The sequence below is a fragment of the Plantibacter sp. PA-3-X8 genome, assembly GCF_003856975.1.
Classification (GTDB): Bacteria; Actinomycetota; Actinomycetes; order Actinomycetales; family Microbacteriaceae; genus Plantibacter; species Plantibacter auratus.
Genome location: NZ_CP033107.1, coordinates 1 through 56,432, shown reverse-complemented (window position 1 = coordinate 56,432; position 56,432 = coordinate 1). Strand labels below are relative to the sequence as shown.

The window sequence follows — 56,432 nt, the reverse complement described above, 5'->3', positions numbered from 1 at the left end:
CAGTTCGACGGTCCGCACCTTCTTCGCCGAGCGCGCGAACACTCCGGAGGTCACGACCGAGGACGCGGCCGCGGTCGTGATCCGGCTCGAGGGCGGCGCCATCGGCACGCTGCTCGTCTCGCAGGTCGCGCCCGGTCGGAAGAACCGCCTGCACCTCGAGGTCGCCGGGACGGAGCTCAGCATCGGCTTCGATCAGGAAGCGCCGGAGACGCTGTGGCTCGGACGCCGGTCGGGGACGCAGGTATTGCCTCGCGACGCCGACCAGCTGCACCCGGACGCCGCACGCCTGTCCATCGTCCCCTCGGGGCACCCGATGGGCTACCAGGACGCCTTCAACGCGTTCGTGGCCGACAGCTACGCGGCGATGGCCGGGCAGTCGCCGGACGGCTTGCCCGTCTTCGCCGACGGACTCCGCACCGCGCGCATCACCGAGGCCGTCCTCGACGCGGCCGAAACCGGCCGCTGGGAAGCGATCGCCACCTCCACCGACGACGAGCAGAGGATCACCGCATGACCGACACCACCGACAAGCAGTACGCCAGCCGCCTCCCGGTGACCCTGTTCACCGGACAGTGGGCGGATCTCCCCTTCGAAGAGGTCGCCCGCCTCGCCGCCTCCTGGGGCTACGACGGCCTCGAGATCGCGGCCTCGGGCGACCACCTCGACCTGAAGCGCGCGGATGAGGACGACGCCTACCTGCAGTCCCGCCTCGACATCCTCGACCGGCACGGCCTCGAGGTCTTCGCGATCTCGAACCACCTCACCGGCCAGGCCGTGTGCGACGACCCGATCGACTTCCGCCACCAGGCGATCGTGCGCGACTACACCTGGGGCGACGGCGACGCGGAGGGGGTGCGCCAGCGGGCGGCCGAGGACATGAAGCGGTCCGCACGGGTCGCGCGCAAGCTCGGCGTCGACACGGTCGTCGGTTTCACGGGGTCGAAGATCTGGCAGTACTCCGCGATGTTCCCGCCGGTGCCGGCCTCCGTCATCGACGCTGGCTACGAGGACTTCGCCACCCGCTGGAACCCGATCCTCGACGTCTTCGACGCCGAAGGTGTCCGCTTCGCCCACGAGGTGCACCCGTCCGAGATCGCCTACGACTACTGGACGAGTGTCCGGACCCTCGAGGCGATCGACCACCGCCCGGCGTTCGGTTTCAACTGGGATCCGTCGCACATGATGTGGCAGGGCGTCGACCCGGTGGGGTTCATCGTCGAGTTCGCGAACCGGATCTACCACGTCGACTGCAAGGACACCCGGATCCGGCCGGCGACCGGTCACGCCGGCATCGTCGGCTCGCACCTGCCCTGGGGCGACCCGCGACGCGGCTGGGACTTCGTGTCGACCGGTCACGGCGACGTGCCGTGGGAGGACGCCTTCCGTGCCCTCTCGAGCATCGGCTACGCCGGGCCGATCTCGATCGAGTGGGAGGACGCCGGCATGGACCGCCTGCACGGAGCCGAGGAGGCCGTCGGATACATCCGGAACCTGCTCTGGAAGCTGCCCGAGCAGTCCTTCGACGCGGCGTTCAGCACCCAGTAGCCCCGGACCCTGAACTGCTTCTCCGGTCCCTGAGCTGCTTCTCCGGTCCCTGAGCTGCCTCTTCGGTCCCTGAGCTTGTCGAAGGGCGGTCGCCGGCTACAGCGCCTTCGCCGCCGCGACCAGCACCTGGTTGAGCGTCGGTGCGCCCGTCGCACGGAACACCTCGGTGCCGTCGTCGGCCGTGATGATGACGGTCGGGGTGGAGCGGATGCCGTCCGCCTCGGCCTCCGCCGAACGGAAGGCGACGTCGCGCTCCTCGACGACGGCACCGGCCACGAGCGCCGGGACCTCGGCCAGGACGGCGCGAGCCTGCATGCAGGGAGCGCAGAACGCGGAGGTGTACAGGGTGAGCTTCACGTCTCGTCCAACGCGACCCGGCGGTCGACCATTCCGCTTCGGTCGCCCGATCCTGGGGGAGTTGTCAATCGTCCACGCGATCGCGGGTTGATGGACCAGGATGGGCGTCATGAGAATCGCAGTGACGGGAGGCTCGGGCAAGCTCGGGCGAACAGTGGTCGGCCATCTTCGGGAGCACGGTCACCTGGTGATCAACCTCGACCAGGCGGGAGAGCGCGGTGACGGTTTCGTCCGCATCGACCTGCGTGACGCTGGCCAGGTGTTCGACGCCCTCACCGGTGTCGACGAGCAGGCGCCCGACGGGTTCGACGCGGTCGTCCACCTGAGCGCCATCCCCGCGCCGGGGCTCTCGACGAACACCGCGACCTTCCAGAACAACATCCTCAGCACCTACAACGTGTTCAACGCCGCCATCAAGGCCGGCATCACGAACATCGTCACGGCGTCGAGCGAGACCGTCCTCGGGCTGCCGTTCGACACCCCGCCGCCCTACATCCCCGTCGACGAGGCCTACGCCGCCCGACCCGAGTCGACGTACTCGCTCTCGAAGCACCTCGAGGAACAGCTGGCGATCGAACTCACGCGGTGGCACCCCGAGCTCAAGATCATCGCCCTCCGCTTCTCCAACGTGATGGACGAGGCCGACTACGCGGCGTTCCCGTCGTTCGACGCCGACGCCACCCTCCGCAAGTGGAACCTCTGGGGCTACATCGACGGCCGTGACGGCGCGCAGGCCGTGCGGCTCGCGCTCGAGCACCAGGCCACCGGGTTCGACCGGTTCATCATCGCTGCGGCCGACACGGTCATGTCGCGCGACAACGTCGAGCTCGTCGCGGAGGTCTTCCCGGACGTGCCCGTCAACGGCGACATCGCCGGCAACGGGACGCTGCTCTCGATCGACCACGCCCGCGAGGTCCTCGGGTACGACCCGAAGCACAGCTGGCGCTGACCCGTTCTCAGGAGTTCCTCGGCGCGTCGCTCGCTCGCGAGCCCGGCGCTCCAGAGGACTCCTGAGAAAGGGACTTCAGAGGGTGTCGTTGAGCTTCGCGAGGAGTTCGGCGAGCCGCCGCACCTCGGCCTCGTCCCAGGACGAGAGCTGCTGGTAGAGCATCGCCTGGTCGCTCGCCTTCGTCGACTCCATCCGGCGTTTGCCCTCGGCCGTCGCGACGACGAGGCTGGCTCGACCATCCTCGGGGTCCGGGGTCCTCGTGACGAGGCCGAGCTCCTCCAGCTGGTGGATGAGGCGGCTCACCGCGCTCTTGTCCGTCGCGAGCATCTCGGCCAGGGCACCGGCGCGGATCGCTCCAGAGCGCGAGACCATGCTGAGCAGCTTGTAGCCGGCCGGCTGGAGTCCGGGGGAGATCCGCTCGGCCCGGTCGCGGATGCCGTTGCGGATGCGGTTGATGAGCAGCGCGAACTGCTCCTCCACGGCACCGATCGCGAGGTCGTGCGCGGTACCGGCCGCTGCGTCGTCGGCAGCGGCCGGCCCGGCCTGGGCGTCGTGATCGATGGACATCGTTCGCATTGTACGGACTAGCGGCCGTGGCGGGGGCTGTGTGCCTCGGCCTCCGAGCCGCTGTCGGCGTCGGCGGTCTCGTCCCGTCCTCGCTCGAGTCGGGTGTCCGCCTCGCCACCGATCATGGCCTCGGCCACGTCCAGCGCACCGGTCGCGAACGACTGGGTCGACGTGGACGCGGTGGCCGTCGTGACGGAACCGGTGGCCGCGCCGACGAGGGCCGGCTCCCCGGCGCCCTGCTCGGCCATGCGCTGCACGGCGTTCTTCGAACCGAGCTTCTTGTTCGGCAGGAAGATCACGGCGATGATCGTCAGGATCGCGAGTGGTGCGGCGACGAGGAAGATGTCGGCGACCGCGTCACCGTAGACGGATTCGATGATGGTCCGCACCGACTCGGGTAGCGTGCTCACCTTCGGGATCGTGCCGCTCGAGAGCGTCTCGGCGATCTTGGCGCCGGGAGCACCGAGGGCGACGATTGCCGCCTGCAGGTCGTCCTGTCGGTCGGAGAGCATGTCGGTGACCTTCGTCGCGAGCACCGAGCCCATGACCGAGACGCCGATCGTGCCGCCGAGGCTGCGGAAGAACGCGACACCCGCGCTCGCCGTGCCCAGCTGCTGCGGCAGGACGTCGTTCTGGACCACGAGCACGAGGTTCTGCATGACCATGCCGACACCGGCGCCGAGGACGAACATGTACACGGAGACGAGCAGGTAGTTCGAGTCGTAGTGGATCGTGCTCATGAGGAACAGGCCGACGGTGAGGAGGATCGAACCCACGATGAGGTACGGCTTCCAGTGGCCGAAGCGGGAGATGAACTGCCCGACCACGATGGAGGCGATCAGGAGGCCGCCGATCATCGGGAGCGTCAGCAGACCCGACTCCGTCGGCGTCGCTCCACGCGCCAGCTGCATGTACTGGCTGAGGAACACCGAGGTGCCGAACATCGCCACACCCACCGAGATGCTCGCGACGACCGCGAGGGTGAAGGTGCGGTTCTTGAACAGCGACATCGGGATGATCGGCTCGTCGACCTTGATCTCGACGATGACCGCTGCGGCGAGCAGGAGGACGGAGATGCCCACCATGACGAGCGTCGTGAAGCTCGCCCACTCGAACTGCGTCCCGGCCAGGGTGACCCAGATGAGCAGCAGCGAGACCCCGCCGGCGATCAGGGCTGCGCCCAGGTAGTCGATCTTGACCTTGCCGACGTTCCGCTTCGGGAGGTGGAGCGTGCGCTGCAGGAGGAAGATCGCGGCGATCGCGAAGGGGACACCGACGAAGAAGTTCCAGCGCCAGCCGAGCGAGTCGGTGAGGAGGCCGCCGAAGAGCGGGCCGCCGACCGTGCCGACCGCCATCACCGCGCCGAAGAGGCCCATGTAGCGGCCACGCTCACGCGGGCTGATGATGTCGGCCATGATGATCTGGCTGAGCGCCGTGAGACCACCGGCGCCGAGGCCCTGCAGGACGCGGAAGCCGATGAGCGTGCCGGTGTCCTGCGAGAAGCCCGCGAGCGCCGAGCCGAGGACGAAGATCCCGAGCGCCAGCTGGATGAGCAGCTTGCGGTTGAAGAGGTCGGCGAACTTGCCCCAGATGGGCGTCGAGACGGTGGTGGCGAGCAACGTGGCCGTGACGACCCAGGTGAACGCCGTCTGGTCGCCGATCAGGTCGGAGATGATCCGGGGGAGGGAGGTCGAGACGACGGTTCCGGCGAGGATCGACACGAACATGCCGAGGAGGAGGCCGGAGAGGGCCTCGAGCACCTGGCGATGCGTCATGCCGTTGTCCGCGCGAGCGGGCGTGGCGGGTGTTGAAGTGGTGTGTGACATGGGCTCCGCGATCGTGATGACGTCAGCTAGTTGATATGCGTCAACTATATGAGAAGTAGTTGATCAGTGTCAACCAATCACGACGGCGGGGTATTCCCGTGGCCCTTCGACAGGGTGTAGGCGGCTCGGGGAGCGGATGTGGGCCGCTCCCCTAGCCTGCCGAGTGGCCGATCAGCGCCGAATCGTGACGTCCTTGAGCTTCCCGTTCGCGATGTGGAGACGACGCTCGGCGCGCTTGGCGACCGCGGTGTCGTGCGTCACCACGACGACCGTGAGCCCGCGGTCGCGCCACAGACCCTCGAGGAGGTCCATGATCTCGTCGCGGGTCTCCTCGTCGAGGTTGCCGGTCGGTTCGTCGGCGAGCAGCACCTCGGGCTCCTTGACGAGCGCACGGGCGATCGCCACCCGCTGCTGCTGCCCGCCGGACAACTCGGCGGGGAGGTGCGAACCCCGCTCGGAGAGTCCGACGGACGCGAGCGCCGCCCGAGCCCTGGTTTCGCGTTCGGCCCGAGGCGTGCCGATCGGGACCAGGGCCATCTCGACGTTCTCCTGTGCCGTCAGCGTCGGGATGAGGTTGAACCCCTGGAACACGAAGCCGATCTCCGTGGCGCGGATCCTGCCGAGCTTCGTCTCGCTGAGCGTCGAGAGGTCGTCACCGGCGAGGGAGATGCTGCCGGCGGTCGGTCGGTCCAGCGCGCCGAGCATCTGGAGGAGCGTCGACTTGCCGCCGCCGGTCGGACCTTGGATGGCGACGAACTGTCCGTCGGGGATGTCGAGGTCGACGCCGTCGAGCGCCGTGACGGAGCGCTTCGCCTGGCGGTACTGCTTGGTGAGGCCGGTGATCGTGTACATGGGGTCCTTCGTTCTGCTGGTCGGAGTGAGAAGTGGGACCGCCGGGTGGTGCAGGAGAGACGACCACCCGGCGGCGTCTGGTGCGTCGCCTAGGCGACGGAGCGGAGCGCCTCGGCCGGACGCAGCCGTGAGGCGCGCCACCCGCCGATGGCACCCGCGAGCAGCCCGCCGATGACGGCGATCCCGACGGCGATGACGATGATCCACGCGGTCACGGGAGCCTGGAGGACGATGTCGGTGGTGGTCGCGGCCGCAGCGCCCGGGGCGCCGCCGAACCCACCGGCCGTTCCCGCCGCCGCGTCCGCCGGCATGCCCGCGGCGCCGCCGGGTCCGCCGAGCCCGCCACCGGCCGAGGTCGTCGCCGCCGCGCTGAGCGTCGGGGCGACGAGGTTCACGACGAGGATGCCGACGAGGCCGACCGCGACACCGACGGCGCCGCCGATGAGTGACTGCACGACGGACTCACCCGCGACCTGGCCGACGATGCGCCGGTCGCTCCAGCCGATCGCCTTGAGCGTGCCGAACTCGCGGGTGCGGCGCGTGACGCCGGAGATCGTGAACAGGATCGCGATGAGGAACGCGGCTGCGAGCACGATGAGCGACAGCCAGGTGCCGAGGTTGGACACGAGCGTCGACGCCGAGGCGAGCGAGCCGGACACGGTGGACGCGAGGTCCTCCTGGGTGCTCACGGTCGCGTCGGGCAGTGCCGTCTCGATGTCCGTCTGCACCTGCGTGATGTCGGTCGACGAGGCGGCCTGCACGTACACGTCGCTGACCTGGTCGTCGAGTCCGGCGAGCGTCTGCGCGACGTCGAGGGGGATGTAGACGTTCGAGGCGGTCGTGGCGTCGGCTCCGGAGGCGGTCACCGTGCCGACCACGCTGAACGTGGTGCCCACGATGTCGATTGTGTCGCCGGTGGCGATCCCCGCCTCCGTCGCGTAGGAGGCGTCGAGGACGGCGACGTCCGTGCCCGCGTCGTCGGCTGCGAGCGAGCGTCCGTCGCTGAGGGTGACGGCCGAGAGCGGACCGACGGCGTCGCCCGAGGGGTCGAGACCGAGGACCGTGAAGGAGTCGACGCCGAAGGAGCTCCCGCCTGCGCCGTCCGGACCACCCCGCGGCGGGGTCGCGCCGGTCGCGTCATCGCCGGGCACGCCTGCCGTCCCATCGGATCCCTGCGCCTGGGAGAAGTCGGGCAGCTCGCCCGTGAAGGTCGTGTTCGTGAGCGACAGGGTGGCTGCGGCGGCTTCGACGTTGGCGACGTCGGTGATCGTGCCGAGCGCCGTCGCGTCGAAGGTCGACGTGCCGCGCGCCGCCTCGAGCCGCGACTGGTTGACGGTCGTCGTGCCGTCGCTCGTCGATCCGTCGCCCGAGCCGAAGTCGAAGTTCTGGCCGGGGCCACCGCCCTCCGTCGGCGCTTCGGCGGCTTGACTGACGGTGATGTCCGTTCCGACCCCGTAGACGGATTCCAGCACCGACGCCTGCGCCGTCTTCACGCCGGCTGCGACCGAGTTGACGATGATCACGAGGGCGATGGCGAGCGCCATCCCGATGGCGATGATGATGGTCTGTTTCCGACGACCGACGAGTTCCCGCCGGAGATAGGTTCCGAACATGTCTGAGTTTCCTTCTGCTCTGGTGCACGTGCCGGCGTCCCCGTTGCGGGACGCCGACGATCCGCACGTCGCGGATGACTTGGACCGGACGCTACGGAGGCCCGCTTGGCCTGCGCCTCGGCGACGCTATGAATCGGCCCAGGTCGATGTGGGCGCCTCGCCGGCTCGGGGAGGGCACAGCATCCGTCTGGTCGGTTCATAGACAGCTCATAGGGCGGAGGCGAATACTGAACGCGTGAACATCCCGACCCAGGCGCCCGGTGCCGCGCGAAGCGCACTCAAACGGGCCGACGGCACCGCCGTCCGTGTGCTCGTCGTCGACGACGAGGCGACGCTCACGGACCTCCTGCAGATGGCCCTGCGCTACGAGGGCTGGGAGATCCGGACCGCCGCCGACGGCCGCGAGGCCCTCACGACCGCCCGCGACTTCCGCCCGGACGCCATCGTGCTCGACATCATGCTGCCCGACCTGGACGGCCTGCAGGTGCTGAACCGCCTGCGGACCTCGGGGAGCGACGTCCCCGTCCTGTTCCTCACCGCCAAGGACTCGCTCGACGACCGCATCGCGGGCCTCACCGCCGGCGGCGACGACTACGTGACCAAGCCCTTCAGCCTCGAGGAGGTCGTCGCCCGGCTGCGCGGGCTCATCCGCCGCTCGACCCTGCTGGCCGCCGACGAGTCCGGCCCGGACATCGTGGTCGGCGACCTCGTGCTGAACGAGGACAGCCACGAGGTGACGCGCGACGGCGAGCCCATCGAACTCACCGCGACCGAGTTCGAGTTGCTGCGGTTCCTCATGCGGAACCCGCGCCGGGTGCTGAGCAAGGCCCAGATCCTCGACCGGGTGTGGAGCTACGACTTCGGCGGTCGTGCGAGCGTCGTCGAGATCTACATCTCCTACCTGCGGAAGAAGATCGATGCCGGGCGCGAGCCCATGATCCACACCGTGCGCGGCGCCGGCTACATGTTGAAGATCCCGACGGTCGGTTCGTGACCACGAGCGCCCCCGTCACCGACCCGGCAGCGACGACCACCGACTCCACCCACCCCAAGCGCGCTCCGTGGACGCTCCGTCGACGCCTCATGGTCGTCGTCGTCGGGCTCCTCGCCCTCGGCAGCGCCGTCGTCGGAGTCGCGAGCGCGGTGGCGGTGAGCGGCCTCCTCACCGAGGGCGTCGACAACCAGCTCACGAAGGCCGCCGCGCGGATCGTCGACTACGGTCGCAACGGTCAACTCCCCACGCCGGAGTCCATCCCCGACGCCGCGATCCCGGACGGCTACGGCGGTGGCTCGGGCACGCGCGAGCCGCCCGCCTTCATCGGCGCTCCGGGCCTCGGCCCCGGCGCACTCGGGGCGATCGTCGTCGACGGCACCATCGTCAGCGCCGGATACCTCAACGCCGACGGCAGCACGGTCCCGTGCACCGAGAGTCAGGACGCCATGATCCTCACGGTGTCGGCCGGTGACCGACCGTCGACCATCAACCTCGGGGAGCACCTCGGCGACTACCGCGTCGTCGCCGTCACCGACGCGAGCGGCGCGACGAGGATCATCGGGCTGCCGCTCGCCGAGGTCGCGTCGACGGTCATGCAGCTCGTCACCCTCATCGCGATCATGAGCGTCGTGGTCCTGCTGCTCGCCGGGCTGGCCGCGTTCGCGATCGTGCGGTACTCGCTCCGCCCGCTCGACCGGGTCGTCGCGACGGCCGCGGTCGTCGCCGAACTGCCCCTCGACCGCGGTGAGGTGGCGCTCGCCGTCCGGGTACCGGAGTCGGACACCGACCCGCGCACCGAGGTCGGACGCGTCGGATCGGCGATCAACCGCATGCTCGGGCACGTCTCGTCCGCGCTGAACGCCCGGCAGGCGAGCGAGAACAAGGTGCGCCGGTTCGTCTCGGACGCGAGCCACGAGCTCCGGACCCCGCTGGCGTCCATCGCCGGATACTCGGAACTCGCCGCCCGGAAGTCGGACGCGCTGCCGGAGGACGTCACGCACTCCCTCGGCCGGATCCGCTCCGAGGCCGGTCGCATGACCACGATCGTCGAGGACCTGCTGCTGCTGGCGCGGTTGGACGAGGGACGCGAACTCGCGAAGCGCCCCGTCGACCTCACCGAACTCGTCATCCACACCGTCGGCGACGCCCATGTCGCCGGGCCGGACCACGTGTTCGAACTGGACTTCCCCGAGGAGCCCGTCCTCGTCACGGGTGATGCGTCCCGACTGCAACAGGTGATCGTCAACCTACTCGCCAACGCGCGGACCCACACGCCCGCCGGGACGACCGTGCGGACGGGGCTGGCGGTCGAGAGCGGTCCTGCGGGCGAGATCGCCGTGCTGACCGTGTCGGACGACGGCCCCGGCATCGACCCCGCGCTGCAGCCCAACCTCTTCGAGCGCTTCGTCCGTGGCGACGACTCCCGCTCACGGGCCACCGGGAGCACCGGCCTCGGGCTCGCGATCGTGCACGCCGTCGTGGCCGCGCACCACGGCACGGTCAGGTGCGAGAGCACACCAGGACGGACGGTGTTCCGCGTCGAGCTGCCGGCCGTCGCCACCCCGGACGTCCTCGTCCCGACGGCGGAGTGATCCGTGAGGCCGGGTAGCGTGGTCCCCATGTGGGTCAAGGTGTGCGGTCTGTCCGAGGCGTCCGACGTCGCTGCGGCGGTGGACGCCGGAGTCGACGCGATCGGATTCGTCTTCGCGCCGGGGTCGCCCCGGACCATCGAGCCCGAACGCGTCGCCTCGCTGCTCGCCGACGTCCCCGAGTCGGTGCTCACGGTCGGCGTCTTCCGGCGCCAGTCGGTCGAGGAGGTCTCGCGGATCGCCGGTGCTGCCGGGGTGCAGGCCGTCCAGCTCCACGGTGACGAACCACCCGAGGCGTTCCAGGAGCTGCAGGCGATGGGATGGCGGACGCTCCGGGCGACCTCGGCGGTGCACTACGCCTCCGAGAACGCCGCCGAGCGCGCCGCCTACGCCGAGGAGCTGTTGCTCCTCGATGCACCTGACCCGGGAGCCGGGAAGACCTTCGACACGATCGCTCTGGTGGCGAACCCACCCACCCGCACGTGGATCCTCGCCGGTGGTCTCACGCCGGAGAACGTCCAGGGCCTCATCGCGGAACTCCGGCCCTGGGGGGTCGACGTGTCCAGCGGGGTCGAGTCCTCGCGCGGGGTGAAGTCGCCGGAGCTCATCCGTTCGTTCGTGCACGCCGCCCGCACCGCCCGGGCCGTCTGAGCGTCTGCGGGACACCCGCTGGTCCGGGGTGCGACCCGCGCGCTACATTCGTCGGATGAGGCGGTCGGTCGACCGCGATGACGACAAGGAGCGCCACCACCGTGATCGACACCATCCTGCTCGCCGCTGACGACAACGGTCGTGCCGCCATCGAGTTCATGAACGCCCCCGCCAACGTCTTCGGCGGCATCATCGGCTACGCGCTGTTCGTCGCCTCCGTCTGGGGGATGTTCGAGAAGTCTGGCCGCTCCGGCTGGACCGCGATCATCCCGATCTACAACTGGTACGTCGTCGTGAAGCTCGCCGGCTTCACGGGTGCGGCGACCATCCTCTACTTCATCCCTCTCGTGAACATCGTGTTCGGGTGGATCGTCGGATGGCACATCGGCAAGCAGTTCGACAAGAGCACGGTGTTCCGGATCTTCGGACTCGTCCTGTTCCAGCTGATCGGGTTCTTCATCCTCAGCTACGGTTCGGACCGCTACGTGGGCAAGCAGGCCGACCGCGCCTAGCCGGCGGTCACCTGGGCCGGACGCTCACCGGGACGGCCACGCCCACGGCGGCGTCGACAGCAGGCCCTGATCCTCGACGGTCGTCTCGCCGAGTCGCTTCACCAGCCGGTGTTCGTGCACCTCGCCGGCCTCGAGCATGGCCTCGATGAGTGGGCGGGCGTGGGAGACGACCACGAGCTGTGTGTCGGCGCTCGCCGCGGTGATGAGCCGAGCGAGCTGGGGGAGGAGGTCGCCGTGCAGGCTCGTCTCGGGTTCGTTCAGCACCATGAGCTCGGGCGGGCGAGGGGTGAGGAGCGCCGCGACGAGCAGCAGGTAGCGGAGCGTGCCGTCGGACAGCTCGCCGGCCGAGAGCGGACGGAGCATCCCGGGCTGTTCGAGCTCCAGTCGGAACACCCCGTCGTCGGCGCGCACGCGCAGCACGCTGCCGGGGAACGCGTCGTCGACGGCGGCGTCGAGCCGGTCCCGACCGCCGGACTCGATGATCGTCTGCACCGCGGCGGCGAGGTCCGCGCCGTCGTGGCCGAGGACCGGCGTCCTCGTGCCGACCTGTGGCGCACGTGCGGGGGCGTCGCGGTCGGTCCGGAACTGGTCGTAGAACCGCCAGCCGCGCACCTGGCCGCGCACGCGGAGGACCTCGGGCGTCGCGTCGGCGTCCGAGAACTCGGTGAGGATGCTCTCCGAGGTGCCGAGCGTTCGACCGATCGGACGCCACGACCCGTCGCGGACCCGGACCGCCGGACCGTGCCGGTCGACGAGCAGGCTGCTCGGTTTGGCCAGTGCGCCGGCGAAGATCTGCTCCCGCTTGATCTCGGGGTCGCGGCCGAACAGCGTCGTGGACGGCTCCGGGATCCCGAGGTCGACGAGATACCCCAGCGTGTCCGTCGCGAACCCGAGTCGCAGGCTGATCGGACCCGTGCGGCGCGTGCCCTGGACCGGGACGGAACCGTCGACCATGGCTCGACTCACGTGCTCGGGGCCGGCCCAGAGCGTCGAGGAGAGCCCGCCGTCGCGCGCGAGGGATCCGACGACATCGCCGTCGCCCGCACTCGCGAGGAGTCGGAGTGCCCGGTAGAGGTTGGACTTGCCGGTGCCGTTCGCGCCGGTCACGACGTCGAGGCCGTGCAGCGGCAGCACGGTGTCTCGGATGGAACGGTAGCCGGAGATGGCGAGCGTCTGGATCATGGCTCCATGGTGCCGGTCGCCTCGGACATCCGGACGGGCGGTCGTGAGCGCCCGGTGCACGCCTGTCGGAACGGGGCCGGGGGTGTGTTATGGTTGTCGAAACCAAAGACCGCCGGTCACTGTCGCGTGCAAACGAGACAGTCGAAGGTTCTCATGACGAGACGTCCAGCGCAGGTGTATGAAGATCTGATCGAGGCTCGCCTCTCCCCAGCTCCGTGCGCTTGCGCCGGAGCTTTTTTCATGCCCGAACCCTTCGCCGGCCCGGCGGTTGGTGTGTGCGGCCTCCGCTGCATGCATTCAAGATTCGAAAAGGAGTGGCCATGGCGAACAAGGAAGCCTCGGTTGCCGAACTCACGGAGAAGTTCCAGAGCTCGACTGCCGTTCTGCTGACCGAGTACCGCGGCCTCACTGTTGCTCAGCTCAAGAACCTGCGCAAGAGCATCAGTGCGGACGCAACCTACGCCGTGGTGAAGAACACGCTGACCAAGATCGCGGCGAACAACGCCGGCATCTCGTCGTTCGACGACGAGCTCGCCGGTCCGTCCGCGATCGCATTCGTGCACGGTGACCCGGTCACCGTCGCGAAGGCTCTTCGTGACTTCGCCAAGGCAAACCCTCTCCTCGTGGTCAAGGGCGGTTACTTCGACGGTAACCCGCTGACCGCTGAAGAAGTCGGCAAGCTCGCCGACCTCGAGTCCCGTGAAGTGCTGCTGGCAAAGCTTGCCGGCGCCGTCAAGGCCTCGCTGTTCGGAGCTGCCTACCTCTTCAACGCACCGCTCTCGAAGGCCGTTCGCACGGTCGAGGCGCTGCGCGAGAAGCAGGAGTCCGCGGCCGAGTAATTCGGTTCCGCGAACAATCAACCCCGTACCTGTCCGCCGCGTGATGCGGTTGCAGGGCATGAAACAAGGAGAACAATCATGGCAAAGCTGTCAAACGAAGAACTGATCAACGCGTTCAAGGAGCTCACGCTCATCGAGCTCAGCGAGTTCGTCAAGCTGTTCGAGGAGACCTTCGAGGTCACCGCTGCTGCTCCCGTCGCCGTCGCCGGCCCGGCTGCTGCTGGCGCTGCTGTCGAAGAGGTCGAAGAGAAGACCGACTTCGACGTCATCCTCGAGGCTGCTGGCGACAAGAAGATCCAGGTCATCAAGACGGTCCGCGAGCTCACCTCGCTCGGCCTCGGCGAGGCCAAGGCTCTCGTCGACGGCGCTCCGGCTGCCGTCCTCGAAGGCGCCAACAAGGAAGCCGCTGACAAGGCGAAGGAAGCCCTCGAGGCTGCCGGCGCCACCGTCACGCTCAAGTAGTCGGTCCCCTGCGGGGGACAACCACTGGGCTGGCGACCGACTCCGGTCGGTCGCCGCTGACGATCGCGGATCTTCTTGAGACGAGTGCTGCACGCACTCGGCAGAGACATCCGTGATCGGAGGGCATCGCCCCCGATTCGTTCGGGAGCGGTGCCCTCCGTCAGTTAATCGGAGGGCCTGCGATTCGTCGCGTCACTCCACACGGACGCGGATGCTCTGCACCCGTCGACGACGTTCGTCGACGGTTCACGCAGGTATCCGCGTCGTCGTCCCGCTCCGTGTGAGCGTGGGCCGTCGGTGCGGTGCCCGAATCGGGAGAACCCACCACCATGAACACCCACGCACGCTGGCGTGCAACCATCACCTGGATCCGAGCCCAGCTCGCATCCGCCTTCACCGAGTCGGAACGGGCGAGCGACGCCCATCCGCCCGATCCGCGGGTCAGCCAGTCCTTCACCACCTGGATGCGCTGACCGGTTCACAATTCAGGTCCGCCTGGGCGAGTCCCGCCCTGCGGGAGGCTCCCGGTGCCGACGCGCCGGGAGCCTCCTGAATGGTGATCACCGGACTGAGGGTGCAAGTGCATAGCTTAGCTATGTATACTGGATGGATCATGACCGAGAACCGTACGCATTCACCCCTGCACACCATCCTCGGCGACCTCATCACGGCATCGCACCGGCTCACCCGCCTTGCCGCCCAGGCCACCGGATCCTCCGAATCGCCCGCCGTCTGGCGCACGCTCTCCGTGCTCACCACGGTCGGCCCCGTCCGGGTCGGCGAACTGGCCCGCCAGAGCCGGGTGTCCCAACCCACGATGACGAAGCTCGTGCAGAGCCTCGACGAGCGCGACTGGATCAAACGGATCGCCGACGTCGACGACCACCGCGCGTGGCTCATCGCCATCGCCCCCAAGGGGACGGCCGCCCTCCTCGCCTGGCTGGACGAGCTCACCAACGCCCTGGAGCCGGCCTTCACCGACCTCGAGGACGACGACCTCGCTGCGATCGCCAGGACGGTCGAGATCATCCAGGCCCGCGTGGCCGTCGAGATCGCCTCGGAGCTGACGGCATGAGCGCCGAAACCAGCGCACGCACGTCCTCCGTGCCCACGCCCACGGCGTCGAGCCACGGCCACGGCGCCGGCCACAGTGCAGACCTCGGCGGCATCCTGCACCAGCCGAAGGCCGTCTGGGCGGTCGCCTTCGCGAGCGTCATCGCCTTCATGGGCATCGGCCTCGTCGACCCGATCCTCCCCGCGATCGCCGAAGACCTCCAGGCGACGCCGACCCAGGCCGAGATGCTCTTCACGAGCTACCTGCTCGTCACCGGCGTGGCCATGCTCTTCACGAGCTGGCTGTCGAGCCGGATCGGTGCCAAACGCACGCTCCTCATCGGACTCGCACTCGTCGTCCTGTTCGCCCTCCTCGCGGGCCTGTCCGACTCCGTCGGAGCCGTCATCGGCTTCCGGGCCGGCTGGGGCCTCGGCAACGCGCTCTTCATCTCGACGGCACTCGCCACCATCGTCGGTGCTGCAGCGGGCGGCCGCGCCAACGCGATCATCCTGTACGAAGCGGCACTCGGGCTCGGCATCGCGATCGGTCCACTCCTCGGTGGTCTCCTCGGCGGCATCGGCTGGAAGTGGCCGTTCTTCGGCACCGCGACGCTCATGGCCGTCGGGTTCATCGCGATCGTCACCCTGCTGAAGGCCGAGGGGCCGAAGCCTGAGCCGCTCAAGCTGTCCGCGCCGTTCAAGGCGCTGGCGATCCCGTCGCTCGGCATCCTCGCGGCAGCCGCCCTGTTCTACAACATCGGCTTCTTCACCCTGCTCGCCTACTCGCCGTTCCCGCTCGGCCTCGATGCGATGGGTCTCGGGTTCACCTTCTTCGGCTGGGGTGTCGCGCTGGCGATCACGAGCGTGTTCGTCGCACCGCTGCTCACGGCTCGGATGCGTCGCACCTCCGTGATCAAGCTGGTCCTGCCGTTGCTGGCGCTGGACCTCGTCGCGGCCGGACTCCTCGTGCAGTCCACCACCGGCCTCATCGTCTGCATCGTCGTCGGCGGACTCCTGCTCGGCGTCATGAACACGGTGCTGACCGAGTCGGTCATGGAGGCGACGGACCTGCCGAGCAACGTCGCATCCTCGGCGTACTCGTCCGTACGGTTCCTCGGTGGGGCCATCGCGCCGCCGGCCGCCGCGGAGATCGCGAAGCTCCTCTCGCCTGCCGCACCGTACTACGTGGCCGCCGGCTCGCTCATCGTCGCGGTCCTCATCGTCGTCCTCGGACGCAAGCACCTCGCCCGCGTCGACGGTCCGGTGGAGAGCGAACTCGACGAGGCCATCGCGATCACCGCAGCCGACGCGAGCTGATCCGACCGGTCACCGCGCCCCACTGACGCGAGCGCTCCCCTCCGGGGGCCCGCGCTCACGGCAGTGGGGCGCGCTCGCGTCCGCGCACCGCGCTGGGGGCGCAGCCGGGTGTCTACTCGGCTGACTCGGGGCGCGTCGTGGTCTGTCGGATCACCAGACGGGTCGGCCAGCGCACCTCGGAGACGGTGCTGCCCGGCTCCCCGGAGTCCGGGGCCTGCGTGCGTTGCTCGTCCTCCAGGTCTTGGAGGAGGATCTCGACGGCATGCCGCCCCTGCGCGCGGGGCTCCTGCTCGAAGGTGGTGAGCGCGAACATCTCCGCGTAGGAGTGCCCGTCAATCCCGATGACCGACAGCTCCGCCGGAACGGTGATCCCGAGGCGTCGTGCGGCGATGATGATGCCGATCGCCACCTCGTCCGTCGAGGCGAACACCGCCGTCGGGCGGATCCTCGCGTCCCGCAGCAACTGCGCCGCGGCCTCGTACCCGCCCGGCAACGAGTGGACCGCGGGCAGGACGTGCACGGCCGAGGTGAGCCCTGCATCCTCCATCGCCGCGAGGTAGCCGGCCAGGCGCCTGCCGTGCACGGTGTCCGTCTGCAGTTCGGCGTCGTGACCGGTGATGTGGGCGATGCGCGTGTGCCCGAGCGTCATGAGGTGCTCCGTCGCCTCGCGGCCGAGCGCCTGGTCGTCGATGTTGATGGAGTGGGCCCCGCGGATGTTGCCGCCGATCGACACGAGTGGACGGGGGTTGGCGAGCAGGCGCGCGATCTCGTCCTGCGAGGCCTCGATCCCGATCGAGATCATGCCGTCGAAGCGCTTGTTCGTGAGGTACGAGTCGAAGATGCGGTCGCGTTCCGGGGAGTCGGGCGGCAGATGGTGGAGCGTCAGGTCGTAGCCCCGCGCACGGAGTGCCCCCTCGGCGCCCTCGAGGACCTCCCCGAAGTACCAGCGGTTGAGGAACGAGGTGAGGACACCGATGGCCAGCGTGCGTCCGGTGGACAGGCTCGCGGCGATGGGCGAGGCGACGTACCCGATCGTGGCCGCGGCCTGCACGACCCGTTCCCGGGTCTCGGCCGACACGTATCCGCGCCCGGTGAGCGCTCGCGAGGCCGTCGCTTTCGAGACGCCGGCGAGGGCCGCGACATCGCTGATGGCACCACTCATGCCGACTCCCTCCGTTGGGTAGCACCACCATAGCGAATCTGGAACAGACCTGGAACTGCAGACTGGAACTGATCCATAACATCTGGAACACGAATGGACCGCCCGGCCGCATGATTTCGGTGGGAGCGCTCTCACTGTTTATTTCGTTATGTTCTCGTGCTTGCATCCTGTCGCCGGGTGAAGTACTTTGACGCATGGAAACGGTTCCGCATCCGGGCCGATTCCGCACCAGTGCATCATCGGAACGGCTCGACCCTGGAGACGTTCGAACCTGCAGCACTCAATGAGGAGGACACAGATGAGTTTCATTCGGACCCGCCGGACGGCCCTGCCGCTGGCCGTCCTGGCCGTCGCGGGCGTCGCGCTCACCGCTTGTTCAGGCGGATCGGGCAGCAGCGGCGGTGGCGACGACGACAAGACCGTCACCATCTACGGGACGATCGCCGACACCGAGGCGAAGCTGCTCGAGGAGAGCTGGGCCGACTTCGAGAAGGACAGCGGCATCACGATCAAGTACGAGTCCTCCAAGGAGTTCGAGTCGCAGATCGGTATCCGCGCCCAGGGCGGCAACCCGCCCGACCTCGCGATCTTCCCGCAGCCCGGCCTCCTGGCCGACCTCGCCAAGCGCGACTACCTGAAGCCCGCGCCCGACAGCGTCAAGGCGAACATCGAGAAGTACTGGTCGAAGGACTGGGCCGCCTACGGCACCGTCAACGACACCGTCTACGGCGCGCCGCTCATGGCGAGCGTCAAGGGCCTCGTCTGGTACCAGCCGGCCAAGTTCAAGGAATGGGGCGTCGAGGTCCCGAAGACCTGGGACGAGCTGCTCACGCTGACCAAGACGATCCAGGAGAAGACGGGTGCAGCTCCCTGGTGCGCCGGCTTCGGCTCCGGCGACGCCTCGGGCTGGCCCGGCACCGACTGGATCGAAGACCTCGTCCTGCGCCAGCAGGGCCCGGACGTCTACGACGACTGGGTGGCCAACAAGGTCAAGTTCACCGACCCGAAGATCAAGGAAGCGTTCGACTCGGTCGGCGAGATCCTCAAGAACCCGGAGTACGTGAACGCGAGCTTCGGCGACGTGTCCTCGATCAACTCGACCGAGTTCGGTGACGTCGCTCCGGCGCTCGCCTCCGGCGCCTGCGCACTGCACCACCAGGCATCCTTCTTCTCCGGCTTCCTCGAGGACGCCGGCGCGACCGTCGCCCCCGACGGTGACGTGTGGGCCTTCGTGACCCCCGGCATCAAGGAGGGCGAGACCGCTGTCACCGGCGGTGGCGAGATCGTCGGCGCGTTCAGCGACGACGAGAGCACCGTCAAGGTCCAGGAGTACCTCTCGAGCCCTGAGTGGGCGAACAAGCGGGTCAAGCTCGGCGGCGTCATCTCGGCCAACAACGGCCTCGACCCGGCGAACGCCTCGACCCCGATCCTCAGCCAGGCGATCGAGATCCTGCAGGACGAGAAGACCACGTTCCGCTTCGACGCCTCCGACCTGATGCCCGGTGCCGTCGGCGCCGGAACCTTCTGGAAGGGCCTCGTGAACTGGATCAACGGCGACGAGACCGACCAGGTCCTCAAGGACATCGAAGCCGGCTGGCCCTCCAGCGAGTAATCGATATCCGGAACTGCTGCTCATGAGCGGAAGCGCCGGAGGGTGATCACCCTCCGGCGCTTCCGCCTCGGCAGTGGAACCCCCTAGGGTTCACTCAGGGTCCAACGCCGTACTCGAAAGGCCAGCTATGTCAGGTTTCCTCAACTGGTTGGGCGGACTGCCACCGCTCGCCCAGATCCCGATCGTCGTCATCGCCTTCGGCGCGGTGGTGGCCCTCCTCCTCTTCTTCGTGGACATCGCGCCACGCAAGGGCACCCTCTACACGGTCATCCGTCTGGCGTTCTGCGTCCTGGTGCCCGTCATCGTCGTCCTCTTCTTCGGCTCGTTCCTGTGGGCCGCGGCTGTCGCAGCCGTCCTGGGTGGCGTGCTCTTCCTCCTCGACTACCGCTCCAAGAAGGGCGTCGGGTACCTCGTCCAGCTCGTCGGCTTCCTCGCACCGGCGTTCCTGCTGCTGCTGATCGGCCTGATCCTGCCGTCGATCAACACGACGATCGCCGCATTCATGTCGGCGTCCGGCAAGAACTTCGTCGGGCTGAACAACTTCATCTGGCTGTTCACGCAGCCGAGCGCGATCCGCACCGTGATCAACACGATCATCTGGGTGCTGCTCGTCCCGGCGCTGTCGACGGCCTTCGGCCTCGCGTACGCGGTGTTCATCGACAAGTCCCGCGGTGAGAAGTACTTCAAGATCCTCGTCTTCATGCCGATGGCGATCTCCTTCGTCGGCGCATCCATCATCTGGCGCTTCATCTACGCCTACCGTGAGGCCGGCGCGACCCAGATCGGTCTGCTCAACCAGATCGTCGTGTGGTTCGGCGGCACCCCGGTGCAGTGGTTGCAGAACGAGCCGTGGAACACGCTGTTCCTCATCGTCGTGCTCATCTGGGTGCAGACCGGGTTCGCGATGGTCGTCCTGTCCGCCGCGATCAAGGGTGTCCCCACCGAGCAGATCGAGGCCGCCGAGCTCGACGGCACGAACGGCTGGCAGCGCTTCACCAACGTCATCGTCCCCGGCATCCGCTCCTCGCTGGTCGTCGTCGTCACGACGATCTCCATCGCGTCGCTGAAGGTCTTCGACATCGTCCGCACCATGACCGCCGGTAACAACGGCACCTCGGTCATCGCGAATGAGATGTACACCCAGTTCAAGAACTTCGAGAACGGCCGGAGTGCGGCGTTCGCCGTGATCCTGTTCATCCTCGTGCTGCCGATCGTCATCTACAACGCACGGCAGATCAAGAAGCAGAGGGAGATCCGATGAGTGCTGTGCAGCCGATCGAACTACCGATCGACGAGTCCACGAAGGACCAGCTCGCGAAGGGTGAACGCGGTATCGAGGCTGCGAGCCGACGGACGAAGAAGCGGCTCACGAGCCGTGGCGCGACCATCGCGGCCGTCGTCATCGCCGTGCTGTGGACGATCCCGACCTTCGGTCTCTTCGTCTCCTCGTTCCGGCCTGAGCAGCAGGTGAAGACCACCGGTTGGTGGACGATCTTCTCCGACTTCCAGGTCACCATCGACAACTACGTGCAGGTGCTGCAGGCCGGCAACTCGACGCTGAACCTCGCGGGCTCGTGGGTCAACTCGATCGCCATCGCGGTCCCGGCGACCCTGATCCCGCTGGTGGTGGCGAGCCTCGCGGCGTACGCGTTCGCGTGGATCGACTTCCGCGGCAAGAACTTCCTGTTCATCCTCGTGTTCGCGCTGCAGGTCGTGCCGATCCAGATGGCGCTCGTCCCGCTGCTGTCGACCTTCTCCCGTGGCCTGAACATCTTCGGTCTGCAGGTCGGCGAGGGACTGGACGCGAGCGGCACCTTCGCCCAGGTGTGGATCGCCCACACCATGTTCGCGCTGCCGCTGGCGATCTTCCTGCTGCACAACTTCGTCGCGGAGATCCCCGGCGAGGTCATCGAGGCGGCACGCGTCGACGGCGCGGGTCACGGTCAGATCTTCTTCCGGATCGTGCTGCCCCTGACCATGCCCGCCATCGCGTCGTTCGCGATCTTCCAGTTCCTGTGGGTGTGGAACGACCTGCTGGTCGCGCTCATCTTCGCGGACGGCGAGGTCGCACCGATCACGAAGCTGCTGGCGGAGATCACGGGTACGCGTGGCAACGAGTGGCACCTGCTCACGGCCGGCGCGTTCATCTCGATCCTCGTCCCGCTGGTCGTGTTCTTCGCGCTGCAGCGGTACTTCGTCCGCGGGCTCCTGGCCGGTTCGACGAAGGGCTGACCCGACGCCGCGGTTCGATCCTCCGATCGACAGCGTCGTCGGTGCGCGAACGCCCCGGGAGCTCACGCTCCCGGGGCGGGTCGTCTTGTCTGGTTCACAATTCAGGTGAGCCTCGGCGTGCCCCGCCCGACTGACCGGGTTGTGGACGCAACACTCCGCGGACATCCTGAGTTGTGGACCGAGAGTAACGGCACATCGAACGACCAGTCGAGGTCACGATTCGGCGAGAGCCGAACGAATGGCTCCTTCGACGGCGTACCAGTCGTCCATGACCATCCGGTAGGTGAATCGGAGGACGCGGTACCCGCGGATCGCCAGCATCGCGTCCCGCCAGCGGTCGTGCTCGTGAGCATCTGGCGTGTCGTGGAACTCACGTCCGTCCCACTCGATCACGATCCGTCCCGCCAGGACGAGGTCGACCCGTCCTACCCCATCGATGAGTACCTGGTGGACTCCGCGGATGCCCGCACGCTCGAGGCGGATCCGGCCGATGGTCTCGAGGAAGCTGTGGCAGCCGCTCTCTCGCCGGGGGAGGGCGTCGAAGAACCGGCGGGGGAGTTCCCGCAGCCAGTCCTCGAGATGAGCTGCGCCGCGTGGATCGACGTTGATGAAGGAGTCGAATGCGGCGACGGCGAGGTCGGGATGCTGGCAGGCTGCGATCTGCAGGGTGGTCTCGTACGGCGAGGTCAGGAGCTTCGGTCGGTCATCTCTGGAGAGGGGCGAGTGCCAGTGCAGAACGAGACCTTGCAGGTCGCGGAACTCCTCGCCACTGGGGTAGGTCGTCCGGTCATCGGGATGGCGGAGTCGTGAGGCGTTCTCGGTGAGGCTCACATGCACCTCACCCCTCCGGGCAACGGCCCAGCCGTAACGCTCCGCGGCTGAAACACAGCCCAGTCGCCCGCCCACCCGTACGGCCCGGATCAAGGCTGGATCTGCGGCGGGTGCCGCGTACCAGCCACGGCGTGGTCGGACGAGGAGTCCTGTCGCCACCGCGAAGGTCAGTTGTCGCCCCGTGAAACCGTGGTCGATCAGTTCACGCCGAGTCGCCACCTGTCCCAGGTGCTCTACGGCGGTCGCGAGTCCGATCATCGCTCCAGCGTCCTCGTGTCGCATCCGCTGCGATGACGCACGCCTGCGCCGATGTGCACCGATGACCGGTTCGACCGGTTGTGGAGCACGCTCGTGTCGGTTCACAACTCAGGATCGGGGACGGCGTGTCGGCCAGCAGGCACACAAACGGAGGCGAAACGCCGAGCCACTCCTGAGTTGTGAACCGCGGGACGGGGACAAGGGCGGGGAGGACGGTGGGCGGGGATAGGGTGGCGGGATGAGCATGCACGGCGGACGGGGCGGGCCACGCGGCGGTGCACCCGGGGGCGGCGGGCCTCGAGCGGGCAGCCGCGTCAGCGGTGGCGACATGGCGGCGCAGAAGGCGCTCAACGCCGAGGCACCGAGGATCCCGAACCTCGGCAAGCGCATCGTCGCGCTGTTCGTGCCCTTCCGCGCCAAGATCATCCTCACGATGGTGCTCGTCGTCATCGGTGCCGCCCTCGCGGTGCTCCCTCCGTTGCTGGTCAAGCAGGCGTTCGACGTCGGCCTGTTCCCGACCGACGGTGGCAGCCCGAACCTCGTCGCCCTCGCGGAGATCGTCGGCGTGATGGTGGCGCTGTTCATCATCGCGGCCCTGCTCGGCGTCTGGCAGACCTACCTCACGGCGACCGTCGGCAACAGTGTCATGGGTGCCCTGCGCATCAAGCTGTTCTCGCAATTGCAGGCGATGGAACTGAGCTTCTTCACCCGCACGAAGACGGGCATCATCCAGTCGCGCCTCCAGAACGACGTCGGCGGCGTCGCGAACGTCCTCACCAACACCGTGTCGAGCGTGCTCGGCAACACCGTGACGGTCATCTCGGCGCTCGTCGCGATGCTCATCCTCAACTGGCAACTGACGATCGTCGCCCTGATCCTCATGCCGATCCTCGTGATCGCGCAGCGCCGCGTCGGTCAGGTCCGGGCACGGATCGCGACGAAGACCCAGGAGTCGCTGTCGGAGATGACCGCGATCACCCAGGAGGCCCTGAGCGTCTCCGGCGTGCTCCTCGCGAAGAGCTTCAACCGCCAGGACACCGAGGTCGAGCGCTACAGCGCCGAGAACCGCACCCAGATCCGCCTCCAGGTCAGCCAGGCGATGAGCGGCCAGTGGTTCTTCGCGATGGTGAACATCTTCCTGTCGTCCATCCCCGCGATCGTCTACCTGGTGGCCGGCTGGCTCATCACCGGTGGGGCGGTGGACGTCACCGCCGGCTCGATCGTGGCCTTCACCACCATCCAGGCCCGCCTGCTGTTCCCGCTCATGGGCGTCATGCGCGTCGCCCTCGACCTGCAGACCTCCGGCGCCCTCTTCGCGCGGATCTTCGAGTACCTCGACCTCAAGCCCGCGATCGCCGACCGCCCCGGCGCCGCACCGCTCCCGAGCGTCGCACCGCAGATCCGCTTCGACGACGTCACCTTCCGCTACGCCGACGCCCAGGACGACTCGACACCCACCCTCGACGGCGTCTCCTTCACGATCGAACCCGGACAGTTCGCCGCGTTCGTCGGACCGTCGGGAGCAGGCAAGACGACCATCTCCTACCTCATCCCGCGCTTCCAGGAGGTCTCGGGCGGACGGGTCATGGTGGCGGGCGCAGACGTCCGCGACGTCACGCAGGAGTCCCTCGTCTCCCGCATCGGCATCGTCAGTCAGGAGACCTACCTCTTCCACGCGACGATCGCCGAGAACCTCCGCTACGCGAAGCCCGACGCGACCCTCGCCGAGCTCGAGACCGCCTGCCGCGCGGCGAACATCCACGAGACGATCGCTCGCTTCGAGGACGGCTACGACACACTCGTCGGGGAACGCGGGTACCGCTTGTCCGGCGGCGAGAAGCAGCGCATCGCCATCGCGCGCGTGCTGCTGAAGGACCCGGAGGTGCTCATTCTCGACGAGGCGACGAGCGCCCTCGACACGATCTCCGAACGGGTCGTCCAGGTCGCCCTCGATGACGCGACCCGCGGACGCACGACAGTGTCGATCGCGCACCGCCTGTCGACCATCGTGCACGCCGACGTCATCTTCGTGCTCGACCGCGGGCGCATCGTGGAGCGCGGCACCCACCAGGAGCTGCTCGCCGCCGGCGGCGTGTACGCGACCCTCTACGCCCAGCAGGCCGTCACCGTCTGAGGAGGACGTCGCGTCGGGTCGGGCACGTCGACGACGCGCTGACGTGTGTAGGCCTGACGGCGCAGTCCGGCCGGCGAAGAATCGCGGCCCAGCCATTGTGGGCGCGCGGCACGGGTGGCTAGAGTGAGCGCCATCGTGACCCCCGAAGGAGGGGGTGACCGCGCACCGCCGGATCGAGTAGGGGACTCGTCGATGACCGCAGCTGTGGACGCACCATCCGGATCCTCGCCAGACGGCACCGCGCCGACGGGCCCGACAGTCCCACTGATTCCGCCGGCACCCTCTTCGGCCGCCAGGTCCCGCGGGTTCGGTCGCGGACGGTTCGGTCGCCCCGGCTTCAGCATCCAGTCGAAGCTGCTCGTCATGCTGCTGCTCGTCAGCGTGGGAGCGTCGATCGTGACCGGGATCGTCGGGTACCTGTCCGGCAGTGACTCGCTGCGCCAGGCGTCGTTCGAGCGGCTGACCGAGGTCCGGGAGTCCCGCGCCCGTGAGATCACGAACTACTACGACCAGACGCGCGACTCGCTCGTCGTCTACACCCGCGGCACCACGGTGGTCGACGCGATGAACGGCTTCCACGACGCCTTCCACGAGTTGGACGAGCAGCCGGTGGACCCGGCGCGCGCGTCGACGGTGACGTCGTTCTACGAGGACACGTTCGCTCCGGAGCTCGCCGAACGCACCGGAGACGAGGCGGACCCGGCTGCGTTCATCCCGACGAACCCGGCCGAGACCTACCTGCAGTCGGTGTACACGCCGGGCGACCTCGACTACGACACCGCCATCACCGTCGACGACGCCGGTGACGGGAGCGCCTGGTCGTCCGTGCACGCGCAGTACCACGACTACTTCCGCGAGATCATCGACCGTTTCGGGTACGAGGACGCCCTGCTCATCGATGACGAGGGCGACGTCGTCTACAGCGCCTACAAGGGTCCGGACCTCGGTACGAACGTCCTGACCGGCCCCTACAAGGGCGGGGTGCTCGAGGACGGCTTCACCGCGGCGCTCCGGTCGAACGCGATCGACTACGTGGGCATCACCGACTTCGAGCGCTACCAGCCGTCGCTCAACGTCCCGACGCAGTGGATCTTCTCACCGGTCGGCGAGAACGGTCGGGTCGACGGGGTGATGGCGCTGCAGGTCCCGATCGAGGCGATCAACGACATCATGACCGGCTCCGGCCAGTGGGAGCAGGACGGCCTGGGGGAGACCGGTGAGACGTACCTCGCCGGGCCCGATCAACTCATGCGCTCGACCTCCCGTCTGCTGATCGAGGATCCGAAGGCGTACGAGCGGGCCGCGGTCGCCGCCGGCACACCGCCGGAGACCGCCGCGCGTGCCGTTGCCGTCGCGGGGACGATCCAGATCCAACCGACCCGCACCGTCTCGGTCGAGCGTGCGCTCGCGGGCGAGACCGGCACCACCATCGGGCGCGGCTACCTCGGTGAGGAGAACCTCACGGCGTACACCCCGGTCGACATCGACGGGCTCCAGTGGGTGCTCGTCGCCCGGGTCGACGCCGCCGAGGCCTTCGCGCCGGTGACCGACTTCACCCGCAACCTCGTCATCTCGGTGCTCGCCATCGTGGTCGTGGTGTCGTTGCTCTCCCTGCTCCTGGCGCAGGTGTTCGCCCGGCCGGTGCGGGCACTCGTCGGCGCGGTGCGGCGGGTGGCCGGTGGCGACTACAGCGTCGAGGTGCCGAACACCCGACGCGACGAGTTCGGCGACCTCGGCTCGGCCTTCAACGACATGAGCCGCAGCCTGAGACTCAAGCAGGAGCTCATCGAGGAGCAGCGAGCGGAGAACGAGAAGCTGCTGCTCACCCTCATGCCGGCGTCGGTCGCCAAGCGCTACAAGGACGGTGAGGAGACGATCTCCGAGGTCCACCAGGACGTGTCCGTCATCTTCGCCGACCTCGTCGGGTTCGACGACCTGACCCGCGGCCTCGATCCGGAGCGGGAGCTGTCGATGCTCAACGCGCTGGTCCGCAGCTTCGACGAGGCGGCCGAGCGGCTCGGGATCGAGCAGGTGCGGACACTGCGGGAGGGGTATCTCGCGAGCTGCGGGCTGATCGTCCCACGAGTCGACAACGTGCGTCGGACCCTCGACTTCGCGCTCGAGATGCGCACGATCGTCGAACGCTTCAATGCGCAGCACCAGGCGAACCTCACCCTGCGGGTCGGCGTGGACGCCGGTGTCGTGACGAGCGGCCTCGTCGGCCGGACGAGCCTCGCCTACGACATGTGGGGCGACGCGGTGAGCCTCGCCAACCAGGTGCAGTCGGTCTCCGGGACGGCCGGCATCTTCGTCAGTCAGCGGGTACGTGACCGTATGCAGGACACCGTCGCCTTCGAGGCCGCCGGCACCGTGGAGACGCGCGGCGGTCCGCAGGCCGTCTGGCAAGTCGTCTCGGGGCCGAAGTCATGACGCAGGTGTGGCAGGAGGCTTGGTTCCCCTGGGCCGTGGCGCTGGCCGTCGGCGTCCCCGTGCTGCTCATCGTCCTGACCGAGGTGCTCGGTGCGCTCAACCGCCGGAAGCATGCGGCGGCGAAACCGATCCGTCTGCTGCGCAACTACGTGGTGCCGGTCGGCGCGGTGTTCGCGCTCCTCGTGTTCGCCACAGCGCGGGCGGACGACAGCACCTGGGTGCGGATCGTCGGCACCCTCCTCGGGTTCCTCGTGATCCTGCTCATCCTCTCCGCCTTCAACGTCGCCCTGTTCGCGAACGCCGAGGAGGGGTCGTGGCGTGACCGGATCCCGTCGATCTTCGTCGATCTCGCGCGGCTGGCCCTCATCCTCATCAGCCTCGCGATCCTGTTCTCCTGGGTGTGGGGAGCCGACATCGGCGGGCTCGTCACCGCGCTCGGCGTGACGTCGATCGTGATCGGCCTCGCCCTGCAGAACGCGGTCGGCGGGGTCATCTCGGGACTGCTGCTGCTGTTCGAGCAGCCGTTCCGTCTCGGCGACTGGCTCGACACGGGAAGCGTCCGCGGTCGCGTGGTCGAGGTGAACTGGCGTGCGGTCCACCTCGACACCGGCAACGGCATCCAGATCGTGCCGAACTCCTCGCTCGCGGGGGCGTCGTTCACGAACCTCAGCCAACCGGTCGGTGCGTACACCGCGAGCGTCGAGGTGACCTTCTCGACCGATGACCCGCCGGACGACGTGCTCCGGCTGCTCCGCGAGGTCGGATCGGGCCTGCCGATGCTCGAGCCGGGGGACGTGGTGTCCGCGTCCTACCTCGGCGCAGCGCGTTTCTCCGTCACCCTGCCCGTGTCCGGGCCTTCCACCGCCGACGCCGCCGTCGCCCTGTTCCGCGCCTGGCTCTGGTACGCCTCGCGGCGCCGCGGTCTCGCGCTCGACGGCGACGGCTCCGACCCGGTCGCGACGCCGGAGCGCTTGCGGAGTGCCATCGCCGAATTGGCGCCGACCCTCCACGCGCGGGAGGAGGACTACGACGAGCTCGCCCGGACGTGCACACTCGAGCGGTACGGGCCGGGGGAGACCATCCAGCAGGCGGGCACGATCCCCGGCGCGATGCGGTTCCTCGTCGAGGGTGGCGTCCATCTCGCCGTGCCGACGACGGACGGGCTCATCACCTTCCAACGACTCGGCGTCGGCGACTTCATCGGCCAGACGGCGCTGACGAGGGAGGTCGCCATGGCCGCCGCGATTGCCGACGGCACGACCCTGGTCCTGCGGATGCCGCTGTCCACCATCGACCAGCTCGTTCGCAGTAAGCCCCGCCTGGCTCAGGAGATCGGTGCCTCGATCGACAACAAGCACCGGCAGGCACAGGCGGCGCTCGCCGAGGCGGGGATCGTCCGCGGTACGATCGGCCGGTAGCCAGCAGCCGTCCCCAGCCGAGCGAGGAACCGATGCCGAACCCCGATGGACCGTCCGGGTCGCGGCCGTCGCCTGTCGGCGATTCCGTGACCGAGCGGATCCGCAACGCGATCTACGACGGGACGCTCGCCTCGGGCGAGCTGCTCATCGAGGAGGAGCTCCGGGAGTGGCTCGGCGCGCCGACGGACGCGATCGTCGGAGCACTCCGGGAACTCGAACGCGTCGGACTGGTCGAGACGGCACCGCAGCGGCACACCCGGGTCGCGCAGCCACGGGCCGAGGACCGGACAGCCGTCCTGCAGACCCTCGGAGCGCTCGTCAGCGGCGTCGTCCGGGTCACCGTCCCGACGTTGACCGCTGGGCAACGGGCCGAGCTCATGGCGTTCGTCGAGCACACGATGACGACGGTGACGGCGGAGGACGCGGATGCGCACGGCCGCTGCGTCTGGGGGCTCGTGGACCGGTTCCTGAAGCACTGCGAGAACCCGGTCCTCGTCACGGCGACGAAGGACGTGATCGGCGCCCTGATCTACCGCGTCGCGGCGACGCGGTCGGCCGAGACGGTGGACTGGTCGGATCTGCGCGTCGGGTACCCGCACCTCCGCTCCGCGATCGCCTCGGGCGACGCCGTCGGCGCGGAGCTCGCGATCGAGCACGTCTTCCGGCTCCAGGTCCCGCTCCACGACCTGGAGGTGCACTGAGCGACGGCGACATGCTGACCTCGGGGCTGTCGCCGGTGGGACGCGGGGCAATAGTCTGCTGATGGCGCGGTGCTCGCCAGAGCTCCGCGTCCACGTCGTCACCTCGAGCGAGAAGAGCCCAGATGTCCTCCCCGGAAGTCCCACCCTCCGTCGAACCGACCACCGCGTCGCAACTCCTCGCAGAGCTGGCCGGCACCTTCCTGCTGGTCTTCGGTCTCGTCGGGACGGCGACCTTCTCCGCGTTCTTCGGCGAGGAGACCTCCAACCCCCTGGGCGTCGGTTTCCTCGGGGTGGCGATCGCCCTCGGCCTCTCGGTGACCATCGCCGCCTACGCGTTCGGCCCTATCTCCGGCGGGCACTTCAACCCGGCGGTGACGCTCGGGCTCGCCGCCGCCGGTCGGTTCCCCTGGCGTGCGACGTGGACGTTCATCCTCGCGCAGCTCGTCGGAGCGTTCCTCGGTGCGCTCGCGGTGTTCGGCCTCGCGGCCGGCGGACCGGCAGGATTCCTCGACAAGGCCGTCGCGAGCGGCTTCGTCTCGAACGGGTTCGGTGAGCTCTCGCCCGGCGGATTCGGACTCGTCTCGGCGATCGTGATCGAGGTCGTCATCACCGCACTCTTCCTCTACGTCATCCTCGGCGTCACGCACACGCGGGCCGCCGCGGGCTTCGCGCCGATCGCCATCGGCGGCACGCTCACGCTGTTCCTGTTGATCGCGATCCCGATCGACAACGGCTCGCTCAACCCGGCGCGCTCCATCGCGACCGCCATCTTCGGCGGGGCCGACTGGCTCGCGCAGGTCTGGGTGTTCATCGTGTTCCCGATCATCGGCGCGCTGATCGCCGGATTCAGCTACCGGATCCTGTTCGAGGGGACCCGCCCGGTGGGTTCCCGACCGGTCGCGAACCGCAGCTGAGTCGTCCGAGCGTCGCCCGCACCCCGTCCGCCCTGGTGGACGGGGTGCGTCGTTTCGGGCCGGCACCCCGCGAACGCGGGCAACCCGCATTGGGGGACGCGCTTTCCACGGGCACCGAGCATGCTTGAGGTTCGAGCGCCGGAACCTTGGAGGGGCGATGACGATGACCGAACGCGACGCCCCCACGACCGCGTGGGTGGGTCCGCTGCAGGACGGCGGCAGCATGCCCGATGCGCCGCTCCCTCCGGACGTCGCCTGGGAGCTCCTCCGGGAGGCGCTCGTCGAGGACTTCATCGACGACCTCCCCCGTCCGGTCCGGACGGCGGAACTCGCCGCGAAGCTCCATGTGAGCCGAGCGTCGCTCATGACGAACATCCGTCGCGGCAATGTCGTCGCGAACCGTCGCGCCGGCCGATGGGAGATCGACACCGTCGCGAGCCGCACCTATCTGCGGTCGGCCATTCTCAGCCTGGGCGAACGTCGTCGCGCGCTGAGCGGTGTCGATGAAGACCGCTCCGCGACCGTGCAACTGACGCTCAGCGGACGCGCATCAGAAGTCCTCTCGGACCTGATGCAGGACACGCACCTGTCCGCTCCCGAACTCGTGGCCATCGCGCTCGACCGGTTCCGGAGCAACCCCGTCGACGCCGGCGTCGACGGGCACTGATCGACCCGGAATGACGATCGAGCGCTGACCGGCGCAGACACGAACGGCCGGGCGCCCGTCGGGACCCGGCCGTCACGCGTGTCGAGCCGGGGACTACTCGTTGCCTACGGCTTTGTCCGCCGCGTCGCGGGCGCCGTCGATCTGCTCGTCGAACTTGCCGCCGGTGACCTTCTTGGCCGCGTCGGCCACGCTGCCGAGGAGCTTGTCGCTGATGTCCTCGGCCTGTTCGCTCTTCAGCGCGTCCTTGACCTTGTTGTCCTTCAGGAATTCCTGAGCCTTCTTGGTGATGTCGTCGAGTGCCATTCGTCGCTCCTGTTCATCGGGCCCGTTCGGGCGTCGGGATCATTCTTCGCCGTCGGCCGGGTTCTGGCTAGCCCCTTGTCGGAGCCCGCCCGTCGCCCGGGCGGTCGACGGGAGGGGTCAGCCGGCGAGGTCGACCGGCCCGCCCCGGTCGTCGAGCATGCGGGTCATGAGCTCGATCTCCGCCTGCTGGCTCGCGATGACCGCGCGCGTGAAGGCCAGCGCGGTCGCGTTCGTGGTCCGCGGCTGCAGCGCCTCGGCCATCTCGACCGCGCCCTGGTGGTGGGCGATCATCAGCGTGAGGAACACCCGCTCCGCCTGGAGTCCGGACGACGCCGTCAGCTGGTCGATCTGGGCGGGGGTGGCGAGGCCCGGCATCGGGTCGCCCGGGGTGTGGGTGGACCCCGGGGTCGCCGTGTCACCGCCGTGCGCATGGCCGCTCGCGCCCGTGAGCGTGGGGAGCGTCATCCACGTCATGTCCGGCTGCCGCGAACCCTGCGGCAGGTTCCACTGGACGAGCCAGTCGTACAGTTGGCCCGACTGCTGCGCCTGGGTGGTCGCGATGTCGTACGCGAGGGTGCGCACGTCGACCGCGTCCGTCCGGTCGCGGATGATCATGGCGAGCTCCACGCCCTGGTTGTGGTGCACCTGCATGTCGCGCGAGAAGCCTGCCTCGGCGCTCGTCGTGGTGGGTGTCGGGTCGGCGAGCGTGCTGAGTCGACCGACCGAGAAGCCGATCGCCGCGGCGACCATGATCGCGATGACGGCCATCGCGGCGATGACGATGCGCGTCCGGCTGGAGCCGTCGGGGGAGCCTTGCGCCTCCCAGGCGGCGAGTTCCTCGTCGGTCACGCCGCCGTCGGCCGGTTCACCGGTCGCCGGTGCGTCGGGTGTGCTCGCCGGGGTCAACGGATCAGACCTTGCCGGGACCGTCGATCGCGCCGGTGCAGGCCGCGCCGGGTTCCGGGACGTTGTTGCTCTTCCAGAACTCCTCGAAGAAGTCGGCGATGCGCGCGTCACTCGCGTTGTTGACCTGCAGCTGGGAGTTCCAGCCGCTCAGCACGATCGGCGAGGGGAGGTCGGACTTCGGCGACAGGACGACGTACGTGGTGGGGAGCAGCTCCTTGAGTTTCGTGAGCTCCGCGTCGCTGAGGGACGGGTCGTAGGTGACCCAGATCGCGCCGTGCTCGAGGGAGTGGACCGCGTTCTCGTTGGTCTGCTCCTCGGTGTAGATGCCGCAGTTCAGCCAGTACTGGTTGTGCGGGCCACCGGCCGGCGGGTTCTGCGGGTAGTCGACCGTGCCCTCGACGTGTTCCGAGGTGTTCTGGAACAGCTCCACGCCCGCGATGTCCTGGCCGGTGCCGGTGCCACCGCCGGGGTAGCTGGCGTTCTTCGGCAGGGTGAGGACGACGCTCGTGATGAGGACCGCGATGACGGCCACACCGCCCACGACACCGGCCCAGATCCCGATGCGGCGGTTGCGGTTCTTCCGCTTCTGCGCCTGCTTGAAGGCGGCTACCTTGGCCTGACGCTGGGCTTCGCGCTCCTGCTTCACGCTCTGCTGCTTGACGGCGGGCGGGACGGGGGTGTTCTTGGGGCGATCTGCTGCAGGGGTCACGGGGGCCTCTCGAAAAAGTTGTATGCGTAACTATCGAACCAGATCGGCTTCCGGGGGCCGTTCCGGTGCCTGACGATGCGCAGTCGATTCTCAGGCTCATCCAAGCAGACAGCCGGTGAATCCAAGAGTTAGCTTCGTCTAACAAATGTAGCTCGGTCTTGCTAACATGGCCGACGTGACCAGTGACCTCGCCGCTCCGACGACCCGCGCGCCCCGCGGACCACGACTCCTGTTCCTCCTCGGGCCCGCCTTCGTGGCGGCGATCGCCTACGTCGATCCCGGGAACGTCGCGGCCAACCTCACGGCGGGAGCCCAGTACGGCTACCTGCTCGTCTGGGTGCTCGTCGCCGCGAACGCGATGGCCGTGCTCGTCCAGTACCTCTCCGCCAAGCTCGGCCTCGTCACCGGGCAGAGCCTGCCCGAGCTGCTCGGCTCGCGACTGCGCACCGGGCCGCGTCGGCTCTACTGGGTGCAGGCGGAGCTCGTCGCCGCCGCGACCGACCTCGCCGAAGTGATCGGCGGCGCCGTGGCGCTGTACCTGCTGTTCGGGATCCCGCTCGTGCTCGGCGGCGTCATCGTCGGGGTCTTCTCGATCGTGCTCCTCGCCGTGCAGAACTGGTACGGCCAGCGGCATTTCGAGTTCGCGATCCTGACGCTCCTCGCCGTCATCGCCGTCGGCTTCCTCGCCGGTCTGTTCGTCAGTCCCGTCGACTGGGGTGCCGCGGCCGGTGGCCTGGTGCCGCGGTTCGAGGGCACGGCGACGGTCCTGCTCGCCGCGAGCATGCTCGGCGCGACGGTCATGCCGCACGCGATCTACCTCCACTCCTCGCTCAGTCGGGACCGGCACGGCGTCCAGACGAGCGACGGTGCCGTCCGTCGGCTCATCGTGGCGACCCGCTGGGACGTCGCGGCGGCACTCGTCCTCGCCGGAGCGGTGAACATCGCGATGCTGCTGCTCGCGGCCGCGTCGCTCGGCGGCGTTGAGGGGACGGACTCGATCGAGGGCGCGCACGCGGCGATCACCGCTGCGCTCGGGCCGGTCATCGGCGTGATCTTCGCCATCGGCCTGCTGGCATCGGGGCTCGCCTCGACCTCGGTGGGCGCCTACGCGGGAGCGGCGATCATGGGCGGGCTCCTCAAGGTGCGCATCCCGTTGCTCGCCCGACGCGTGATCACCCTGATCCCGGCGCTCGTCATTTTGGCTGCGGGCATCGACCCGACCACCGCGCTCGTGCTCAGCCAGGTGTTCCTCAGCCTCGGCATCCCCTTCGCGCTCATCCCGCTCGTGCGCTACACGGGCGACCGGCGGATCATGGGTGTCCACGTCGACCAGCTCGCCACCCGCGTGTTCGCCTGGATCGTGGTCGCCCTCATCGTCACGCTGAACGTCGCGCTCATCGTGCTGACGTTCTTCGGGTGATCAGCCCGGCGGTTCGCTCGCCGGAACATCGGCGAACGGAGATGCCGGCGATCAGGCGACGACCGTCACCCAGACGGCATCGGCGGCGAGGCGACCGAGCGTGAGGCGGGTGCCGGTGGCGGTGAGTCGGAGTTCCAGTTCGCCCGCGAACGCACGGTGGTCGTCCACGCTGAGTTCGGTGTCGAGGACGATGCCGAGGGTGCTCAGATGGCGGAGGGTCTCCGGGTCGGCGTCCGAGATGCGGCACACCGTCAGTGGGCTGTCGGACGGCGCCTCGTTCAACCGGACCGCGTCCGGGCGGTGCGGGGTACCGTCGGCAGAGGGGATCGGGTCGCCGTGGGGATCGCGGATCGGGTGGCCGAGCGCGGCGTCGATGCGCTCGATCATCGTGTCGCTCGCCGCGTGCTCGAGGATCTCCGCCTCGTCGTGGACCTCGTCCCAGCCGTAGCCGAGCATCTCGACGAGGAAGGTCTCGATGAGCCGGTGCCGCCGCACCATCGCGACCGCGTGCGCCTGCCCGGCGGGGGTGAGCTCGATGCTGCCGTAGGGCTCGTGCACGACGAGTCCCTGGGCGGCGAGTCGCTTCACGGCGTCGGAGGCGGTCGCGGGACGGACGCCCATGCGATCCGCGAGCAGTTTGACGGTGGCCGACTCGTCGGCCCACTCGGAAGTCGTCCAGATCGTCTTGAGGTAGTCCTGGGAGACGGCGGAGAGGCCGGAGACGGTCATGCCTCCAGTCTAGGGAGCGCGGTGCGCGTCCATCATGCGGCCGTCGGCAGGCCACCGCGCGTTCACGCCCGCCTGGCAGAATGGGAACCGGCACCCCCGAACGGGGCACCCGACTGCTACGGTCGAGTCCTCGCACCCGCGAACACCGATCCAACCGACGAGAAGGGCCACGTGATGTCCCAAGCGCTACGCACCTCGACCGCACGGCTCGGATCCGGCGCGCGCGCCACGCTCGAACTCGTCGCGGCGGCCATGGCGGGCGAGGGCCACCTGGAAGCACTCGGGGCGGACGGGACACCCCGTCGTCGCCCGGTCGAGCTCGCGCTTCGCCGACTCCCGGCGCTCCTCGCGGTGCTGCTGCTCGCCGCGGTCGTACTCACGGTCATCGGTGTCCTCATGGTGCTGACCCTCGCCGTCCGGCTCGCGTCCTCGGCTGTCTCGGCCCTCGGTCCGCGGCAGCGACTCGTCGCGATCCACTGACGTCGGATCGGCCCCGTCATCCAGCTGCGTTCCCTGCACTCGCCGGGTAGGGTGGTCAGCATGCGTCCCCGCCTGTCGTGTTCCTGCTGTCCCCGCTGAACCGTCCCTGCCGGGATGCCGCCTCAGCCGCCCCAGCCATCCGGTGACGCACGCGAGAGTCGTGCGGTGACGCACCACAGGAACAGATTGCAGACATGAACTACGCAGACTCCGTCCTCGATCTCATCGGGAACACGCCCCTCGTCAAGCTCAACCGGGTCACCGAGGGCATCGCGGCCACCGTGCTCGTCAAGGTCGAGTACCTCAACCCGGGCGGCTCCTCGAAGGACCGCATCGCGACGCGCATCATCGACGCCGCCGAGGCGTCGGGCGACCTCAAGCCGGGCGGCACGATCGTCGAGCCCACCTCCGGCAACACCGGCGTCGGCCTCGCCCTCGTCGCCCAGCAGCGCGGGTACCGCTGCGTGTTCGTCCTGCCCGACAAGGTCGGCGAGGACAAGCGGAACGTGCTCACCGCATACGGTGCGGAGATCGTCGTCACGCCCACCTCCGTCGCTCCCGACAGCCCCGACTCGTACTACAGCGTGTCCGACCGCCTCACCGCCGAGATCCCGGGCGCGTTCAAGCCCAACCAGTACGCGAACCCGAACGGGCCGCGCAGCCACTACGAGTCGACCGGTCCCGAGATCTGGCGCGACACCGAGGGCGAGATCACCCACTTCGTCGCGGGCGTCGGCACCGGAGGCACCATCTCCGGGACGGGCAAGTACCTCAAGGAGGTCTCCGAGGGCGGCGTGCGCATCATCGGCGCAGACCCGGAGGGCTCCGTCTACTCCGGCGGCACCGGGCGTCCGTACCTCGTCGAGGGCGTCGGCGAGGACTTCTGGCCGACCGCATACGACCCGTCCATCCCCGACGAGATCATCGCCGTCACCGACGCCGAGTCGTTCGCGATGACACGTCGCCTCGCCCGCGAAGAAGGACTGCTCGTGGGCGGCTCCAGCGGCATGGCGGTCCAGGCCGCTCTCGTCGCGGCGCGCGACCTCCCGGCGTCCGCCGTGGTCGTCGTCCTCCTGCCCGACGGCGGGCGCGGCTACCTCGGCAAGATCTTCAACGACTCCTGGCTGCAGTCCTACGGCTTCAGCGAGGTCGCCGACGACCGCACGGTGGGCGACATCCTCCGTGGCAAGGGCTCGGAGATGCCGGACCTCGTGCACGTGCACCCGAGCGACACCGTCCGCGACGTCGTCGACATCATGACCGAGTACGGCGTCTCGCAGCTCCCGGTGCTGAGCGCCGAGCCGCCCGTGGTGATGGGCGAGGTCGTCGGTGCGATCGACGAGGCCAGCCTCATGGACGCCGTCTTCAGCGGCGCGGCCAAGATGAACGACGCCGCGAGCGCGTTCGTCGGCGACCCGCTGCCGCTCATCGGTCTCGGTGAGTCCATCCCGGCGGCGCGCGCGGCACTCGGTTCCGCCCCGGCGTTCCTCGTCACCGACGGTGGCAAGCCGATCGGCGTCATCACGCGGCACGACCTCCTCACCTACCTGGCGGGTTGAGCGTGGGCGGCATGCAGGTCGTGTGGGCGGAGTCCGGGCGATGTCCCGACCACGCCCGACCCCGGTGACCGGGCCAGTCCGACCGGTCGCCCACCCCGACACCTCCCCGAATCCTGAACCGAAAGAGTCACCCATGAGCAAGCACGACCACGGCTTCGCCACCCGCAGCATCCACGCCGGACAGGAGTTCGACCCCACCACCGGGGCGATCATCCCGCCGATCTACCAGACGTCGACCTTCGTCCAGGACGGCGTCGGCGGGCTCCGCGGCGGCTACGAGTACAGCCGCTCCGCCAACCCGACCCGCACGGCGCTCGAGACGCAGCTCGCCGCGCTCGAGGGTGCGAAGCACGGCTTCTCCTTCGCCTCCGGCCTCGCCGCCGAGGACGCGCTCATCCGCACGGCCCTCCGCCCTGGCGACCACATCGTCATCGGCAACGACGTCTACGGCGGTACTTACCGGCTGATCAACCGGGTGCACGGCGCCTGGGGCATCGAGCACACGGTCGTGGACCTCGGCGACCTCGCGGCCGTCGAAGCGGCGATCATCCCGGGCCGCACGAAGCTGCTGTGGGTCGAGACGCCGAGCAACCCGCTCATGAAGATCAGCGACATCGCGGCACTTGCGGCCCTCGCGCACCGCCACGAGGTGCTCTCCGTCGTGGACAACACCTTCGCCTCGCCGGCGCTGCAGCAGCCGCTCTCGCTCGGGGCCGACATCGTCGTGCACTCGACGACCAAGTACCTCGGCGGTCACTCCGACGTCCTCGGTGGCGCCATCATCATGAACGACGACGAGCTCGCCGAGCAGCTCGGCTTCGTGCAGTTCGCCGCGGGCGCGGTCTCGGCCCCGCTCGACGCGTGGCTCACGACCCGCGGCATCAAGACCCTCGCGGTGCGCATGCGCCAGCACAGCGCGAACGCGCAGGCGATCGCGGAGTTCCTCGACGGCCACGCCGCCGTCGAGCGCGTCTACTACCCGGGCCTCGAGAGCCACCCCGGTCACGAGCTCGCCGCCCGCCAGATGTCCGGGTTCGGCGGCATGCTGTCGCTCGCGCTCGTCGGTGGCCCGGCTGCAGCCACGCGCCTCGTCGAGAAGACGAAGCTCTTCGCGCTCGCCGAGTCGCTCGGTGGCGTCGAGTCGCTCATCGGCCTGCCGGCGCAGATGACGCACGCCTCGGTGAAGGGCACGGAGCTGGCGGTCCCCGAGAACGTCGTCCGGCTGTCGGTCGGCATCGAGGACGTCGCCGACCTCATCGCCGACCTCGACCGCGCGCTCGCGAAGGTCCTGAAGGCGAGCGCCAAGCACTAGCGGGCGGTCCCGGCTCGTTCGCAATTCAGGAAGGCTGCGGCGCGCCCTGCGCCCGAACCCGTCGATCGGCGACGGCGCGCCGGGCACGTCCTGAATGGTGAACGGGCAGGGGTTCGTCAGCGCTTGACCTCAAGTCACGTTGAGGTTCTAGGCTCGGAATCGTGACCACAGCGACGACCCCCGAGCCCACGACCGGAGCCGACCCGACGCCCCGCGACCGCGGGATCTTCAGCCGCCGGTTCGTCCTCGTCACCATCGGTGCGTGCGCGCTCGTGTTCCTCGGCGCCTTCGAGTCCCTCGCCGTCACGACGATCATGCCGCTCGTGAGCGGGGAACTCGACGGCGAGCAGCTCTACGCGCTCGCCTTCGCCGGCCCGCTCGCGGTCAGTGTCATCGGCATGGTCGCCGCGGGCTCGGTCGCCGACCGCATCGGTCCGGTCCAGCCGCTGCTCGCGTCCGTCGTCCTGTTCCTCGTCGGTCTCCTCCTGGCCGGAACCGCGACCACCATGTGGGCCGTCGTCGCCGGGCGCCTCGTCCAGAGCCTCGGTTCGGGAGCGATGACCGTCGCCCTGTACGTCCTCGTCGCCCGCATCTACCCACCGGCCCTGCACCCGCGGATCTTCGCCGGGTTCGCGGCCGCCTGGGTGGTCCCCTCCCTGATCGGGCCGTTCCTCGCCGGGGTGGTCGCCGAGCGGTTCAGCTGGCACTGGGTCTTCCTCGGGGTCGTCGGCCTCGTGGTCGTCGCGACGCTCCTCCTCCTGCCGGCCCTCCGGATGCTGCGCGCCTCCGCAACCGAACGCGCGGAGCGGCAGGCCGCCGAGGAGGAGTCAGCGAAGGAGAGCGGCGAGGTGGCCGCCGTCGCGCGCACGGGCGCGGAGCTGCGTCGACTCGGGTGGGCGGTGCTCGTCGCGGCGGCGGTCCTCGCGGTCAACCTCTCGACGGAGTTCTCGGGATGGACCGCCTGGGCGCTCCCGGTCGTCGGTGCCGTGGTCGCGATCCTCGCCCTCCGCCCCCTGATTCCGCTCGGCACGCTCACCGCACGCCGCGGGCTCCCGACGGTCATCCTGGTGCGCGGACTGACCTCCGCCGCGTTCTTCGGCGCCGAGGTGTACGTGCCGTACCTGCTGACCCGCGAGCACGGGCTCACGCCGGCGCTCGCCGGACTCGCGCTCACCGGTGGGGCGATCGCGTGGTCGCTGTCGTCCTGGTTGCAGGGGCGCCTCGGGGACCGGCTGTCGAATGCGAACGCCGTGCAGATCGGGTCGTCACTCGTCACGGTCGCCGTCGCGATCGCCCTGTCCGCCGCCCTCGTCGGCCTGCCGCCGGTGGTGCCGATCGTCGCCTGGGTGGTGAGCGGCGGCGGCATGGGCCTCATGTTCCCGCGCCTCAGCGTCATGACGCTCGCCTACTCCGACGAGCGCTCGCAGGGGTTCAACAGCGCGGCGATGTCGATCGGCGACGCGATCGGCGGTGCTCTCGCCCTCGCGGCGACCGGGCTGGCGTTCACGGCACTCGACGGCTCCCGTATGTTCGCCGGGCTGGGCTGGATCGCTCCCGGCGGGGTCGCGTTCGCCGGATGCTTCGCTATCGCCCTGGTCGCCGGTGTCGTGGCGGTCGTCGTCGCGCGTCGGGTGAGCCGACCAGCGGAGCCAGGCGCGACCGGGTGAGCCGAGACGCCGTCGCCTGGATAGTGCTGCGGTGCGTGGGGGGTAGCGTCGCCCACGCATCGCTGCAGTGTCCAGGCGGCGGGCCCGAGGTGGAGAACCAGGGCATCGGGTATGATTGATGCAGATATTCCTGGGGTGCGCGCCAGGGTGCTCGCGCAGATGAGGAGTGGGATGCAGGACCCGACGACCACTCGCCCGGAGTGGCCCCCTCGCCGACCGCCGGTCTGGCCGCATCTCGTCGCACTCGTCATCGTCGCTGCGACGCTGGTCGTCGGCCTGGTGGTGTATCCGTCTGCTCCTGATCCGATGCCGGTGCACTTCGACGCCGCACTCCAGCCGGACGCCTGGTCGGACAAGCGTCTCGGCGGGTTCCTGCTCCCGGTCATCATCGGGGCCGCGGTCGTGGCGATCTTCTGGATCGTCGCCGCCTGCCTGCCGCTCGCCGGCACGACCCGATCGGATGTCGACCCCCACCCACCGACCACTGCATCGACGTGGTCCACGCAACTGTCGCCTCGTCCGGAGGTGACGGCTGCCACGCTGGACGCCACCGGGCGACTGCTGGGGGATCTGACGATCGCGACCGCCGCGCTCATCGCCGTCGTCGCACTCACCACCTGGCTCGGCGTGCCCGCGTGGATGGCGCCCTGGCTGCTCCCGGTGCTGATGGCGGCGTTCTTCGGATCACTCGCCGTGTCTTGTGTCCGGGTGTTCCGGGCGCAGCGCGGGCTCGTCTGACGGCGCCCGCGTCCACGAGGGGTGCCGAAGCCGCGTACCCTTGATGCGTACGTCTCGGCTCGTCCCCCCAGTGACCCGCTCCTCGTGTCTCGGAGCCGGACTGCAGAAGGACTCTCTTGAGCGACGAATGCAAACACGGTTTCGACAACGGACTCTGCGCGACCTGCTTCCCGCCGCCGCCCCGCGAGGTGCCGGTCGCTGAACCACCCGCTCCCAAGGTCCGTCGGTCGACGGTCGCTCCCTCGCTCCGCGAGCCGGCCCCGACCCGCGTGCGGACCGCGGCCACCACGAAGACGGTGACGAAGGCGGCGGCAGCGCTGCCCGTGGTGCGCGTCGGCGAGCAGCGGCTGTACCACGTCACCCACATCCGCAATCTCGAGCGCATCCTCGAGACCGGTAGCATCCTGCCGGTGGCCTCCCCGGCGCTCCCCGACGGGCCGGTCGTCGACATCGCCGCCGCGAGCCACCGCGAAGCGCGACGCACGATGGTGCTCGCCGGCACCGACGACCTGACGCCCGCCGACTTCGTCCCGTTCTTCCTGACCCCGGACGCCGACCTCTGGGCGGGCATCCGCGCGGGCGAGCACGACGTCCGTCTGTCCGCCGAGGCGTTCGCGTCATCGGTCAACGACTACGTCGTGCTCGTCACCACGATCGACGGCGCAGCCGTGCACCCGGGCGAGTTCGACGCCGACACCGGCCGGCCCTCCCGCGCGCGGGTCGTGGTCGCCGACGGTGACGCCTCCCACGTGCTCACGAGCATCGGCGCGAACGCGATGACCGCCGACCGCATGGTGCAGCGCTTCGCGACCGATGAGGACCCCGCGGCCCTCCGACGCGCGGAGGTGCTCGTCGCCGACGCCGTGCCGTTCGACCGCGTCACCGTGATCGGTGTCGCGACGGTCAATGTCCGCGAGCACGTCAAGCGACTCGTCGCCGGCGCCGGCCACCGCACCAAGGTCGCCGCCTACACGCCGTGGTTCCAGGAGCACGTCGCCGACTAGCAGCTGTCTCGCGTTCACAACTCCTGCTGGACGGCACCGGAACCCGGCTGCCGGCACCGTGTCAGGCCGCCTTGCCACCCTCAGCAGGAGTTGTGCGCGGGAACGAGTGCGCACCTCGGCTGTGCGGAGGCGAACGCGTCCCCTTCCGAGGACACCAGGCTCAGGGCGTGCTGCTGTCCGCAACTCCTGCTGCATGGCCCCAGGGCCACTGAGTCGGACGCTACACACCCCGATCGGGGCGAGCTGCAGGAGTTGTGCCCCGGTGAACGCCCCGGGGGAGGAGACGGACTGGCGAGTCAGGCGCGCGGCGGCGTGCTCTCGCGGAGGAGGACCGTCGCGCCGACGGGCTCCGTCGTCGTGCTGTCCGTCGCCGGGTCGAGCGCCAGCCGCACGGCGTGCTCACCGACCGCCTCGAGCGGCACGGCGACCGTGGTGAGCGCCGGGGTGACGTCGCGGGAGGTCGCGATGTCGTCGTAGCCGGCGACCGCGAGGTCCTCGGGAAGGCGGAGTCCGGCCGCGCGGAACGCCGACATCGCCCCGATCGCCATCACGTCGTTGACGGCGAAGACCAGGTCGACGTCGTCGAGTCCCAGCTGCAGGAGCTCGGCGGCGCCCTGGCGCCCGCCGTCGCGGGTGAACTCGGCCCGGACGATCCGCGATGGATGGATCGCGATGCCGTGCTCGGCCAAACCCTCCGCGAACCCGCTCACGCGCTCGCGGGAGGTGAGCAGGCGGTCGTCGCCGGCGATGACGGCGAACCGTCGGTACCCGGCACCGACGAGTTCCCGGGCCAGCTCGCGGGCACCGGTCGCGTTGCCGAGCTGCACCGTGGCGAACGGGAGCGTCCGCTGCGAGACGAGGACGACGCGTCCGCCCGTCGACTCGTAGGCCGCGAGCTCATCCGACAGCCGGTGCTCCGATGCCACCCCGTCCCAGCGACTGCCCGTCAGGATGATGGCGCGTGGCCGCTGCCCGCGGAGCACCCGCACGAGTTCGAGTTCGCGCTCGTGGTCGCGGTGCGTGACGGCCATGGTCGTGGCGATGCGCTGCTCGTCGGCCGCGCGGATGGCCCCGGCCGCGATGGACGAGAAGTACGGGTCGGCGATGTCGCTGACGAGCAACGAGATCGTCGACGACAGCCCTTTCGCGACCGCCTGGGCCGACAGGTTCGGCGTGTAGTTCAGCCGGAGCGCGGCGTCGAGGACCCGCCGACGGAACGTCTCGTTGACCGTCCGGGTGCTCCCGTTGAGCGCGCGCGACGCGGTGGCGAGGGAGACCCCCGCCTCGCGGGCGACGTCGTGCAGCGTCGGGGGGACCGGCGTCGCCCGGTGCTCGTCGACCGACATGGCGCTCCTTCGTACTGGCGGCTGCTGAGACACACTCTGCCACAGGGCGGCCGCGGCGATCAGGGGTGGTGGATCGCGTCGTCGTCGTGGTCGAGGTGCGGGACGACCGTCGCCTGGAACGCGTCGACGGTGCGATCCACCACCTGCTGGAACGGGCTGTCCCAGATGTCCTGGTTGAAGAGCTCGACCTCGATGTCGCCGGTGTACCCCGCCGCCTCGACGGCACGGGTGAGCAAGCCGAAGTCGACGACGCCGTCGCCCGGATAGTGCCGGGAGAGGAGGACGTCCGCGGCGAGCGGCGTCGCCCAGTCGCACGCCTGGTAGCTGGAGATCCGACCGGTCGCGCCCGCGCGGGCGATCTGCTCGAGCACCTGCGGGTCCCACCAGATGTGGAAGGTGTCGACGACCACTCCGACGGCCTCCGGAGCGAACTGCTCGGCGATGTCGAGGGCCTGACCGAGCGTCGAGACGACCGCGCGGTCCGAGGCGTACATCGGATGCAACGGCTCGATGGCGAGCTGCACGCCGGACTCGAGCGCGTGGTCGGTGAGTTCACCGATCGCGTCTCGGACGAGTTCGCGGGCGCCGATGAGGTCACGGGATCCGGCCGGGAGGCCGCCGACCACGAGGACGAGGGCCGGGGCGCCGAGGGCGGCGGCTTCGTCTATCGCGGTCCGGTTGTCGTCGATCGACGTCCGGCGAGTCGGCCCCTCGGGCATGGTGAAGAAACCACCACGGCAGAGGCTCGAGACACGCAGGCCGCTGTCCGTGAGGAGGCTCGCCGAGGCTGCGACGCCGTACTCCTGAACCGGCTCGCGCCAGGCGCCGAAGCTCGTGACACCGGCCGCGGTGACGGCTGTGACCGCCTCCGGGAGGGTGGCGTACTTGATCGTGGCCTGGTTGACCGAGAGTCGCGGGTGCGGGGTGAGGTGGCCGCTCACCGGTCCCTGGGCTTGCCCCGCCGGTCTCTCGGCTTGTCCCGCCGCTTTTTGAGCTTGTCGAAGGGCGGTGGTGCTCATCGGGTTCCTCCCGCAGTGGTCAGCGTGCCGACGACACCGGCCGTGCGCAGCAGGCCCGTCCAGCGTTCGGCGGCGAGCTCCGGGTGCTCGAGTGCGCCGGCCGCGTCGGCGAGGCGCACGATCTCCGACAGGTGCGGCAGGCTCCGGGCAGCGTGCAAGCCGCCGACCATCGAGAACGCCGGCTGGTGGTCGTTCAACCAGCTGAGGAAGGCGATGCCCGTCTTGTAGTAGTAGGTCGGCGCGGCGAAGATCTGCCGCGACAGGGCCTCGGTCGGTCGGAGGATCCGCTCGTAGGCGGCCGGGTCGCCGGCGTCGAGCGCCTGGATCGCGGCGGACGCGGCCGGAGCGATCGCGGTGAACGCACCGAGCAGGGCGTCGGAGTGTCCGACCGTGTCTCCGGCGATGAGGTCGACGTAGTTGAAGTCGTCCCCGGTGAACATCGTCGTGCCGGCCGGGAGGCGACGTCGGACGGCGATCTCCGCGTCGGCGTCGAGGAGGCTCATCTTGACCCCGGCGACGTGGTCGACGTGGTCGGTCATGATGCGCAGCAGGGTATCCGAGGCCTCGGCGACGTCGCTGGAGCCGAAGTAGCCCTCCAGGCTCGGGTCGAACGCCGTGCCGAGCCAGTGCAGGACCACGGGCGACTGCGCGGCCGACAGGACCCGGTCGTAGACGCGACGGTAGTCGTCGGCGGACTGCGCGGCCCTCGCCAGGTGTCGGCTGGCCATGAGCACGGTCCCGGCGCCCGCGTCCTCGGCGAACGCGAGTTGTTCGAGGTAGGCGTCGGCGACCGCGTCGAGCGAGACGGTCTCGTCGGCGAGGTGGTCGGTGTTGACGCCGACGACGAGCGCGCCGCCGACGGAGGCGGCCTCGGCGGCGCTCCGGGTGATCAGCTCGCGCGTGGCGGCGGTGTCGAGCCCCATGTTCCGCTGGGCGGTGTCCATCGCGTCCGCGACGCCGAGGCCGTACGACCACACGTGGTGGCGGTAGGCGAGCGTCGCGTCCCAGTCGAGCTCGGCGGGCGCGCCCGGCACGTTGTCGCCCCAGGCCGTCGGGACGACGTGTGCCGCGGCGTAGGCGGTGCGGCTCGCCAGGGGCGTGGTCGGGCGCTCGGCCACGACGGGCTCGCGGAGCTCCTGCGCGGTGACCGTGCCGTCGGTCGAGAGCAGCGGGACGGACGTCATCGTGCGACCGAGGCCTCGAGCGACGCCAGCTCCTCGTCCGCGCCGGCGACGTCGCCCGCGCTTCCGAGCGTCACCTCGGGCAGGTCGAGGCGGCGACCGGTGCGCGAGCTCTCGAGGCCGAGCTCCGCGAGCAGGACGCCGCGCGCGCCGGCGAGCAGGTCGTACTCGTAGGGGCCGTCCTCGACGACGTGGAGGAGGAACTCCTCCCACTGCGTCTTGAACCCGTTCTCGAACACGTCGTTCGTCGGCACGTCCTGCCAGTCGCCCGCGTAGTCGTGGTCGTCGGCGAGGTCGGGGTTCCACACCGGCTTCGGGGTGACGTTCCGCGGCTGCACCTTGCAGCCGAAGAGGCCGGCGACGGCGGAGCCATGCGTGCCGTCGACCTGGAACTGCACGAGCTCGTCGCGGTCGACGCGCACCGTCCAGCTGGAGTTGAGCTGGGCGATCACGCCGCCCTCGAGCTCGAAGACCCCGTAGGCGGCGTCGTCGGCGGTGGCCGCATAGGCCTCGCCCCGCTCGTCGAAGCGCTCGGGGATGTGCGTCGTCGCCTTCGCATACACCGACTCGACCCGACCGAAGAGGTTCTCGAGCACGTAGCTCCAGTGCGGGAACATGTCGACGACGATGCCGCCGCCGTCCTCGGCCCGGTAGTTCCAGCTCGGGCGCTGCGCCGGCTGCCAGTCGCCCTCGAACACCCAGTAGCCGAACTCGCCACGGACGGAGAGGATCCGACCGAAGAAGCCCGAGTCGATGAGGCGCTTGAGCTTGCGCAGCCCCGGCAGGTAGAGCTTGTCGTGCACGACGCCGTTCTTCACGCCCGCCTCGGCGGCGAGGCGTGCGAGTTCCAGCGCCTCCTCGAAGGTCTCCGCCGTCGGCTTCTCGGTGTAGATGGTCTTGCCGGCCGCGATCGCCTTGCGCAGCGCGGTCGCGCGGGCCTTCGTGACGAGGAAGTCGGCGTAGATGTCCCAGCGGGGATCGGCGAGGACCGCGTCGAGGTCGGTCGAGGTGTGCTCGATGCCATGACGCGTGGCGAGCTCGTCGAGGGTCGCCTGGTTGCGGCCGACGAGGATCAACTCGATCTGGCGTCGGGTGCCGTCGGACAGCTGCACACCGCCCTGCTCCTGGATGGCCAGCAGCGAGCGCACGAGGTGCTGCCGGTAGCCCATGCGCCCGGTGGCGCCGTTGACGATGATCCCGATGGTCTGCTCTGACACGGTGGCTCTTCCTCTGGTTCGTGTTCCGGTCCCGGCGGCCGCGGGCCATCCGGAAAGCGTTTACCGGGTCACTGTAGAACGGCGCGCGCGGTCAAGGCAAGCGTTCGAACCGATTCGGTCGCAGGTGATCACAGATCGGACACGGATGCGGATTGAATCGTTGCATCGTCCGACGGGGCCGTGATAGAACTTGATGCAGCTCAGCCGGGAAACGCTTTCCGGGAAGTCATCAACGACGATCGACAAGGAGGTCCGACGTGGTCCGTGCAACTCCAGGAGCGCCCAGGACGACACTCGCGAGGGGTGTTCGGTGAGCGCGCTCGGCGAGCTCCGCAAGCTCAGCGCCGGCAAGCGCCCGCAGACGGCGGCCGAGAAGGCCTTCATCAAGAAGGACAACCGCCGCGACAACAAGGCCGCCTACCTGTTCCTCCTCCCGTGGCTCATCGGACTCGCCGTCATCACCGTCGGTCCGATGGTCGCCTCGCTCGCGCTGTCCTTCACGAAGTACAACCTGCTGCAGGCGCCGAAGTTCATCGGCCTCGACAACTTCATCCGCATGATGGGCGATGAGCGGCTCCACAACTCGCTCGGTGTCACGTTCGTGTACGTCTTCGTGTCGGTGCCGCTCCAGCTCGCCGCGGCACTGGCCCTGGCCGCCCTGCTCGACCGCGGTCTCCGTGGCCTCGCGATCTACCGGTCCGTGTACTACCTGCCGTCGCTCCTCGGCTCCTCCGTCGCCATCGCGGTGCTGTGGAAGCAGGTGTTCGGCGGCGAAGGCCTCGTGAACCAGTTCATCGCGATCTTCGGGATCGAGGGACGCAGCTGGATCGCCGACCCGTCGACCGCCCTCTCCACGCTCATCACGCTCAACGTGTGGACCTTCGGCGCACCGATGGTGATCTTCCTCGCCGGTCTCCGCCAGATCCCCGTCATGTACCACGAGGCGGCGCAGATGGACGGCGCGACGAAGTGGCAGCGCTTCACCAAGATCACCCTGCCGCTGCTCACCCCGATCATCTTCTTCAACCTCGTGCTGCAGATCATCCACGCGTTCCAGGCCTTCACGCAGGCCTTCATCGTGTCGGGCGGAACGGGCGGCCCGGCCGACTCGACGCTCTTCTACACGCTGTACCTCTACAACCGCGGCTTCTCGAACTTCGACATGGGCTACGCCTCGGCCATGGCCTGGTTCCTGCTCCTCATCATCGGAGTCTTCACCGCGATCAACTTCTGGGCCTCGAAATACTGGGTGAACTACGATGACTGACACGCTGACCACACGGTCCATCACGACGGACAGCAAGAACCGCAGTCGCGAGGCCAAGGAGGCCGAACGCCAGTACCGCCGGGCTCGTGGGTGGTCGCCCTGGAAGTCGGTCCTGAAGCACATCGGCCTGATCCTCGTCGGCTTCATCATGCTCTACCCGGTGATCTGGCTCGTCGTCTCCTCGCTCCGCCCGACGGAGGAGATCTTCCGGAACCCCGGCATCGTCCTCGACAGCTTCGAGGTGAGCAACTACAGCGAGGGCTGGAACACCCTCTCCGAGCCGTTCCACGTGTTCCTGCTGAACTCCGTGCTCATCGTCCTCGGCTGCATCGTCGGCAACCTCGTGTCCTGCTCGATGGCCGCCTACGCCTTCGCCCGTCTGAAGTTCAGCGGCAAGCGCTGGTGGTTCGCGGCGATGCTCATGACGCTCATGCTGCCGATCCACGTCATCATCGTGCCGCAGTACATCATGTTCTCCCAGCTCGGCTTCGTGAACACGTACCTGCCGCTGATCCTGCCGAAGATCCTCGCCACCGACGCCTTCTTCGTCTTCCTCATGGTGCAGTTCATCCGCGGCATCCCGAAGGAACTCGACGAGGCGGCACGCATCGACGGCTGCGGCCACCCCCGCATCTTCGGGGTCATCATCCTGCCGCTCATGGTGCCGGCGCTCGCGACGACCGCCATCTTCACCTTCATCTGGACCTGGAACGACTTCTTCAGTCAGCTCCTGTACCTGACGAAACCGGAGATGTACACGGTGCCGCTCGCCCTCCGGGCGTTCATGGACGCGCAATCCTCCACCTCATGGGGGCCGATGTTCGCCATGAGTGTCGTCTCGCTCCTGCCGATCTTCCTCGTCTTCCTGTTCGGTCAGCGGTTCCTGTTGAAGGGCATCGCGACGACCGGCGGCAAGTGAGGCCCGACCCACCGACCAGCACCACCGCAGCACCCGCACCAGACCACCAGCACCAGACCCAGCACCACCGGATCCAGCAGCTCCGGATCCGGATCGATCGATTCGAAAGGGAACAGCATGAGCATCAGCAAGCACGGCAGAGCCGCCGGCTTCATCGCGACGGGAGCCGTCGCAGCCCTCCTCCTCGCCGGCTGCAGCGCCGGGGGCGACGCCGCCACCGAACTGTCCGACGAGCCCGTCACCCTCCGCTTCACCTGGTGGGGCAACGACGCCCGCACGGCGGCCACCCAGGAGGTCATCGCGGCCTTCGAGAAGGAGTATCCGAACATCACCATCGAGCCGCAGTTCACGGACTGGGCCGGCTACTGGGACAAGCTCGCCACCGAGACGGCGGCGAACGACACCCCCGACATCATCCAGATGGACGAGAAGTACATCGCCACCTACGGCGACCGGGGCGCGCTCCTCGACCTGAACACGGTCACCGACCAGCTCGACCTCGGCGACTTCCCCAAGGAGACGCTGACGTCCGGCACGGTCAACGACTCGCTCTACGGCGTCCCCTCGGGCATCACGAGCTACTCCTTCGTCGTGAACCCCGACCTCCTCGCTTCGGCCGGCATCGAGATGCCCGACGACGAGACCTGGACGTGGGACGACTTCACCGAGCTGAGCGAGCAGGTCTCGGCAGCCGGTGGCGGATCGATCTACGGCTTCCAGCCCTTCGGCTTCGAGGACGGCGGCCTGAACAACTGGGCCCGTCAGCACGGCGACGAGCTGTACAACGACAAGGGCGAGGTGTCCATCAAGCCGGAGACCCTGTCCTCCTGGTGGACCTACCTCCTCGACCTCGTGAACGCGGGAGCGACGCCGTCGCCCTCCGCGATCATCGAGAAGCAGGCCGGTGGGCTCGCCGAGTCCTTCACCGCGACCAACTCGGCCGCGTTCGCCCCCTGGTGGAACAGCCAGCTGACGGCCCTGACCGAGGCGAGCGGTTCGCCGCTCGAGCTCCTGCGGGTGCCGACGGTGGACGGCGGCGCCGATGGTTCCGCCTACTACAAGCCGTCGATGTACTGGTCGGCGTCCGCCCGGACCGAGCACCCCGCCGAGGCGGCGCTGTTCATCGACTTCCTCGCCAACAGCGAGACCGCGGCCGACTCGCTCCTCACCGAGCGCGGCGTCCCGGCCAACACGAAGATCCGCGAATACATCACGCCGAAGCTGGCCGAGACCGACCAGGCGGTCGTCGAGTTCCTCGACGGGCTCGCCGACGACATCGGTGAGCCGCCGACCGTCACGCCCGCCGGTGGCAGCGCGATCGAGGCGCTCGTGAAGCAGTACACCGAGCAGGTCCTCTTCGGGAAGAACACGCCCGACCAGGCCGCCGAGGGGTTCATCAAGGACCTCAAGGCCGCCGTCGCAGCCGGCTGATCCGGCCACAGCCCTTCGACAGGCTCAGGGAACCGCTTCGGTCCCTGAGCCGGTCGATCGGCAGCTCCACCACCGCTTCATCCGAGGGGATCCCGTGACCACCGACCACCGCCCCCGTCCGACCGGTCTCGCGCTGACGCACGAGGTCGGTTCGGCCATCGCCGTGCACCTCGACGGGATCGACATCCTGCGGTACACCTACCGTCCGGACACGGTCCAGCGCGAGTCGCCGAAGCCGTACCTCCATCCGGTGCGGACGGCCGGTGGCGCACTCGTGACGCTGACCCGACCGCACGACCACGTCTGGCACACCGGGATCGCCTGGGCCCTCCCGCACGTCGGCGACGACAACTTCTGGGGCGGCCCGACCTTCACCGGGACCGCCTACGAACAACTCGCGAACAACGGCCGCTCCGAGCACGTCGCGGTCACGGACGCCCGTGCCGACCCGGGCGAGGTGCGGTTCGCGCACACGCTCGCGTGGATCACGGAGGACGGTCGGCACCTCGTCGGCGAGGAGCGCGCACTCACCGTGCGACCGGCCGCCGGCGACTGGACGCTGACCTTCGAGACCCGGATGCGCAACGTCTCCGGCCGGGACCTGTCGATCGGATCGCCCACGACGAAGGGGCGGGAGAACGCCGGCTACGGCGGGCTCTTCTGGCGCGGCCCGCGATCCTTCACCGGCGGCACCCTCCACACCCCCGACGGGAGTGGCGGTGAGGAGCTCCGCGGCACCCGCCACGCGTGGATGGGGTTCACCGGCCTCCACGACGGTACGGCCGCGGCGTCGAGCATCGTCATCGTCGACGACGAGCGGAACCCCGCGCACCCACCGCAGTGGTTCGCGCGCACCGAGGAGTTCGCCGGTCTCTGCCCGGCCCCGTTCTTCAGTGAGGAACTGCCCTTCGGAGTCGGCGAGACCCTCGAGTTCCGCTACGCCGTCGTCGTCGCCGACGGTGCAGCCGGGGACGGCCGGGCCGCGGCGCTCGCCGCATCAGGTCGAGACGCGCTCGAACGGGCGCGTTCTGGCCGTGCCGATCACCACGACAGCGCGCCGACCACAGCGCCCGCCGCACCGACCCGGAAGGACCCACACGCATGACCACGACCCGCGAACGCTACGCCCTCATCGGCACCGGACACCGCTCGCAGATGTACCTCGACGCCATCGTCGGCCCGCACGCCGACGTCGCCGAGCTCGTCGCCTGGAGCGACAGCAACCCCGGCCGGCTCGACCACTACGAGGCGGTCCTCGCCGAGCAGGGTGTCGCGCTGCCGGCCCGATACGGCCCTGACGACGTCGAGCGGCTCATCGCCGAGCAGCGCGTCGACCGGGTGATCGTGACGACCCCCGACTTCACGCACGCCGAGATCGTCTCACGCGCGCTCCTCGCCGGTGCCGACGTCGTCGTCGAGAAGCCGCTCACCATCGACCGGGAGGGCGTGGAGCGCATTGCAGCGGCCGTCGCCGAGAGCGGCCGGAACGTCGTGACGACCTTCAACTACCGCTACAGCCCGCGGAACTCGGAGCTGCGCCGCATCGTGCAGGACGGTGGGATCGGACGGGTGACGAGCGTGCACTTCGAGTGGGTGCTCGACACCGTGCACGGCGCCGACTACTTCCGTCGCTGGCACCGCGAGAAGGAGCACTCCGGCGGGCTCCTCATCCACAAGGCGTCGCACCACTTCGACCTCGTCAACTGGTGGATCGGGGCTCGGCCGGCCTCCGTCTACGCCACCGGAGGACTCCGCTTCTACGGTGACGCCAACGCGGCCGAGCGCGGGCTCGCGGGGCGTCCCGGGCGTGGATCGGTGCCGGACGACGCCGAGGCGGCGGCTCGCGGGCGCTCGAACGACCCGTTCGCCCTCGACCTCCGTGACGACCCGCGGCTCGAGTCGCTCTACCTGCGGGCCGAGCAGCACGACGGGTACCTGCGCGACCGCGACGTCTTCTCGCCCGGGATCGACATCGAGGACAACCTGTCCGTCCTCGTCGAGTACGACGGCGGCGCCTCGCTCAGCTACTCCCTGAACGCCCACGCACCGTGGGAGGGGTATCGCGTCGCCATCAACGGGACGGAGGGCAGGGTCGAGCTCGAGGTCGTGGAGCGCGCCGCCGTGCTCGTGGGGGCCGACGGGCGCGTCGTCCTCGACCCGAGCCTGAGCGGCGACGGCGAGACCGCGGACGGCGCCGCGTCCGTCGCGCCGGTGCGCTCGCGCGGGGAACGCCTCGTGCTGCAACGCCACTGGGAGGAGGCCCGGGAGATCGAGATCCCCCAGGGCGTCGGCGGACACGGCGGCGGCGACGCATTCCTGCTGCGGCACCTCTTCGACCGCGTCACCGAGGACGAACTGGGACGGCCCGCCGGCTACGACGACGGCGTGCGCGCGATCTCGGTGGGCATCGCCGGGAACGAGTCGCTGCTGACCGGGCGTCCGGTCGCGACGATCGCGCCGTGAGCTCCGGCCCGGATGCCAGCGCCGGCGCTGACTCGGACGTCGGGTCGACCCCGGCCACTGAGCCGGTGACCGAGCCCGCCCAGATCACCGAGTCCGTCCCGGCCGGTGAGACTGTTCCGGTCGCTGAGTCCGTCCCGGTCGCCGAGCCTGTCGAGGTCCGGTCCCGGACAGGGTCGGTCCCGGTCCCGGATGCTGCCTTGCGGGACGGTCCCGTACCGGTCGGCGTCCCGGTCGCTAGCCACGTCCCGGTCGTGGACCATGTCCCGGTCACCGAGCCCGTCGGGGTGCGGTCCCGACCGGTCACACCTTCACCTGCGCGCGACTCCCGTCTGCGGGCGCTCGCCGCTCGCTTCCGCGCATCCCCGCACCAGAGCAACCCGGGCGACCGGTCGCTCGGCAGGACGCGCACGCGCCTCGCCGAGGTCCTCGGTGTCCTCCCGCGACCGGCGCAGCCCGAACCGTTCGAGGAGCTCGGCAGCTGGACCCGCGACGGCGTCGACGGGGTCGAACTCCGCTGGTCGACCGGGTTCGGCGCGTCGACGTCGGCGTGGCTCCTGCGGCCGGCCGGCGAGACCGGCGTGCTCCCGGGTGCGCTGGCCCTGCATGACCACGGTGGGTTCACGCGCGTCGGGCGGGAGAAACTCGCGGACGGACCCGGTGGTGTCCCTGCCACCTCGGCCGTCACGCGCGAGGAGTTGCAGGCGTTCCGCGACCGCTACTACGGAGGCCGCGCCGTCGCGTCCGACCTCGCGCGGGACGGGTTCACCGTGCTCGTCCACGATGCGTTCGGGTGGGGATCCCGGCGGATCCCGGACGAGGCCGTCGCCGAACGTTTCCATCGGACCGTCGACCTGCAGCTCGCCGGCCGTCGGGCTGAGTCGATCCGACGCGGGATGGAGGTCGCGGCGGTGTCGCTCGGGCAGCGGTCCGAGCTCCTCGCGACGGCCAACGAGCCGCAGCTCGCGAAGGAGCTGGGCGTCCTGGGCACCTCGCTCGCCGGTCTCATCCTCCGCGACGACCTCATCGCGCTCGACCAGCTCGCGGCCGCGCCCGGGGTCCGTTCCGGAGCCGTCGCGTGCGTCGGTCTCTCCGGTGGCGGTGCCCGGGCCGTTCTGCTCGCAGCCATGGACGACCGGATCCGTGCTGCGGGCGTGGTCGCGATGATGTCGACGTTCGACGGTGTGCTCGACGGGCACGCCGATCAGCACTCGTGGTCGTTCCTCTCACCAGGACTGTCACGGGTCGGTGACTGGCCCGAGCTCGCATCCCTGCGCCCCCGCTTGCCGCTGCTCGTCCAGTACGCCGAGCGCGACGAACTCTTCGAGCCGGCCGGCATGCGTGATGCGCACACGATCCTCACGGAGCGGTACCGGTCCGGTGGCGAGCGCTCGGCCTACACGGGCACCTTCCACGACGAACCGCACAGCTGGTCCGCGCCGATGCAGGCCGAGCTGCGCGCCTGGCTCGCCGCCGCCCTCGCCTGACTCGCCCTGGTTTCGTCCCCAACTCAGGAGACGTCCGGTGTGTCGTACCCGGGCTGGAGCGGCGCGCCGGAGGAGTCCTGAGTTGGGGACGTGGGCGGTGGGGTGTCCCCAACTCAGGAGACGTCCGGTGTGTCGGGGCTGGGCTGGGGCGGCGCGCCGGGGGAGTCCTGAGTTGGGGACGGTGGTCAAGGTGTTCGCACTTCAGGACGGGTGCGGTGTGTTGGGGTGTGGGACGGGGCTGGGTGGGTGGCGCGCCGGGTGGGTCCTGAGTTGTGAACGTGGGCGGTGGGGTGTCCCCAACTCAGGAGACGTCCGGTGTGTCGGGGCTGGGTTGGGGCGGCGCGCCGGGGGAGTCCTGAATTGGGGACGGTGGTCGCGGTGTTCGCAGTTCAGGACGGTTGCGGCGTGTCGGGCCCGGGGCGGGCGCTGGGGTGGGTGGCGCGCCGGGTGGGTCCTGAGTTGTGAACAGGGGTGGGTGTGGGCGGTGGGGTGTCCCCAACTCAGGAGACGTCCGGTGTGACGGGGCTGGGTTGGGGCGGCGCGCCGGAGGAGTCCTGAGTTGGGGACGGTGGTCACGGTGTTCGCAATGCAGGATGGTTGCGGTGTGTTGGGGTGTGGGACGGGGCGGGGTGGGTGGCGCGCCGGGTGTGTCCTGAGTTGTGAACAGGGGTGGGTGTGCTCGGTCGGGGTGTCCCCAACTCAGGAGATGTCCGGTGTGTCGGGGCTGGGCTGGGGCGGCACGCCGGGGGAGTCCTGAGTTGGGGACGGACCGGAAGGTGGTCAGGCGCGGGCTGCGGCGGGGAGCTCCAGGACGCCGTCGACGCGGCGGGGGAGACGGAGTGGGTTCGCCTCGTGCAGGGCCTCGGGGAGCACACGCTCGGGTGCGTCCTGGTAGACGATCGGACGTTGGAAGCGGCGCACCGCCGACGCACCCACCGAGGTGTGGAGCGAGGTCGTCGCCGGCCACGGTCCGCCGTGGTGCTGCGCCCAGCCGACCGCGACACCCGTCGGCCAGCCACCGAAGAGCACCCGGCCGGCGATCGGCTCGAGCCGTGACACGAGACCGGTGACGTCCTCACCGGGCGCCGCGTGCACGGTCGCCGTGAGCGCGCCACCGACCTCGGCCAGGACCGCGTGCAGCTCGGCATCGTCGGCGACCTCGATGACGAGCGTCGCCGGCCCGAAGATCTCCTCGAGCAGGACGTCGGGCGCGTCGAGCACCGTCGCGGCGGTGGTCGCGAGGACGGTCGGAACGCCGGAATCCGCAGCCGCCGTCTCGCCGCCGAGGAGCGTCCGCACCCCGGGATGGCCGGCGGCGCGAGCGGTGCCCGCGGCATACGCCTCGGCGATGCCCGGCGTGAGCATGCGCCCGGCGACGGCGTCGGACGCCGCCTGAGCGACGAGCTCGGCGAACCCGCTGCCGCTCGGTACGAGGACGAGACCGGGGTTCGTGCAGAACTGCCCCACACCGAGCGTGAACGACGCCGCCAGCCCACGCGCGAGGTCCGCCGCCGCCTCGCCCTGCAGTGCGGCCGCGGTGATGACGACCGGGTTCGTGCTGCCGAGCTCGCCGTAGAACGGGATCGGGGCCGGCCGCTGCGACGCCAGGTCGAACAGTGCGCGCCCGCCGGCGAGTGAGCCCGTGAACCCGACCGCGGTGATCGCAGGATGCTGCACGAGGGCGGTGCCCTGCTCGCGACCCTCGACGAGCGCGAACGTGCCGTCCGGGGCGCCGGCCGAGCGCAACGCATCGACCACGATCGCCGCGGTCAGCCGGGAGAGTCGCGGGTGGGCGGAGTGCGCTTTGACGATGACCGGACATCCGGCCGCCAGCGCCGACGCCGTGTCGCCGCCGGCGACCGAGAACGCGAACGGGAAGTTCGACGCGCTGAAGACCGCCACCGGTCCCGTCGGCCGGAGCATCCGTCGCAGCTCCGGCTTGGGCGGGGTGGCGGAGGCGTCAGCGTGGTCGATGACGACCTCGAGGAAGGCCCCGTCGCGGAGGACGGCTGCGAACAGTCGCAGCTGGCCCGTCGTCCGCGCGACCTCGCCCGTGAGGCGCGTGGTTCCGAGGTGGGACTCCTCGTCGGCGAGTGCGACGAGCTCGTCGACCCGGGCGTCGAGGGCGTCGGCGACGGCCTCGAGCCAGGCGGCCCGGGTCGAGGGCACCGTGGACGCGAGCTCGGAGGAGGCCGCGGCTGCTGCCGCGCCGACGTCGTCGACGGTCGGAACGGCGGCACGTCCCGCGCCGGACGCGGCGTCGCCAGCGTGACCTGCGGGCGTGACGGTGACGCCGCCGGGGCCCACGCTGCTGCTGCTGCTGCTGCTGCTGCTGCTGCTGCTGCTGCTGCTGCTGCTTCCGTTGCCGTTGCCGCGGCCGTCGGTACCGTTGTCGTTGCCGTCGTTGCCGTCGTTGCCGTCGTTGCCGTCGTTGCCGTCGTTGCCGTCGTTGCCGGCGGTGTCGTCGATACGGCCGCCGACGCCGTTCGGGTCGTCGGTGCGCGCCCTGGCGGGGGTGGTGTGGTCGATCGTGCCGGTGCTGTGGTCGGTGTCGTGCATGGTGATGGCTCCTCGAGGATGCGGATGCGACAGGTGATGATTTGGGCGTCTG

At 69.5% G+C, this 56,432-nt stretch carries 51 protein-coding genes (1 of these 51 running past the window's edge); 34 read left to right on the top strand and 17 right to left on the bottom strand.

Annotation, left to right across the window (positions count from 1 at the left end):
- Positions 1-514: the end of a Gfo/Idh/MocA family protein gene (locus tag EAO79_RS00250; protein WP_124767347.1), read on the top strand. Its footprint begins 605 nt before the window's first position; 514 of the gene's 1,119 nt are visible here — the last part of the coding sequence; its start codon lies off the left edge, out of view; the stop codon is at positions 512-514.
- Entirely contained in the window at positions 511-1,545 is a 1,035-nt protein-coding gene (locus tag EAO79_RS00245) for a sugar phosphate isomerase/epimerase (RefSeq protein ID WP_064294543.1), read from the top strand. The genes EAO79_RS00250 and EAO79_RS00245 overlap by 4 nt, the downstream gene beginning before the upstream one ends.
- Before the next feature lie 96 nt (positions 1,546-1,641).
- On the opposite strand, the gene EAO79_RS00240 is transcribed toward EAO79_RS00245, so the two are convergent.
- Positions 1,642-1,902: a hypothetical protein gene (locus tag EAO79_RS00240; RefSeq protein WP_064294542.1), complete on the bottom strand. Its 261-nt coding sequence runs from the start codon at positions 1,900-1,902 to the stop codon at positions 1,642-1,644.
- 109 nt (positions 1,903-2,011) lie between these two features.
- Between EAO79_RS00240 and EAO79_RS00235 the strand changes: the two genes are divergently transcribed.
- Complete coding sequence (locus EAO79_RS00235; protein WP_124767346.1) at positions 2,012-2,851, top strand: NAD(P)-dependent oxidoreductase; 840 nt, start codon at positions 2,012-2,014, stop codon at positions 2,849-2,851.
- A 75-nt stretch (positions 2,852-2,926) separates the two neighbouring features.
- Here the strand turns inward: EAO79_RS00235 and EAO79_RS00230 are convergent, their stop codons facing one another.
- From EAO79_RS00230 to EAO79_RS00215, 4 genes are all read right to left on the bottom strand, one after another.
- Complete coding sequence (locus EAO79_RS00230; protein WP_159879906.1) at positions 2,927-3,418, bottom strand: MarR family winged helix-turn-helix transcriptional regulator; 492 nt, start codon at positions 3,416-3,418, stop codon at positions 2,927-2,929.
- 17 nt (positions 3,419-3,435) lie between these two features.
- The gene (locus EAO79_RS00225; protein ID WP_371413657.1) at positions 3,436-5,244 is read right to left on the bottom strand and encodes an MDR family MFS transporter; all 1,809 of its coding nucleotides are present in this window, start codon (positions 5,242-5,244) and stop codon (positions 3,436-3,438) included.
- A gap of 171 nt (positions 5,245-5,415) precedes the next feature.
- Positions 5,416-6,096, bottom strand: a complete 681-nt coding sequence (locus EAO79_RS00220) for an ABC transporter ATP-binding protein (protein WP_124767345.1) — start codon at positions 6,094-6,096, stop codon at positions 5,416-5,418.
- An 89-nt stretch (positions 6,097-6,185) separates the two neighbouring features.
- Positions 6,186-7,709: an ABC transporter permease gene (locus tag EAO79_RS00215; protein WP_124767344.1), complete on the bottom strand. Its 1,524-nt coding sequence runs from the start codon at positions 7,707-7,709 to the stop codon at positions 6,186-6,188.
- Between the two features lie 235 nt (positions 7,710-7,944).
- Between EAO79_RS00215 and EAO79_RS00210 the strand changes: the two genes are divergently transcribed.
- From EAO79_RS00210 to EAO79_RS00195, 4 genes are all read left to right on the top strand, one after another.
- Positions 7,945-8,703 (top strand): response regulator transcription factor, encoded by a 759-nt coding sequence (locus EAO79_RS00210; protein WP_124767343.1) that lies wholly within the window; start codon positions 7,945-7,947, stop codon positions 8,701-8,703.
- Positions 8,700-10,295, top strand: a complete 1,596-nt coding sequence (locus EAO79_RS00205; RefSeq protein WP_124767342.1) for a cell wall metabolism sensor histidine kinase WalK — start codon at positions 8,700-8,702, stop codon at positions 10,293-10,295. The genes EAO79_RS00210 and EAO79_RS00205 overlap by 4 nt, the downstream gene beginning before the upstream one ends.
- 27 nt (positions 10,296-10,322) lie before the next feature.
- Positions 10,323-10,943: a phosphoribosylanthranilate isomerase gene (locus tag EAO79_RS00200; RefSeq protein ID WP_124767341.1), complete on the top strand. Its 621-nt coding sequence runs from the start codon at positions 10,323-10,325 to the stop codon at positions 10,941-10,943.
- Between the two features lie 101 nt (positions 10,944-11,044).
- Entirely contained in the window at positions 11,045-11,455 is a 411-nt protein-coding gene (locus EAO79_RS00195; protein WP_124767340.1) for a DUF5684 domain-containing protein, read from the top strand.
- Positions 11,456-11,479: 24 nt separating this feature from the next.
- On the opposite strand, the gene EAO79_RS00190 is transcribed toward EAO79_RS00195, so the two are convergent.
- Positions 11,480-12,637, bottom strand: coding sequence for an AAA family ATPase (locus tag EAO79_RS00190; protein ID WP_124767339.1), 1,158 nt, complete (start codon positions 12,635-12,637; stop codon positions 11,480-11,482).
- A gap of 320 nt (positions 12,638-12,957) precedes the next feature.
- Between EAO79_RS00190 and rplJ the strand changes: the two genes are divergently transcribed.
- From rplJ to EAO79_RS00170, 5 genes are all read left to right on the top strand, one after another.
- Positions 12,958-13,476: a 50S ribosomal protein L10 gene (rplJ, locus tag EAO79_RS00185; protein WP_079706724.1), complete on the top strand. Its 519-nt coding sequence runs from the start codon at positions 12,958-12,960 to the stop codon at positions 13,474-13,476.
- Positions 13,477-13,554: 78 nt separating this feature from the next.
- Positions 13,555-13,938: a 50S ribosomal protein L7/L12 gene (gene rplL / locus EAO79_RS00180; protein ID WP_056014124.1), complete on the top strand. Its 384-nt coding sequence runs from the start codon at positions 13,555-13,557 to the stop codon at positions 13,936-13,938.
- Between the two features lie 329 nt (positions 13,939-14,267).
- Positions 14,268-14,411: a hypothetical protein gene (locus EAO79_RS18980; RefSeq protein ID WP_153303516.1), complete on the top strand. Its 144-nt coding sequence runs from the start codon at positions 14,268-14,270 to the stop codon at positions 14,409-14,411.
- A gap of 140 nt (positions 14,412-14,551) precedes the next feature.
- Entirely contained in the window at positions 14,552-15,013 is a 462-nt protein-coding gene (locus tag EAO79_RS00175) for a MarR family winged helix-turn-helix transcriptional regulator (RefSeq protein ID WP_124767338.1), read from the top strand.
- Positions 15,010-16,308, top strand: coding sequence for an MFS transporter (locus EAO79_RS00170; RefSeq protein ID WP_124767337.1), 1,299 nt, complete (start codon positions 15,010-15,012; stop codon positions 16,306-16,308). The genes EAO79_RS00175 and EAO79_RS00170 overlap by 4 nt, the downstream gene beginning before the upstream one ends.
- 112 nt (positions 16,309-16,420) lie before the next feature.
- Here EAO79_RS00170 and EAO79_RS00165 read toward each other — a convergent pair whose 3' ends face one another.
- Complete coding sequence (locus EAO79_RS00165; RefSeq protein ID WP_124767336.1) at positions 16,421-17,470, bottom strand: LacI family DNA-binding transcriptional regulator; 1,050 nt, start codon at positions 17,468-17,470, stop codon at positions 16,421-16,423.
- Positions 17,471-17,768: 298 nt separating this feature from the next.
- Between EAO79_RS00165 and EAO79_RS00160 the strand changes: the two genes are divergently transcribed.
- The 3 genes from EAO79_RS00160 to EAO79_RS00150 all read left to right on the top strand — a co-directional run bounded on the left by EAO79_RS00160 (position 17,769) and on the right by EAO79_RS00150 (position 21,314).
- Complete coding sequence (locus EAO79_RS00160) at positions 17,769-19,082, top strand: ABC transporter substrate-binding protein (RefSeq protein WP_079706728.1); 1,314 nt, start codon at positions 17,769-17,771, stop codon at positions 19,080-19,082.
- A gap of 127 nt (positions 19,083-19,209) precedes the next feature.
- Entirely contained in the window at positions 19,210-20,343 is a 1,134-nt protein-coding gene (locus EAO79_RS00155) for a carbohydrate ABC transporter permease (RefSeq protein ID WP_079706729.1), read from the top strand.
- Entirely contained in the window at positions 20,340-21,314 is a 975-nt protein-coding gene (locus EAO79_RS00150; protein ID WP_079706730.1) for a carbohydrate ABC transporter permease, read from the top strand. Before EAO79_RS00155 ends, EAO79_RS00150 begins: the two co-directional genes overlap by 4 nt.
- A 213-nt stretch (positions 21,315-21,527) precedes the next feature.
- Here the strand turns inward: EAO79_RS00150 and EAO79_RS00145 are convergent, their stop codons facing one another.
- The gene (locus EAO79_RS00145) at positions 21,528-22,403 is read right to left on the bottom strand and encodes a DUF559 domain-containing protein (protein WP_164486843.1); all 876 of its coding nucleotides are present in this window, start codon (positions 22,401-22,403) and stop codon (positions 21,528-21,530) included.
- A gap of 244 nt (positions 22,404-22,647) precedes the next feature.
- Between EAO79_RS00145 and EAO79_RS00140 the strand changes: the two genes are divergently transcribed.
- The 6 genes from EAO79_RS00140 to EAO79_RS00115 all read left to right on the top strand — a co-directional run bounded on the left by EAO79_RS00140 (position 22,648) and on the right by EAO79_RS00115 (position 30,667).
- A complete protein-coding gene (locus EAO79_RS00140) occupies positions 22,648-24,537 on the top strand; it encodes an ABC transporter ATP-binding protein (RefSeq protein WP_124770003.1) in 1,890 nt (629 codons plus the stop codon).
- A gap of 192 nt (positions 24,538-24,729) precedes the next feature.
- The gene (locus tag EAO79_RS00135; protein ID WP_206428259.1) at positions 24,730-26,967 is read left to right on the top strand and encodes an adenylate/guanylate cyclase domain-containing protein; all 2,238 of its coding nucleotides are present in this window, start codon (positions 24,730-24,732) and stop codon (positions 26,965-26,967) included.
- The gene (locus EAO79_RS00130) at positions 26,964-28,385 is read left to right on the top strand and encodes a mechanosensitive ion channel domain-containing protein (protein ID WP_124767334.1); all 1,422 of its coding nucleotides are present in this window, start codon (positions 26,964-26,966) and stop codon (positions 28,383-28,385) included. Before EAO79_RS00135 ends, EAO79_RS00130 begins: the two co-directional genes overlap by 4 nt.
- A gap of 86 nt (positions 28,386-28,471) precedes the next feature.
- Positions 28,472-29,086, top strand: coding sequence for a GntR family transcriptional regulator (locus EAO79_RS00125; protein ID WP_164486841.1), 615 nt, complete (start codon positions 28,472-28,474; stop codon positions 29,084-29,086).
- Between the two features lie 122 nt (positions 29,087-29,208).
- Positions 29,209-30,000, top strand: a complete 792-nt coding sequence (locus tag EAO79_RS00120; protein ID WP_124767332.1) for an aquaporin — start codon at positions 29,209-29,211, stop codon at positions 29,998-30,000.
- Positions 30,001-30,163: 163 nt separating this feature from the next.
- A complete protein-coding gene (locus EAO79_RS00115) occupies positions 30,164-30,667 on the top strand; it encodes a hypothetical protein (RefSeq protein ID WP_124767331.1) in 504 nt (167 codons plus the stop codon).
- A 93-nt stretch (positions 30,668-30,760) separates the two neighbouring features.
- Here EAO79_RS00115 and EAO79_RS00110 read toward each other — a convergent pair whose 3' ends face one another.
- The 3 genes from EAO79_RS00110 to EAO79_RS00100 form a co-directional block, all read right to left on the bottom strand.
- Complete coding sequence (locus EAO79_RS00110; protein WP_079706736.1) at positions 30,761-30,970, bottom strand: antitoxin; 210 nt, start codon at positions 30,968-30,970, stop codon at positions 30,761-30,763.
- 117 nt (positions 30,971-31,087) lie between these two features.
- Positions 31,088-31,876: a DUF305 domain-containing protein gene (locus EAO79_RS00105; protein WP_241160940.1), complete on the bottom strand. Its 789-nt coding sequence runs from the start codon at positions 31,874-31,876 to the stop codon at positions 31,088-31,090.
- Positions 31,877-31,880: 4 nt separating this feature from the next.
- The gene (locus tag EAO79_RS00100) at positions 31,881-32,585 is read right to left on the bottom strand and encodes a DUF3105 domain-containing protein (RefSeq protein ID WP_124767330.1); all 705 of its coding nucleotides are present in this window, start codon (positions 32,583-32,585) and stop codon (positions 31,881-31,883) included.
- Between the two features lie 166 nt (positions 32,586-32,751).
- Between EAO79_RS00100 and EAO79_RS00095 the strand changes: the two genes are divergently transcribed.
- Complete coding sequence (locus EAO79_RS00095; protein WP_124767329.1) at positions 32,752-34,005, top strand: Nramp family divalent metal transporter; 1,254 nt, start codon at positions 32,752-32,754, stop codon at positions 34,003-34,005.
- A gap of 51 nt (positions 34,006-34,056) precedes the next feature.
- Here EAO79_RS00095 and EAO79_RS00090 read toward each other — a convergent pair whose 3' ends face one another.
- The gene (locus tag EAO79_RS00090) at positions 34,057-34,734 is read right to left on the bottom strand and encodes a metal-dependent transcriptional regulator (RefSeq protein WP_079706739.1); all 678 of its coding nucleotides are present in this window, start codon (positions 34,732-34,734) and stop codon (positions 34,057-34,059) included.
- Positions 34,735-34,908: 174 nt separating this feature from the next.
- Between EAO79_RS00090 and EAO79_RS00085 the strand changes: the two genes are divergently transcribed.
- The 6 genes from EAO79_RS00085 (at position 34,909) to EAO79_RS00060 (ending at position 41,494) form a co-directional block, all read left to right on the top strand.
- A complete protein-coding gene (locus tag EAO79_RS00085) occupies positions 34,909-35,214 on the top strand; it encodes a hypothetical protein (RefSeq protein WP_124767328.1) in 306 nt (101 codons plus the stop codon).
- Positions 35,215-35,408: 194 nt separating this feature from the next.
- Positions 35,409-36,773, top strand: coding sequence for a cystathionine beta-synthase (locus tag EAO79_RS00080; protein ID WP_064295706.1), 1,365 nt, complete (start codon positions 35,409-35,411; stop codon positions 36,771-36,773).
- Positions 36,774-36,906: 133 nt separating this feature from the next.
- Positions 36,907-38,085 carry a cystathionine gamma-synthase gene (locus EAO79_RS00075; protein ID WP_071258797.1) on the top strand — a complete coding sequence of 393 codons (1,179 nt, stop codon included), beginning with the start codon at positions 36,907-36,909 and terminating at the stop codon, positions 38,083-38,085.
- 161 nt (positions 38,086-38,246) lie between these two features.
- The gene (locus EAO79_RS00070; RefSeq protein WP_124767327.1) at positions 38,247-39,752 is read left to right on the top strand and encodes an MFS transporter; all 1,506 of its coding nucleotides are present in this window, start codon (positions 38,247-38,249) and stop codon (positions 39,750-39,752) included.
- A 171-nt stretch (positions 39,753-39,923) separates the two neighbouring features.
- Positions 39,924-40,490, top strand: coding sequence for a DUF1648 domain-containing protein (locus tag EAO79_RS00065; RefSeq protein WP_164486837.1), 567 nt, complete (start codon positions 39,924-39,926; stop codon positions 40,488-40,490).
- Positions 40,491-40,606: 116 nt separating this feature from the next.
- Entirely contained in the window at positions 40,607-41,494 is an 888-nt protein-coding gene (locus EAO79_RS00060; RefSeq protein WP_124767325.1) for a DarT ssDNA thymidine ADP-ribosyltransferase family protein, read from the top strand.
- A 296-nt stretch (positions 41,495-41,790) separates the two neighbouring features.
- Here the strand turns inward: EAO79_RS00060 and EAO79_RS00055 are convergent, their stop codons facing one another.
- The 4 genes from EAO79_RS00055 to EAO79_RS00040 all read right to left on the bottom strand — a co-directional run bounded on the left by EAO79_RS00055 (position 41,791) and on the right by EAO79_RS00040 (position 46,209).
- On the bottom strand, positions 41,791-42,840 hold the full coding sequence (locus tag EAO79_RS00055; RefSeq protein ID WP_085512707.1) for a LacI family DNA-binding transcriptional regulator: 1,050 nt from the start codon (positions 42,838-42,840) through the stop codon (positions 41,791-41,793).
- 59 nt (positions 42,841-42,899) lie between these two features.
- Positions 42,900-43,781 carry a sugar phosphate isomerase/epimerase gene (locus tag EAO79_RS00050; RefSeq protein ID WP_241160939.1) on the bottom strand — a complete coding sequence of 294 codons (882 nt, stop codon included), beginning with the start codon at positions 43,779-43,781 and terminating at the stop codon, positions 42,900-42,902.
- 74 nt (positions 43,782-43,855) lie between these two features.
- Positions 43,856-45,043, bottom strand: a complete 1,188-nt coding sequence (locus EAO79_RS00045) for a dihydrodipicolinate synthase family protein (protein ID WP_124767323.1) — start codon at positions 45,041-45,043, stop codon at positions 43,856-43,858.
- Complete coding sequence (locus tag EAO79_RS00040) at positions 45,040-46,209, bottom strand: Gfo/Idh/MocA family protein (RefSeq protein WP_124770000.1); 1,170 nt, start codon at positions 46,207-46,209, stop codon at positions 45,040-45,042. Before EAO79_RS00040 ends, EAO79_RS00045 begins: the two co-directional genes overlap by 4 nt.
- A 358-nt stretch (positions 46,210-46,567) precedes the next feature.
- On the opposite strand from EAO79_RS00040, the gene EAO79_RS00035 reads away from it, so the two are divergent.
- The 6 genes from EAO79_RS00035 to EAO79_RS00010 all read left to right on the top strand — a co-directional run bounded on the left by EAO79_RS00035 (position 46,568) and on the right by EAO79_RS00010 (position 53,821).
- Positions 46,568-47,524, top strand: coding sequence for a carbohydrate ABC transporter permease (locus EAO79_RS00035; protein ID WP_079706748.1), 957 nt, complete (start codon positions 46,568-46,570; stop codon positions 47,522-47,524).
- Positions 47,517-48,443, top strand: a complete 927-nt coding sequence (locus EAO79_RS00030; RefSeq protein ID WP_079003233.1) for a carbohydrate ABC transporter permease — start codon at positions 47,517-47,519, stop codon at positions 48,441-48,443. Before EAO79_RS00035 ends, EAO79_RS00030 begins: the two co-directional genes overlap by 8 nt.
- Before the next feature lie 117 nt (positions 48,444-48,560).
- Complete coding sequence (locus EAO79_RS00025; protein ID WP_124767322.1) at positions 48,561-49,874, top strand: ABC transporter substrate-binding protein; 1,314 nt, start codon at positions 48,561-48,563, stop codon at positions 49,872-49,874.
- A 94-nt stretch (positions 49,875-49,968) separates the two neighbouring features.
- Entirely contained in the window at positions 49,969-50,979 is a 1,011-nt protein-coding gene (locus tag EAO79_RS00020) for a PmoA family protein (RefSeq protein WP_124767321.1), read from the top strand.
- The gene (locus EAO79_RS00015) at positions 50,976-52,337 is read left to right on the top strand and encodes a Gfo/Idh/MocA family protein (RefSeq protein WP_124767320.1); all 1,362 of its coding nucleotides are present in this window, start codon (positions 50,976-50,978) and stop codon (positions 52,335-52,337) included. Before EAO79_RS00020 ends, EAO79_RS00015 begins: the two co-directional genes overlap by 4 nt.
- 251 nt (positions 52,338-52,588) lie before the next feature.
- Positions 52,589-53,821 (top strand): acetylesterase, encoded by a 1,233-nt coding sequence (locus EAO79_RS00010; protein ID WP_164486835.1) that lies wholly within the window; start codon positions 52,589-52,591, stop codon positions 53,819-53,821.
- Between the two features lie 780 nt (positions 53,822-54,601).
- On the opposite strand, the gene EAO79_RS00005 is transcribed toward EAO79_RS00010, so the two are convergent.
- A complete protein-coding gene (locus tag EAO79_RS00005; RefSeq protein ID WP_124767318.1) occupies positions 54,602-56,380 on the bottom strand; it encodes an aldehyde dehydrogenase (NADP(+)) in 1,779 nt (592 codons plus the stop codon).
- Between the last annotated feature and the right edge of the window lie 52 nt (positions 56,381-56,432).

Excerpts from the sequence above, each read along its gene's own strand:
- EAO79_RS00245 (WP_064294543.1), top strand. The coding sequence starts at position 511 with ATGACCGACACCACCGACAAGCAGTACGCCAGCCGCCTCCCGGTGACC.
- EAO79_RS00235 (WP_124767346.1), top strand. The coding sequence starts at position 2,012 with ATGAGAATCGCAGTGACGGGAGGCTCGGGCAAGCTCGGGCGAACAGTG.
- EAO79_RS00230 (WP_159879906.1), bottom strand. The coding sequence starts at position 3,418 with ATGTCCATCGATCACGACGCCCAGGCCGGGCCGGCCGCTGCCGACGAC.
- EAO79_RS00225 (WP_371413657.1), bottom strand. The coding sequence starts at position 5,244 with ATGTCACACACCACTTCAACACCCGCCACGCCCGCTCGCGCGGACAAC.
- EAO79_RS00220 (WP_124767345.1), bottom strand. The coding sequence starts at position 6,096 with ATGTACACGATCACCGGCCTCACCAAGCAGTACCGCCAGGCGAAGCGC.
- EAO79_RS00215 (WP_124767344.1), bottom strand. The coding sequence starts at position 7,709 with ATGTTCGGAACCTATCTCCGGCGGGAACTCGTCGGTCGTCGGAAACAG.
- EAO79_RS00200 (WP_124767341.1), top strand. The coding sequence starts at position 10,323 with ATGTGGGTCAAGGTGTGCGGTCTGTCCGAGGCGTCCGACGTCGCTGCG.
- EAO79_RS00190 (WP_124767339.1), bottom strand. The coding sequence starts at position 12,637 with ATGATCCAGACGCTCGCCATCTCCGGCTACCGTTCCATCCGAGACACC.
- rplJ (WP_079706724.1), top strand. The coding sequence starts at position 12,958 with ATGGCGAACAAGGAAGCCTCGGTTGCCGAACTCACGGAGAAGTTCCAG.
- rplL (WP_056014124.1), top strand. The coding sequence starts at position 13,555 with ATGGCAAAGCTGTCAAACGAAGAACTGATCAACGCGTTCAAGGAGCTC.
- EAO79_RS18980 (WP_153303516.1), top strand. The coding sequence starts at position 14,268 with ATGAACACCCACGCACGCTGGCGTGCAACCATCACCTGGATCCGAGCC.
- EAO79_RS00175 (WP_124767338.1), top strand. The coding sequence starts at position 14,552 with ATGACCGAGAACCGTACGCATTCACCCCTGCACACCATCCTCGGCGAC.
- EAO79_RS00170 (WP_124767337.1), top strand. The coding sequence starts at position 15,010 with ATGAGCGCCGAAACCAGCGCACGCACGTCCTCCGTGCCCACGCCCACG.
- EAO79_RS00165 (WP_124767336.1), bottom strand. The coding sequence starts at position 17,470 with ATGAGTGGTGCCATCAGCGATGTCGCGGCCCTCGCCGGCGTCTCGAAA.
- EAO79_RS00160 (WP_079706728.1), top strand. The coding sequence starts at position 17,769 with ATGAGTTTCATTCGGACCCGCCGGACGGCCCTGCCGCTGGCCGTCCTG.
- EAO79_RS00155 (WP_079706729.1), top strand. The coding sequence starts at position 19,210 with ATGTCAGGTTTCCTCAACTGGTTGGGCGGACTGCCACCGCTCGCCCAG.
- EAO79_RS00150 (WP_079706730.1), top strand. The coding sequence starts at position 20,340 with ATGAGTGCTGTGCAGCCGATCGAACTACCGATCGACGAGTCCACGAAG.
- EAO79_RS00145 (WP_164486843.1), bottom strand. The coding sequence starts at position 22,403 with ATGATCGGACTCGCGACCGCCGTAGAGCACCTGGGACAGGTGGCGACT.
- EAO79_RS00140 (WP_124770003.1), top strand. The coding sequence starts at position 22,648 with ATGCACGGCGGACGGGGCGGGCCACGCGGCGGTGCACCCGGGGGCGGC.
- EAO79_RS00135 (WP_206428259.1), top strand. The coding sequence starts at position 24,730 with ATGACCGCAGCTGTGGACGCACCATCCGGATCCTCGCCAGACGGCACC.
- EAO79_RS00130 (WP_124767334.1), top strand. The coding sequence starts at position 26,964 with ATGACGCAGGTGTGGCAGGAGGCTTGGTTCCCCTGGGCCGTGGCGCTG.
- EAO79_RS00120 (WP_124767332.1), top strand. The coding sequence starts at position 29,209 with ATGTCCTCCCCGGAAGTCCCACCCTCCGTCGAACCGACCACCGCGTCG.
- EAO79_RS00115 (WP_124767331.1), top strand. The coding sequence starts at position 30,164 with ATGACCGAACGCGACGCCCCCACGACCGCGTGGGTGGGTCCGCTGCAG.
- EAO79_RS00110 (WP_079706736.1), bottom strand. The coding sequence starts at position 30,970 with ATGGCACTCGACGACATCACCAAGAAGGCTCAGGAATTCCTGAAGGAC.
- EAO79_RS00095 (WP_124767329.1), top strand. The coding sequence starts at position 32,752 with ATGGCCGACGTGACCAGTGACCTCGCCGCTCCGACGACCCGCGCGCCC.
- EAO79_RS00090 (WP_079706739.1), bottom strand. The coding sequence starts at position 34,734 with ATGACCGTCTCCGGCCTCTCCGCCGTCTCCCAGGACTACCTCAAGACG.
- EAO79_RS00085 (WP_124767328.1), top strand. The coding sequence starts at position 34,909 with ATGTCCCAAGCGCTACGCACCTCGACCGCACGGCTCGGATCCGGCGCG.
- EAO79_RS00080 (WP_064295706.1), top strand. The coding sequence starts at position 35,409 with ATGAACTACGCAGACTCCGTCCTCGATCTCATCGGGAACACGCCCCTC.
- EAO79_RS00075 (WP_071258797.1), top strand. The coding sequence starts at position 36,907 with ATGAGCAAGCACGACCACGGCTTCGCCACCCGCAGCATCCACGCCGGA.
- EAO79_RS00065 (WP_164486837.1), top strand. The coding sequence starts at position 39,924 with ATGCAGGACCCGACGACCACTCGCCCGGAGTGGCCCCCTCGCCGACCG.
- EAO79_RS00055 (WP_085512707.1), bottom strand. The coding sequence starts at position 42,840 with ATGTCGGTCGACGAGCACCGGGCGACGCCGGTCCCCCCGACGCTGCAC.
- EAO79_RS00045 (WP_124767323.1), bottom strand. The coding sequence starts at position 45,043 with ATGACGTCCGTCCCGCTGCTCTCGACCGACGGCACGGTCACCGCGCAG.
- EAO79_RS00040 (WP_124770000.1), bottom strand. The coding sequence starts at position 46,209 with ATGGGCTACCGGCAGCACCTCGTGCGCTCGCTGCTGGCCATCCAGGAG.
- EAO79_RS00030 (WP_079003233.1), top strand. The coding sequence starts at position 47,517 with ATGACTGACACGCTGACCACACGGTCCATCACGACGGACAGCAAGAAC.
- EAO79_RS00025 (WP_124767322.1), top strand. The coding sequence starts at position 48,561 with ATGAGCATCAGCAAGCACGGCAGAGCCGCCGGCTTCATCGCGACGGGA.
- EAO79_RS00015 (WP_124767320.1), top strand. The coding sequence starts at position 50,976 with ATGACCACGACCCGCGAACGCTACGCCCTCATCGGCACCGGACACCGC.
- EAO79_RS00005 (WP_124767318.1), bottom strand. The coding sequence starts at position 56,380 with ATGCACGACACCGACCACAGCACCGGCACGATCGACCACACCACCCCC.